Source organism: Streptomyces sp. NPDC029466 (genome assembly GCF_055574515.1).
This window is the reverse complement of sequence record NZ_JBVHZH010000001.1, coordinates 341,749-395,759: the sequence shown is the minus strand read 5'-3', so window position 1 is coordinate 395,759 and position 54,011 is coordinate 341,749. Positions and strand designations below refer to the sequence as shown.

At 71.3% G+C, this 54,011-nt stretch carries 54 protein-coding genes (1 of these 54 running past the window's edge); 27 read left to right on the top strand and 27 right to left on the bottom strand.

Annotated elements, in window-relative coordinates; translation table 11 throughout:
- Nucleotides 1-187: 187 nt before the first annotated feature.
- Together ACZ4XD_RS01780 and ACZ4XD_RS01775 are read right to left on the bottom strand one after the other, a co-directional pair.
- Nucleotides 188-2,665, bottom strand: coding sequence for a hypothetical protein (locus tag ACZ4XD_RS01780; RefSeq protein ID WP_468037152.1), 2,478 nt, complete (start codon nt 2,663-2,665; stop codon nt 188-190).
- A 181-nt stretch (nt 2,666-2,846) separates the two neighbouring features.
- Nucleotides 2,847-3,275 carry an OsmC family protein gene (locus tag ACZ4XD_RS01775; protein WP_432141603.1) on the bottom strand — a complete coding sequence of 143 codons (429 nt, stop codon included), beginning with the start codon at nt 3,273-3,275 and terminating at the stop codon, nt 2,847-2,849.
- Between the two features lie 222 nt (nt 3,276-3,497).
- Here ACZ4XD_RS01775 and ACZ4XD_RS01770 point away from each other — a divergent pair, with 222 nt between their 5' ends.
- Nucleotides 3,498-3,857 (top strand): histidine triad nucleotide-binding protein, encoded by a 360-nt coding sequence (locus ACZ4XD_RS01770; protein WP_466867437.1) that lies wholly within the window; start codon nt 3,498-3,500, stop codon nt 3,855-3,857.
- 6 nt (nt 3,858-3,863) lie between these two features.
- Nucleotides 3,864-4,769: a ribonuclease Z gene (locus tag ACZ4XD_RS01765; RefSeq protein WP_468037150.1), complete on the top strand. Its 906-nt coding sequence runs from the start codon at nt 3,864-3,866 to the stop codon at nt 4,767-4,769.
- A gap of 72 nt (nt 4,770-4,841) precedes the next feature.
- Here ACZ4XD_RS01765 and ACZ4XD_RS01760 read toward each other — a convergent pair whose 3' ends face one another.
- Entirely contained in the window at nt 4,842-5,654 is an 813-nt protein-coding gene (locus ACZ4XD_RS01760) for an HAD family acid phosphatase (RefSeq protein ID WP_468037148.1), read from the bottom strand.
- Nucleotides 5,655-5,859: 205 nt separating this feature from the next.
- Here ACZ4XD_RS01760 and ACZ4XD_RS01755 point away from each other — a divergent pair, with 205 nt between their 5' ends.
- From ACZ4XD_RS01755 to ACZ4XD_RS01745, 3 genes are all read left to right on the top strand, one after another.
- Entirely contained in the window at nt 5,860-7,200 is a 1,341-nt protein-coding gene (locus ACZ4XD_RS01755; protein ID WP_468037146.1) for a glucarate dehydratase family protein, read from the top strand.
- Between the two features lie 208 nt (nt 7,201-7,408).
- On the top strand, nt 7,409-8,494 hold the full coding sequence (locus tag ACZ4XD_RS01750; RefSeq protein WP_042154677.1) for an S-(hydroxymethyl)mycothiol dehydrogenase: 1,086 nt from the start codon (nt 7,409-7,411) through the stop codon (nt 8,492-8,494).
- A complete protein-coding gene (locus ACZ4XD_RS01745; protein WP_468037144.1) occupies nt 8,494-9,123 on the top strand; it encodes an MBL fold metallo-hydrolase in 630 nt (209 codons plus the stop codon). Before ACZ4XD_RS01750 ends, ACZ4XD_RS01745 begins: the two co-directional genes overlap by 1 nt.
- 141 nt (nt 9,124-9,264) lie before the next feature.
- On the opposite strand, the gene ACZ4XD_RS01740 is transcribed toward ACZ4XD_RS01745, so the two are convergent.
- From ACZ4XD_RS01740 to ACZ4XD_RS01730, 3 genes are all read right to left on the bottom strand, one after another.
- On the bottom strand, nt 9,265-9,513 hold the full coding sequence (locus tag ACZ4XD_RS01740; protein ID WP_468037142.1) for a hypothetical protein: 249 nt from the start codon (nt 9,511-9,513) through the stop codon (nt 9,265-9,267).
- 87 nt (nt 9,514-9,600) lie between these two features.
- Nucleotides 9,601-10,344 (bottom strand): DUF4232 domain-containing protein, encoded by a 744-nt coding sequence (locus ACZ4XD_RS01735; RefSeq protein WP_468037140.1) that lies wholly within the window; start codon nt 10,342-10,344, stop codon nt 9,601-9,603.
- Between the two features lie 533 nt (nt 10,345-10,877).
- Nucleotides 10,878-12,200 carry a 6-phospho-beta-glucosidase gene (locus ACZ4XD_RS01730; protein WP_468037138.1) on the bottom strand — a complete coding sequence of 441 codons (1,323 nt, stop codon included), beginning with the start codon at nt 12,198-12,200 and terminating at the stop codon, nt 10,878-10,880.
- A gap of 66 nt (nt 12,201-12,266) precedes the next feature.
- Between ACZ4XD_RS01730 and ACZ4XD_RS01725 the strand changes: the two genes are divergently transcribed.
- The 4 genes from ACZ4XD_RS01725 (at nt 12,267) to ACZ4XD_RS01710 (ending at nt 16,576) form a co-directional block, all read left to right on the top strand.
- Entirely contained in the window at nt 12,267-13,412 is a 1,146-nt protein-coding gene (locus tag ACZ4XD_RS01725; protein WP_468037136.1) for a carbohydrate kinase family protein, read from the top strand.
- A gap of 212 nt (nt 13,413-13,624) precedes the next feature.
- Nucleotides 13,625-14,629, top strand: coding sequence for a PhoH family protein (locus ACZ4XD_RS01720; RefSeq protein ID WP_468037134.1), 1,005 nt, complete (start codon nt 13,625-13,627; stop codon nt 14,627-14,629).
- Between the two features lie 93 nt (nt 14,630-14,722).
- Nucleotides 14,723-15,220, top strand: a complete 498-nt coding sequence (gene ybeY, locus ACZ4XD_RS01715) for an rRNA maturation RNase YbeY (protein WP_042154667.1) — start codon at nt 14,723-14,725, stop codon at nt 15,218-15,220.
- 12 nt (nt 15,221-15,232) lie between these two features.
- On the top strand, nt 15,233-16,576 hold the full coding sequence (locus ACZ4XD_RS01710) for a hemolysin family protein (RefSeq protein ID WP_468037132.1): 1,344 nt from the start codon (nt 15,233-15,235) through the stop codon (nt 16,574-16,576).
- A 246-nt stretch (nt 16,577-16,822) separates the two neighbouring features.
- Here the strand turns inward: ACZ4XD_RS01710 and ACZ4XD_RS01705 are convergent, their stop codons facing one another.
- Nucleotides 16,823-18,316, bottom strand: coding sequence for an MFS transporter (locus ACZ4XD_RS01705; RefSeq protein ID WP_468037130.1), 1,494 nt, complete (start codon nt 18,314-18,316; stop codon nt 16,823-16,825).
- A gap of 90 nt (nt 18,317-18,406) precedes the next feature.
- Here ACZ4XD_RS01705 and ACZ4XD_RS01700 point away from each other — a divergent pair, with 90 nt between their 5' ends.
- From ACZ4XD_RS01700 to era, 3 genes are all read left to right on the top strand, one after another.
- Entirely contained in the window at nt 18,407-19,297 is an 891-nt protein-coding gene (locus ACZ4XD_RS01700; RefSeq protein WP_468037128.1) for a helix-turn-helix transcriptional regulator, read from the top strand.
- Nucleotides 19,298-19,408: 111 nt separating this feature from the next.
- Entirely contained in the window at nt 19,409-19,774 is a 366-nt protein-coding gene (locus ACZ4XD_RS01695) for a cytidine deaminase (protein WP_468037127.1), read from the top strand.
- Between the two features lie 127 nt (nt 19,775-19,901).
- Nucleotides 19,902-20,849 (top strand): GTPase Era, encoded by a 948-nt coding sequence (era, locus tag ACZ4XD_RS01690; protein WP_370682736.1) that lies wholly within the window; start codon nt 19,902-19,904, stop codon nt 20,847-20,849.
- A 64-nt stretch (nt 20,850-20,913) separates the two neighbouring features.
- On the opposite strand, the gene ACZ4XD_RS01685 is transcribed toward era, so the two are convergent.
- The 4 genes from ACZ4XD_RS01685 to ACZ4XD_RS01670 all read right to left on the bottom strand — a co-directional run bounded on the left by ACZ4XD_RS01685 (nt 20,914) and on the right by ACZ4XD_RS01670 (nt 25,099).
- Complete coding sequence (locus tag ACZ4XD_RS01685) at nt 20,914-22,164, bottom strand: MFS transporter (RefSeq protein WP_468037124.1); 1,251 nt, start codon at nt 22,162-22,164, stop codon at nt 20,914-20,916.
- Nucleotides 22,161-23,534, bottom strand: coding sequence for a GH1 family beta-glucosidase (locus tag ACZ4XD_RS01680; protein WP_468037122.1), 1,374 nt, complete (start codon nt 23,532-23,534; stop codon nt 22,161-22,163). The genes ACZ4XD_RS01685 and ACZ4XD_RS01680 overlap by 4 nt, the downstream gene beginning before the upstream one ends.
- A 102-nt stretch (nt 23,535-23,636) precedes the next feature.
- Nucleotides 23,637-23,903: a protealysin inhibitor emfourin gene (locus ACZ4XD_RS01675; protein ID WP_018088185.1), complete on the bottom strand. Its 267-nt coding sequence runs from the start codon at nt 23,901-23,903 to the stop codon at nt 23,637-23,639.
- A 107-nt stretch (nt 23,904-24,010) separates the two neighbouring features.
- Complete coding sequence (locus ACZ4XD_RS01670; RefSeq protein WP_468037120.1) at nt 24,011-25,099, bottom strand: M4 family metallopeptidase; 1,089 nt, start codon at nt 25,097-25,099, stop codon at nt 24,011-24,013.
- 325 nt (nt 25,100-25,424) lie between these two features.
- Between ACZ4XD_RS01670 and leuA the strand changes: the two genes are divergently transcribed.
- The 3 genes from leuA (at nt 25,425) to ACZ4XD_RS01655 (ending at nt 29,462) form a co-directional block, all read left to right on the top strand.
- Nucleotides 25,425-27,203, top strand: coding sequence for a 2-isopropylmalate synthase (leuA, locus tag ACZ4XD_RS01665; RefSeq protein ID WP_468037118.1), 1,779 nt, complete (start codon nt 25,425-25,427; stop codon nt 27,201-27,203).
- 189 nt (nt 27,204-27,392) lie between these two features.
- Nucleotides 27,393-28,421, top strand: coding sequence for an SGNH/GDSL hydrolase family protein (locus ACZ4XD_RS01660; RefSeq protein WP_468037116.1), 1,029 nt, complete (start codon nt 27,393-27,395; stop codon nt 28,419-28,421).
- Nucleotides 28,422-28,754: 333 nt separating this feature from the next.
- Nucleotides 28,755-29,462, top strand: coding sequence for a TerB family tellurite resistance protein (locus ACZ4XD_RS01655; RefSeq protein ID WP_468037184.1), 708 nt, complete (start codon nt 28,755-28,757; stop codon nt 29,460-29,462).
- 125 nt (nt 29,463-29,587) lie between these two features.
- Here the strand turns inward: ACZ4XD_RS01655 and ACZ4XD_RS01650 are convergent, their stop codons facing one another.
- From ACZ4XD_RS01650 to ACZ4XD_RS01615, 8 genes are all read right to left on the bottom strand, one after another.
- Complete coding sequence (locus ACZ4XD_RS01650) at nt 29,588-30,823, bottom strand: cytochrome P450 family protein (protein WP_468037114.1); 1,236 nt, start codon at nt 30,821-30,823, stop codon at nt 29,588-29,590.
- Entirely contained in the window at nt 30,739-32,118 is a 1,380-nt protein-coding gene (locus ACZ4XD_RS01645) for a cytochrome P450 (protein ID WP_468037112.1), read from the bottom strand. The genes ACZ4XD_RS01650 and ACZ4XD_RS01645 overlap by 85 nt, the downstream gene beginning before the upstream one ends.
- Nucleotides 32,115-32,693: a GTP-binding protein gene (locus ACZ4XD_RS01640; protein ID WP_468037182.1), complete on the bottom strand. Its 579-nt coding sequence runs from the start codon at nt 32,691-32,693 to the stop codon at nt 32,115-32,117. Before ACZ4XD_RS01640 ends, ACZ4XD_RS01645 begins: the two co-directional genes overlap by 4 nt.
- Before the next feature lie 28 nt (nt 32,694-32,721).
- Nucleotides 32,722-33,084: a DUF742 domain-containing protein gene (locus ACZ4XD_RS01635; protein ID WP_085927072.1), complete on the bottom strand. Its 363-nt coding sequence runs from the start codon at nt 33,082-33,084 to the stop codon at nt 32,722-32,724.
- Entirely contained in the window at nt 33,081-33,509 is a 429-nt protein-coding gene (locus ACZ4XD_RS01630; RefSeq protein ID WP_423672081.1) for a roadblock/LC7 domain-containing protein, read from the bottom strand. The genes ACZ4XD_RS01635 and ACZ4XD_RS01630 overlap by 4 nt, the downstream gene beginning before the upstream one ends.
- 2 nt (nt 33,510-33,511) lie before the next feature.
- Nucleotides 33,512-34,936 (bottom strand): ATP-binding protein, encoded by a 1,425-nt coding sequence (locus ACZ4XD_RS01625; RefSeq protein WP_468037109.1) that lies wholly within the window; start codon nt 34,934-34,936, stop codon nt 33,512-33,514.
- Between the two features lie 240 nt (nt 34,937-35,176).
- Entirely contained in the window at nt 35,177-35,467 is a 291-nt protein-coding gene (locus ACZ4XD_RS01620; protein WP_468037107.1) for a DUF397 domain-containing protein, read from the bottom strand.
- Nucleotides 35,449-36,282, bottom strand: coding sequence for a helix-turn-helix domain-containing protein (locus ACZ4XD_RS01615; protein ID WP_468037105.1), 834 nt, complete (start codon nt 36,280-36,282; stop codon nt 35,449-35,451). The genes ACZ4XD_RS01620 and ACZ4XD_RS01615 overlap by 19 nt, the downstream gene beginning before the upstream one ends.
- 118 nt (nt 36,283-36,400) lie before the next feature.
- Here ACZ4XD_RS01615 and ACZ4XD_RS01610 point away from each other — a divergent pair, with 118 nt between their 5' ends.
- The 3 genes from ACZ4XD_RS01610 to ACZ4XD_RS01600 are packed head-to-tail and all read left to right on the top strand — an operon-like array spanning nt 36,401 to nt 38,360.
- A complete protein-coding gene (locus ACZ4XD_RS01610; RefSeq protein ID WP_468037103.1) occupies nt 36,401-36,700 on the top strand; it encodes a hypothetical protein in 300 nt (99 codons plus the stop codon).
- Between the two features lie 37 nt (nt 36,701-36,737).
- Nucleotides 36,738-37,484 carry a DNA repair protein RecO gene (gene recO / locus ACZ4XD_RS01605; protein WP_042154633.1) on the top strand — a complete coding sequence of 249 codons (747 nt, stop codon included), beginning with the start codon at nt 36,738-36,740 and terminating at the stop codon, nt 37,482-37,484.
- 57 nt (nt 37,485-37,541) lie between these two features.
- Nucleotides 37,542-38,360: an isoprenyl transferase gene (locus ACZ4XD_RS01600; RefSeq protein ID WP_468037101.1), complete on the top strand. Its 819-nt coding sequence runs from the start codon at nt 37,542-37,544 to the stop codon at nt 38,358-38,360.
- 77 nt (nt 38,361-38,437) lie between these two features.
- Here the strand turns inward: ACZ4XD_RS01600 and ACZ4XD_RS01595 are convergent, their stop codons facing one another.
- The 4 genes from ACZ4XD_RS01595 to ACZ4XD_RS01580 all read right to left on the bottom strand — a co-directional run bounded on the left by ACZ4XD_RS01595 (nt 38,438) and on the right by ACZ4XD_RS01580 (nt 41,693).
- On the bottom strand, nt 38,438-38,866 hold the full coding sequence (locus tag ACZ4XD_RS01595) for a Fur family transcriptional regulator (protein ID WP_078885795.1): 429 nt from the start codon (nt 38,864-38,866) through the stop codon (nt 38,438-38,440).
- A 153-nt stretch (nt 38,867-39,019) separates the two neighbouring features.
- Complete coding sequence (locus ACZ4XD_RS01590; protein ID WP_468037098.1) at nt 39,020-39,919, bottom strand: metal ABC transporter permease; 900 nt, start codon at nt 39,917-39,919, stop codon at nt 39,020-39,022.
- Nucleotides 39,919-40,698 (bottom strand): metal ABC transporter ATP-binding protein, encoded by a 780-nt coding sequence (locus tag ACZ4XD_RS01585; RefSeq protein ID WP_468037096.1) that lies wholly within the window; start codon nt 40,696-40,698, stop codon nt 39,919-39,921. The genes ACZ4XD_RS01590 and ACZ4XD_RS01585 overlap by 1 nt, the downstream gene beginning before the upstream one ends.
- A gap of 32 nt (nt 40,699-40,730) precedes the next feature.
- Entirely contained in the window at nt 40,731-41,693 is a 963-nt protein-coding gene (locus tag ACZ4XD_RS01580) for a metal ABC transporter substrate-binding protein (RefSeq protein WP_468037094.1), read from the bottom strand.
- A gap of 210 nt (nt 41,694-41,903) precedes the next feature.
- On the opposite strand from ACZ4XD_RS01580, the gene ACZ4XD_RS01575 reads away from it, so the two are divergent.
- Nucleotides 41,904-43,286 (top strand): glycine--tRNA ligase, encoded by a 1,383-nt coding sequence (locus tag ACZ4XD_RS01575; protein WP_042154624.1) that lies wholly within the window; start codon nt 41,904-41,906, stop codon nt 43,284-43,286.
- A 546-nt stretch (nt 43,287-43,832) separates the two neighbouring features.
- On the opposite strand, the gene ACZ4XD_RS01570 is transcribed toward ACZ4XD_RS01575, so the two are convergent.
- Complete coding sequence (locus tag ACZ4XD_RS01570) at nt 43,833-44,387, bottom strand: hypothetical protein (RefSeq protein ID WP_468037092.1); 555 nt, start codon at nt 44,385-44,387, stop codon at nt 43,833-43,835.
- 181 nt (nt 44,388-44,568) lie between these two features.
- On the opposite strand from ACZ4XD_RS01570, the gene ACZ4XD_RS01565 reads away from it, so the two are divergent.
- The 5 genes from ACZ4XD_RS01565 (at nt 44,569) to ACZ4XD_RS01545 (ending at nt 47,851) form a co-directional block, all read left to right on the top strand.
- Nucleotides 44,569-45,795 (top strand): sensor histidine kinase, encoded by a 1,227-nt coding sequence (locus ACZ4XD_RS01565; protein WP_468037090.1) that lies wholly within the window; start codon nt 44,569-44,571, stop codon nt 45,793-45,795.
- Nucleotides 45,796-45,803: 8 nt separating this feature from the next.
- Nucleotides 45,804-46,442 (top strand): response regulator, encoded by a 639-nt coding sequence (locus ACZ4XD_RS01560; RefSeq protein ID WP_468037180.1) that lies wholly within the window; start codon nt 45,804-45,806, stop codon nt 46,440-46,442.
- 137 nt (nt 46,443-46,579) lie between these two features.
- Entirely contained in the window at nt 46,580-46,783 is a 204-nt protein-coding gene (locus ACZ4XD_RS01555; RefSeq protein WP_042154618.1) for an SCO3870 family protein, read from the top strand.
- Between the two features lie 98 nt (nt 46,784-46,881).
- Nucleotides 46,882-47,244 (top strand): winged helix-turn-helix transcriptional regulator, encoded by a 363-nt coding sequence (locus ACZ4XD_RS01550; RefSeq protein ID WP_251084938.1) that lies wholly within the window; start codon nt 46,882-46,884, stop codon nt 47,242-47,244.
- A 106-nt stretch (nt 47,245-47,350) separates the two neighbouring features.
- Nucleotides 47,351-47,851 carry an anthrone oxygenase family protein gene (locus ACZ4XD_RS01545; RefSeq protein WP_468037087.1) on the top strand — a complete coding sequence of 167 codons (501 nt, stop codon included), beginning with the start codon at nt 47,351-47,353 and terminating at the stop codon, nt 47,849-47,851.
- Nucleotides 47,852-48,102: 251 nt separating this feature from the next.
- On the opposite strand, the gene ACZ4XD_RS01540 is transcribed toward ACZ4XD_RS01545, so the two are convergent.
- The 3 genes from ACZ4XD_RS01540 to ACZ4XD_RS01530 form a co-directional block, all read right to left on the bottom strand.
- On the bottom strand, nt 48,103-48,690 hold the full coding sequence (locus tag ACZ4XD_RS01540) for a TetR/AcrR family transcriptional regulator (RefSeq protein WP_468037085.1): 588 nt from the start codon (nt 48,688-48,690) through the stop codon (nt 48,103-48,105).
- Nucleotides 48,691-48,996: 306 nt separating this feature from the next.
- The gene (locus ACZ4XD_RS01535; protein ID WP_468037083.1) at nt 48,997-50,001 is read right to left on the bottom strand and encodes an aldo/keto reductase; all 1,005 of its coding nucleotides are present in this window, start codon (nt 49,999-50,001) and stop codon (nt 48,997-48,999) included.
- A 236-nt stretch (nt 50,002-50,237) separates the two neighbouring features.
- Entirely contained in the window at nt 50,238-51,761 is a 1,524-nt protein-coding gene (locus tag ACZ4XD_RS01530; protein WP_468037081.1) for an MFS transporter, read from the bottom strand.
- Between the two features lie 101 nt (nt 51,762-51,862).
- On the opposite strand from ACZ4XD_RS01530, the gene ACZ4XD_RS01525 reads away from it, so the two are divergent.
- From ACZ4XD_RS01525 to ACZ4XD_RS01515, 3 genes are all read left to right on the top strand, one after another.
- The gene (locus ACZ4XD_RS01525; protein ID WP_468037079.1) at nt 51,863-52,786 is read left to right on the top strand and encodes a helix-turn-helix transcriptional regulator; all 924 of its coding nucleotides are present in this window, start codon (nt 51,863-51,865) and stop codon (nt 52,784-52,786) included.
- Nucleotides 52,787-52,947: 161 nt separating this feature from the next.
- Nucleotides 52,948-53,670 carry a DUF6232 family protein gene (locus tag ACZ4XD_RS01520; RefSeq protein WP_468037077.1) on the top strand — a complete coding sequence of 241 codons (723 nt, stop codon included), beginning with the start codon at nt 52,948-52,950 and terminating at the stop codon, nt 53,668-53,670.
- Nucleotides 53,670-54,011 carry the 5' portion of a hypothetical protein gene (locus tag ACZ4XD_RS01515; RefSeq protein ID WP_468037075.1) on the top strand. The gene runs 21 nt beyond the window's last position, so only the first 342 of its 363 coding nucleotides appear in the window; it begins with the start codon at nt 53,670-53,672; its stop codon lies beyond the right edge, outside the window. Before ACZ4XD_RS01520 ends, ACZ4XD_RS01515 begins: the two co-directional genes overlap by 1 nt.

Below are 54,011 nucleotides of genomic sequence, written 5' to 3'. Positions count from 1 at the left end.
CCCTTTCTCCCCTTGTCTCTCGTCCCCCCCCCCCCCTCCCCCCGCCCCCCTCCCCCCCCCCCCCCCCCCCCCCCCCCCCCCAGCCCCGTCACCTCCCGTTGGGGGTGGGGAGGAGGCCGGTGGGGGTTGGTGTCGGTGGTCCGGTGTGCCCGCGGATTTGGCAGAAACGGGTCGACGCCCGGGGTGGTCAGGCTGACGGGTGGGTGATCGCGGCGGCTGTGGCGCACAGCTCCGGGAGGGTGCCGGCGAAGGTCGGGAGCAGTTGGAGGGCGACGGCCCAGGCTTCGGGGTCGGTGCCCAGTTGTTCGGTGGTCAGTGCGGCCGCCTGTGTGCGCAGTTCCTGCCGGTCGGCCTTCTTCTCGGGGGACTTGAGCGCGTGGCGGAGGTGGGACAGGGCTCGGCGCGCGGGGGCGGCATGGGTCAGGAGGTCCTCCGGGGTGAGCGTGCCGTGCCGGAGGGCGAGCTGGGGCCACACGGTGCTGTAGCGGTCCAGTTCCGGGATGTCCGGCATCAGGGCCAGCAGCAGTTCGCGCGGGCAGTCCGCGCGCTCCGCGAGGTCCTGGGCCGCGCTGGGGGTCAGCCTGCCGGAGCGGTACGCCGCGATCAGCTCGGGCCAGGGCAGCGGGACGCCCTCGCCGGTGAGCTTGTGCGGCTGGCTGCCGTCGTAGCCCGGCGCCTTGTTGAGGAACTCCAGCAGCTTCTCCGGGTCCTCCTCCGCGGCCAGGCGGGCGCGCAGCCGGTCCAGGCCGTCCGGGGCGTCGAGCAGCTTCTCGGTCTGCCGGCGGAGGGTGACCGGGAGCCGGTCCATGGCCAGGATCTCGCGCACCGCGTCCGGGCCGCCGCGCTGCCACACGGCCACCAGCAGCCGCAGCCGTGCCGCGGGTATGCGCAGCTTCAGCCGCCCGAGGAGCGTGCGCGCCACGCCCAGGTCACCGGAGTCCAGGCCGGCGATGAGCCAGTGACGGTAGTGGCCGAGGTTGGTCTCCCGCAGGACGGCGAGCAGTTCCTCGGGGACGGCGCGGACGCCGCCGCCGCGCAGCCGTCCGGCGAGCATCCGCACCCGTTCCTCCTGGGCGATGTGGCAGTGGAAGAACAGGTTGGCGTCCACCTGCGGTTCGTCGAGATCGAGGAGATAGGCCAGCTTTTCGGGGGAGAGGGCGCTGGTGGCGGCCTGCGCGGCCTGTGCTGCCACCCCGTGGGCGGCGATGACCGCGTCCCGGACGGCCGGCGCCGGATCGCCGTATACCAGGAGATGCTGCACGGCCCGGGCGTCGAAGTGCGGGACGACGGCGGTCTGGGCCTCTTCGGAGGCGCACTGGAACAGGTGCAGGAACGCGGCCCGGGACGCCTCGGGGGGAGTGGCCGGGAACACCGCCTCCAGGGGGCGCGGCCAGCTGGTGTTGCGCTTCTGGCGGGAGGTGGCCGAGGCGGCGTCGTCGATGAGCTCGGCGATGCTGCCCCGGGCCCGGCCCATCCGGGCGTAGCACGTCAGCCAGTTGACCGGGTCCGTGCCGAGCCGGTCGAGCAGCCCGGCGAGGGCTTTACGGGTCGGCTCGTGGTCGTAGGGCAGTGCGCCGAGCACCTCCGGCGCCGGGGTGAGCTCGGTCAGCGCGCGGTCCACCGGCAGCCAGCCTGCCCGGATGCCGCGGGCGAGGACATCCCCGAACTCCACCCTGCCCGCGGCCACCTCGGGGCCCTTCAGTGCCTCGAAGGGCAGCTCGGTGGCGCGCCGTGCGGTGGACCGCGGGTCGGCACGGAAGCTCTCCATGACCAGGTCCTCCGGGCAGCCTTCCCACCGGATGAGCTGCAACAGGCGGTTGCTGCTGTGGCGGCCGTAGCCGCGCGCCGGCCCGGTCTCGAAGGGCAGACGGGCATGCTCGCGGCGGATCAGTTCCCAGTCCGGGGCGTCGGGCCCGGCCACCACCGCGCCGGTGTCACGGATCCGCAGCAGGGCCCGCAGCGCGGCGGGGTCGGTCCACTCACCCGCCGGCCGCCGCTCCCGTAGGTACGCCTCCGGATCGTCCGCGGCCGCGGCCGCCCGCATCAGATCCAGCAGTTCCGGGCGCCCGAAGTCGAAGTCCTCGGTCCGCTCGACTCCGTCGGCGAAGGCCAGCAGCCCCTTGCCGCCCGCGAGTTGCGTCAGGGCGATACAGGCGTCGAGGGCGGCCGGCAGCGGGAGGAACCGGGCCAGCCGGACCAGGGTGAAGGAGATCAGCTGGGGGAACGGGCCGGTCAGGGCGGGCAGCAGCTCGCTTCCGGTGGCCTCCTCCTGGAGCAGCGGGACGAGGCCGTCCTCGGCCTGCCAGCGCGGGTCCGTGACGTCGGCGGCGCGCAGTATCGCCGGCAGCAGATCCGGCAGGTCCCTCGCGCGCCCGGTCCGGCCCGTGCCGATGCGGTAGCGCGCCCGCCACACCGCGCGGGCGATCACCGGATCGCCGGTCTCCGCCGCCCGCAGCAAGAACTCCTCGGGATCGGCGTCCAGCGCGGCACGCAGCGCCTGGCCGCCCGGCCCGATCAGGGTCTCCACCATGTCCTCCGGCAGCCCGAAGCGGTCGGCCAGCGCGGTCAGCAGCTCCGGGCGCTGCCGCTCGGCGAGCGCATCGGCGGTGTCCGGCGCGGCGAGCCGCAGGGCCAGACGGAGCGGGGTGGCGGAGCGGTGGTTCACGTGCGGGAGTCCCTTCGCGGGGCGGGCGTGCGGAGGTCCACGGAACGGCACCGGGCCCTTCCGCAGCACACAGATCGTGGCACAGCCCACTGACAACGCGACGGTGCGCCGGACGCGCCCTCAGAGGACGTCCGGCGCACCGCCGTTCACACACGGAGGACCGGCCCGGCCGGCCGTCCCGTCAGAGCAGCTCGGCCGCCAGCGTGATGTTCTTGACGCCCGCCAGCGCCTGGCTCACCGGGCAGTTGGCCTTGGCGTCCTGGGCGGCCGCCTGGAAGTCCTCCTCGGACAGGCCGGGGACGCGGGCCTTGACGGTCAGCGCGATACCGGTGATGCCCTCACCGGGCTGGAAGGTGACATCGGCCTGGGTGTCCAGGGCCTCGACGGTGTAGCCCTTGCCCGCCAGGCCGTGCGAGAAGGCCATCGAGTAGCAGGAGGAGTGGGCCGCCGCGATCAGCTCCTCGGGACTGGTGACGCCGTTGGGCTGCTCCGCGCGGGCGGGCCAGTTCACGTCGTACGTACCGACCTTGGAGGACTCCAGGGCGACGGTGCCCTTGCCCTCCAGGAGGTTGCCTTCCCAGTGGGTCTTGGCGGTGCGCGTGGTTGCCATGGTGCAGAACTCCCGGTTGTGGGCGAAAGGGATCACGCCCAGCTTAATGATCCGGCGGCCCGGCGCCCGGCCGACCCGTGGGCGTGCCCGCCGCGGGGCCCGCCCCGGGCGGGCGCAGCCGCGCGGCGGGCGGGCCGGGTGGACGCTCCGGCGCGGCCCGCCCGGTAGCATCCGAGGCCGTGCGCACCGTGCGCCGGACGGATGACCTGGGAGGAGCCACCCGTGGCGGGAGAACCGCAGGCCGACTGCCTGTTCTGCAAGATCGTGGCGAGGGAGGTGCCGGCGACCATCGTCCGGGAGACGGAGACCACTGTCGCCTTCCGCGACATCAACCCCCAGGCGCCGACCCATGTCCTGATCATCCCCAAGGTGCACTACCAGGACGCCGCGGCCCTCGCCGCCGCCGAGCCGCAGATCGTCGCCGACATACTGCGGGAGTCCCGGGAGGTCGCCGCCGAGGAGAAGGTGGAGGACCGGGGCTACCGGGTCGTCTTCAACACCGGAACGGGCGCGGGCCAGACCGTCTTCCACGCCCACCTGCACGTGCTCGGCGGCCGCGGCCTCCAGTGGCCGCCCGGATAACCGACCGTGTCCGTACGTGAATTGGTGGTCCTCGGCACCGCCAGCCAGGTCCCCACCCGGCACCGCAACCACAACGGCTATCTGCTGCGCTGGGACGGTCAGGGGCTGCTCTTCGACCCCGGCGAGGGCACCCAGCGCCAGATGCTGCGGGCCGGGGTCGCCGCGCATGACCTCAACCGGATCTGCATCACGCACTTCCACGGTGACCACTCGCTCGGCCTGGCCGGTGTGATCCAGCGGATCAACCTCGACCAGGTGCCGCACCCGGTCACCGCCCACTACCCGGCCAGCGGGGAGCGCTTCTTCGAGCGGCTGCGCTATGCCACCGCCTACCGGGAGACGGTCCGGCTGGTCCAGCGGCCGGTCGCCGTCGACGGTGAGCTGGAGCGCTCGCCGGCGTACGTCCTGGAGGCGCGCAAGCTCTCCCACCCGGTCGAGTCGTACGGCTACCGCCTCGTCGAACCGGACTCCCGCCGGATGCTGCCGGACCGGCTGGCGGAGCACGGTATCGCCGGGCCGGACATCGGGCGGCTCAAGCAGCTCGGCGAGCTGAACGGCGTCACCCTCGACGAGGTGAGCGAGCGGCGGCGGGGCCAGCGGTTCGCGTTCGTCATGGACACCCGGCTGTGCCCCGGGGTCCATGCGCTCGCCGAAGGGGCGGACATGCTGGTCATCGAGTCGACCTTCCTGGATGAGGATGTCCAGCTGGCCGTGGACCACGGGCATCTGACCGCCGGGCAGGCCGCGGAGGTGGCCGCACGGGCCGGCGTGCGGCATCTGGTGCTGACGCACTTCTCGCAGCGCTACGACGACCCGACGGAGTTCGAGCGGCAGGCCCGCGCGGCGGGGTACACCGGCGAACTGACCATCGCCCGGGACCTGTCGCGGGTGCCGCTGCCCAAACGGCGCTGAGGGCGGCGGGCCGGGCGCGACACCGCCCGGCCCCCCGTCCGGCCCTGTGGGACCGGACCCGCAGGCAGCCGCCTACGGCAGGTAGTACATCGGGTTGGGCAGCTTGAACGTCCGGTCAGCGGCGCCGCCGCGCAGATCGCTGTACTGGTCCCCGAAGCTGGCGACGATGTGGTAGCCGAGGGACTCGATGTGCTTGCGGGTGCCCGACTTGTACTCGATGGTCGTGCAGGTGGCACCGCAGGGCAGGTAGGGCGGCGGGTGCTCCTTGTCCTTCAGGTAGACGTGCCGGCGGTCCAGGGGCATGCCGTAGCCGACGTTCTTGAGGTTGCGGACGCTCCAGGCGCGCTGCGCCTCCTTGCGGCCGGTGAGGAAGAAGACCTCGGCGCCCTTGTCGTGCGCCCAGTTGACCAGCCGGTCCATGCCGAAGACCGGGTCCATGTCGGTGTGGGCCAGGTACTTGTCCTGGCTCTCCTCGGTGAAGTGGAAGCCGACCTGGAGCTCGTAGTTGTAGGTGAGCAGGGTGGTGTCGTCGATGTCGAGCACGACGGCCGGCTTGGCCTTGCCCGTGCGGTCGTGCCGCGCGAGGGCCTTCGACAGATAGGTGCGGGCCTTGGCCTCGATGCCGCGGACCTGGTGTGCGTAGTTGCTGCGCGGGGAGGCGTAGTGCTCGCCGTCCGCCGTCACCGTGTCGCCGTAGTACGCCTTGATCTTGTCCTGCACCTGAGTGAGGTTCGGGATCTCCTTGTCGGTGCGCGGTACGGAGTGTTCGGCGGTGGCCTGGCCGATGCCGAAGACGGCGGTGCCGGCGACGAGGGCGGCGACCGTGGTGGCGCCGAGGCGGGCCCTCCGGGAGAGGTTGGGGCGGAAACGGGCGGGACGGGGCATGCGCGGCTCCTCCGGGAGACATGAGCGGACCCCGTAGGTCTAACAGAGCCTCACATCCGTATCTACGCGCGCAGATTCAACCCTTGGTAAAAGCTGACCGCAGGGCGGTTATTGACGGTCACTGTGCGGGATCCCTAACCTCCAACTCCCTCCGTAGACGTCATCTACATATGAAAACGGCCCTCGGCCTCGTAGGAGCTTCTGGATGACCGATGCCCGGCACGGCCTCAGCATCACCGAGGTCCGGCTCACCCCGGTCCTGGTGGCCGATCCGCCACTGCTGAACACGCAGGGCGTACACCAGCCCTACACCCCACGGCTGATCATCGAGGTGACCACCGAGGGCGGCGTCACCGGGCTCGGCGAGACCTACGGGGACACCGGTTACCTGGCCCTGGCCCGGCCGTTGGCCGGTGCGCTGATCGGCCGGTCGGTCACGGATCTGAACGGACTGCCCGAGCTGGCCGCCGAGGTGTGCGGGCACCCGCCGGGCGCGACCGGCGCCGGTGCCGTGGACGCCGGTGGGCTGCGCGGCGTCCGGACCGCCGGAAAACTGCGGCTCTCCGTCCTCTCCGGCTTCGAGGTCGCCTGTCTGGACGCCTGGGGCCGGGCCACCGGACTGCCCGTACACGCCCTGCTCGGCGGCAAGGTCCGCGACCGGGTGGAGTGCAGCGCCTACCTCTTCTACCGCTGGGCCGCACACCCGGGCGGCCGTGGCGAACCCGACGACTGGGGCGCGGCGCTCGACCCCGCCGGTGTCGTCGCCCAGGCCCGCCGGTTCGCCGACACCTACGGCTTCACCTCCTTCAAGCTCAAGGGCGGTGTCTTCCCGCCCGACGAGGAGATCGCCGCGGTCCGGGCGCTGGCCGCCGAGTTCCCCGGGCAGCCGCTGCGCCTCGATCCCAACGGGGCCTGGAGCGTGCCGACTTCCTGCCGGGTGGCGGACGAGCTGGCGGACGTCCTGGAGTATCTGGAGGACCCGACGAGCGGTACGGCAGGGATGGCGGAGGTGGCGGCCGCCCTGCGCGGGGCGCGGCCGGGCGCCGCCGGACGGGCCGGCCTCCCGCTGGCCACCAACATGTGCGTGACGACCTTCGACGAGATCGCCGAGGCATTCGCCCGGGACGCGGTCCAGATCGTGCTCGCCGACCACCACTACTGGGGCGGGCTGCGCAACACCCGCGAACTCGCCGCCATCTGCCGCACCTTCGGCGTCGGCCTCTCGATGCACTCCAACACCCACCTGGGCATCAGCCTCGCCGCGATGACGCAGGTCGCGGCGACCGTGCCGCATCTCGACCACGCCTGCGACAGCCACTACCCCTGGCAGACCGAGGACGTCCTCACCGAGCGGACCGGCTTCCGCGACGGCCGGGTGGACGTCAGCGACGCCCCCGGCCTCGGCGTCACCCTCGACCGCGACCGGCTCGCCGTACTGCACCGCCGCTGGCTGGCCGACGACGGCGGACTGCGCGACCGCGATGACGCCGCCGCCATGCGGCACGCGGACCCCGGCTGGGTCACCCCCGCCATGCCGCGCTGGTGACCCCGGGGGGCCGTCCTCGCGCTGGTCAACTCCCTGGGAAACCTCGGCGGGCCGCCAGGGCGGGCCCGTGCCCGGCGGCCCCGGGACGGAGATCACGGACCCGGCCGTGGTCCTGTGCGCGGTGGCCCGGCACGCGTACGGTGAGGCACGGCTCAGTGGCGGTGCGCCACAGTGGTCCCGTAAGTGATCTTTGAAAGGGGCTGTCCCGATGGCACAGGAAGTGCGCGGCGTGATTGCGCCGGGGAAGAACGAACCGGTCCGGCTGGAGACCATCCTGGTGCCGGACCCGGGTCCCGGCGAGGCCGTGGTGAAGATCCAGGCGTGCGGGGTGTGCCACACCGATCTGCACTACAAGCAGGGCGGCATCAACGACGACTTCCCGTTCCTGCTCGGGCACGAGGCGTCCGGAGTGGTGGAGTCGGTCGGCTCCGGGGTCACCGATGTGGCGCCCGGCGATTTCGTCATCCTCAACTGGCGCGCGGTGTGCGGCCAGTGCCGGGCGTGCCTGCGCGGCCGCCCGCAGTACTGCTTCGACACCCACAACGCCCGGCAGAAGATGACGCTGAAGGACGGCACGGAGCTGAGCCCCGCGCTGGGCATCGGCGCCTTCGCCGACAAGACGCTGGTCGCCGCCGGACAGTGCACCAAGGTCAACCCCGAGATCGCGCCCGAGGCGGCCGGTCTGCTGGGCTGCGGGGTGATGGCGGGCATGGGCGCGGCGCTGAACACCGGCGGTGTCGCACGCGGTGACGCGGTCGCGGTGATCGGCTGCGGCGGCGTCGGCGACGCGGCCGTGATGGGCGCCCGGCTGGCCGGTGCGGCCAAGATCATCGCGGTGGACATCGACGACCGCAAGCTGGAGACCGCCCGCTCCATGGGCGCCACCCATACCGTCAACTCCCGCTCCACCGACCCCGTCGAGGCGATCCGCGAGCTGACCGGCGGCTTCGGCGCGGATGTCGTCATCGAGGCGGTCGGCCGCCCGGAGACCTACCGGCAGGCGTTCTACGCCCGTGACCTGGCCGGAACCGTCGTCCTGGTGGGCGTCCCCACCCCGGACATGACCCTGGAACTCCCCCTCCTGGACGTCTTCGGCCGCGGCGGCGCCCTCAAGTCCTCCTGGTACGGCGACTGTCTGCCCTCCCGCGACTTCCCGATGCTGGTCGATCTGCATCTCCAGGGCCGGATCGACCTGGGGGCGTTCGTCACCGAGACCATCGGCATCGAGGACGTGGAACAGGCCTTCGCGCGGATGCACGCGGGCGACGTACTGCGTTCGGTGGTGACCCTCTGATGGCGGCCCGCATCGACCACCTCGTCACCTCCGGCACCTTCTCCCTCGACGGCGGCACCTGGGACGTCGACAACAACGTCTGGATCGTGGGCGACGACGACGAGGCGATCGTCATCGACGCCGCCCATGACGCCGACGCCATCGTCGAGGCCCTCGGCGGCCGGACGCTGCGCGCGATCATCTGCACCCATGGGCACAACGACCACATCGACGCGGCCCCGGCGCTCGCCTCCCGCACCGGCGCCCGGATCCATCTGCACCCCGCCGACCTGCCGTTGTGGAAGATGACCCACCCGGACACCCCACCGGACGCGGAGCTGGCGGACGGTCAGGTGCTGACCATCGCCGGTACGGACCTGACCGTGCTGCACACCCCGGGCCACGCCCCCGGCGCGGTCTGCCTCCACGCGCCCGACCTGCGCACCGTCTTCACCGGCGACACCCTCTTCCAGGGCGGCCCCGGCGCCACCGGCCGGTCCTTCTCGGACTTCCCGACGATCGTCGCCTCGATCCGGGACCGGCTGCTGACCCTGCCCCCGGAGACGGAGGTCCGCACCGGACACGGCGACCCGACGACGATCGGGACGGAGGCCCCGCACCTGGAGGAGTGGATCAAGCGGGGGCACTAGAACGGCGGGCCCCAGGGGGCGCGTCCGCATGGATCGCGGAATGGCCGCTGTCCCGGTATGACACACCGGGGCAGCGGCCTTCTTGATGCGACCTTCTTGCTGCGACGCCGGCGGGACGAGTCCTCGCCGGGTGGAGAGCCGTCAGCGGTTGTAGACGGCCATGATGGGGTCGCTGTCGTCGCACCACACCTCGTGGTACCCGTTCGCCTGGGCGTACGGGAGTTCCTTCGCTTCGCACTCCGCCTTCGAGGGGTACTTGTCGGCACCGACGGGGACCCAGCCATCGCCGGGGGGAGGGGCGGCGAAGGCGGTGGTGGAGGTCAGCGGGATGGCGACCGCTGCGGCAGCGACCGCGAGACCGACACCGATTCGAGTACGTAACGACTTCATGGTGAATCTCCTTGCTTGTCTTGTGCGTTCTGAGCTGGTCGGGCTCAGAGAGCTGCTCGGCTGATGTCCAGGGCAGCGCCGAGGGGGTCAGCCGATGGGGTTGACGAAGGTGGCCGGGTGGGTGGCGCTGCGCTGGTCGACGAGCGTGCCCCAGGGCCACTTGATGGTGATCGACTTGGTCTCGTTGGGCGGGGTGATGTCCGCGAAGGCGGGCTGGTAGAAGCCCTTGTCTTCCTTGGTCAGGGCGACGTTGATGGTGAAGTCGGTGCTCTCGCCGGGCCCCAGGGTGATCGAGCCGTGCTTGGCCGACGAGCGGGCCAGCGACCAGCGCTCGCCACCGTTCTCGGACTTGAGGTCCACGCCCGGGAAGCCGCCGATCTTGCAGGCGCGGCTGCCCTTGTTGGTCAACACGACGCTGGTGGTCGTCGAGCCGCCCGCGTTCGGGTCCGGGGCCGCGTCCTCACCCGTGGCGAACGCCGCCTTCAGGCCGGACGTGTGACAGCGATCGCCCGAGCCCGCGCCGCCACCGCCGGCAGCGTTCGCGCCGCCCGACTTCTTGGCCGCAGCGCCCGCCCCGGTGTCCGCCTTGGCGTCGGAGCCCCCCTCGGCGCCGGAGCCCGCCTCTCCACCGGAGCCCTGCGCCTTGGCGGAGGAGTCCGGGCCGCTGGTCTCGACGGCCCCGCCCGTGTCCGACTGGCCCGCGGGCCCCGTGGCGGCGACGTCCGAGCCGGAGCAGGCGGTGAGCGTCAGGCCGGCGGCCGCGGTCAGGGCCGCGACGGCAATGCGCAGGCTGCGGCGACGGACGGTGCGGGCAGTGGTGTTGGCGCTCATTTCGGTCCCCCAGGACGGTCGGTGTCGCTGTTTCCTCGTGACGACAACCACTCTGGTCGGGACCACTAGCAGGCGGCTGCCGCTCCGCTAACGTCCGGCTAACACGCTTGTGAGCAGGGGAAAGACGCCTGGGAGAACGCGAAGTACCGGACTACGGCGGTCAGTTGGGAAACGCGAAGCTGCTTGCCGGAACGAGGGGCGTCCGACAGGGGTTCAAGGCCATTGCCGCAGCCGTCCCCAAGCCCCACAGCTACCGGAACGTTGAGGGCACTCAGAGGTCACGCGGCCCGTCGGAGATGCCCTAGGGACGGGGCGAACACTTCCCGTAGGGGGTGCGGGCGCCCCCTCGGGGCCACAACGTGGCGGGGGCGGAGGGTATTCCGAGGTGTGACGCGCCTTCGTGACGCGAGGCCGCAGTGACGCGACGCCGCCGTGGCGACACGCCGCCGTGGCGCCACGCCCCACGCCCCACGCCCCACGCCCCACGGGCCGTGTCCCGAGCCCCGCGTACCGAGGCCCAAGCCCTGCGCCCCTCACCCCACCCCCGCCGCCCGCTCCAGAATGCGGGCAGCCACCGTTGGGGAGTCCACCAGCGGATGCAGGGCCAGGGCCCGGAGCGCGGCGGTGCGGTCCTTGAAGACCGCGGCCTCTACCGTCGCCCGTTCCACCGCCTTGACCTGCAGCATCAGGCCCAACTGGTCCTCCCGCAGCGGTGCGCAGGGCAGGGGGCGGGCGCCCTGTGCGGTCACCTCGCACACCGTCTCCACGATCGCGTCCGGGGCCAGTTGCGGCACGGTCGTGCCGTTGCGGACATTGAGGATCAGCCGGGTGCCGGTGCCGCCCAGGATGCCGTGCATCAGCGCCAGTGCCACCCGGTCGTAGCCGCCGCCCTCCAGATCGTGGCTGTCGCGCTGCCAGCCGCCGCTGGCCTCCCGGCTGTGCGCCATGTACGTCTCCTCGCGCTCCAGCCGGGTCCGCTCCCACAGGGCGTACACCGCGTCCGGGCCGCCGGCCGCCGCGGCCCGCTCGAAGAAGCCGCCCTGCTGCTGGTCGAGGAACTCGCCGCGGGTTTCCCGGGTGTCCCGTACGGAGTCGAGGGTCTCGCGGCGAAAGTAGTAGTAGTGCAGATACTCGTTCGGAAGCGCGCCCAGGGTCCGCAGCCAGTCCCCGCCGAACAGCCGGCCCTCCTCGAAGGAGCCCAGCGCGTCCTCGTCGGCGAGCAGCCCCGGCAGCAGATCCGTGCCGTCCAGCGTCAACGACCGCAGCCAGCCGAGGTGGTTGAGCCCCACATAGTCGTAATCGGCCCGGTCCGGGTCCGCGCCGGCAGCGCGCGCCGCGCGGCGCACCAGCCCCACCGGCGAATCACAGATCCCGATGACGCGGTCGCCGAGCACCTGGGACATGGCCTCGGTGACCATGCCCGCGGGGTTGGTGAAGTTGATGACCCAGGCGTCCGGGGCGAGCGCCGCGACCCGCTCGGCGATGTGCAGCGCCACCGGGATCGTCCGCAGGCCGTAGAGGACACCGCCCGCGCCGACCGTCTCCTGGCCTAGCACGCCCTCGGACAGCGGGATGCGTTCGTCCCGCACCCGGCCCGCCGTGCCGCCCACCCGGATCGCCGAGAAGACGAAGCCGGCGCCGGCCAGCGCCTCGTCCAGACCGTCCGCGACCCGTACGGGCACCGGCGCCGGATGCCCCTGCGCCAGCCGCGCCAGGACCTCGGCGATCACCGCCACCCGGCGCTGATCGGTGTCGTGCAGCACCACCTCGGAGACGGCGCGCCCCGGGTCGTCCAGCAGGGCGCGGTAGACCAGCGGCACCCGGAAACCGCCCCCGCCCAGAATCGTGAGCCTCATGGGGCGGAACGTACCGCAGCATCAGGCACACTGGCGGCACGTGCAGATACGAGAGGGGAGAGCACGGTGAGCAGCCGACGCGATGACCTTCCGCCCGCGGGCCCGGCCGCCGTGCCCGCGGCCCTCGATCCGCTGGCCGGGGTGCGCGCCGACGGCGATCCGCGCACCGACGTCTACCTCACCGGCTCGGTCTTCCTGGACATCATCTTCACCGGCCTGGACTCCGCCCCGGTCCGCGGCACCGAGTCCTGGGCCCGCGGGATGGGCTCCAGCCCCGGCGGCGTCGCCAACATGGCCACCGCCCTGGCCCGGCTCGGGCTGCGCACCTCACTCGCCGCTGCCTTCGGCGACGACCACTACGGCGAGTACTGCTGGGAGGCGCTCGAACAGGGCGAGGGCATCGACCTGGCGCTGTCCCGCACGGTCCCCGGCTGGCACTCCCCGGTCACCGTCTCCATGGCGTACGAGGGCGAGCGCACGATGGTGTCGCACGGTCACGAGGCGCCACCGCCCGATTCCGCGTTCGACGGCAAGCACGCCCCCGGCTGTCCGCCGCCGTCCCGCGCCTGCATCGCCTCGCTGGTCCCGGGCCGGCGGGAGGGCTGGCTGGGCTGCGCGGCGGGCCGCGGCAGCCGCATCTTCGCGGACGTGGGCTGGGACGACAGCGGCCGCTGGGACCCGGCCGACCTCGCCGACCTGGAGCACTGCGAGGCGTTCCTGCCCAACGCCGAGGAGGCGATGCGCTACACCCGGACGGACTGCCCGCGCGCCGCGGCCCGCAAGCTCGCCGACCGGGTGCCGCTCGCGGTGGTCACGCTGGGTTCGGAGGGCGCCTACGCGGTGGACGGCCGGACCGGTGAGAGCGCCGAGGTGCCCGCGATCGCCGTGGAGGCGCTGGACCCGACCGGCGCCGGCGATGTCTTCGTCGCCGGATTCGTCACCGGCACCCTCGCCGACTGGCCGCTCACCGACCGGCTCGCCTTCGCGGGGCTGTCCGCCGCGCTGTCCGTGCAGGAATTCGGCGGCTCGCTGTCCGCGCCGGGCTGGGCGGAGATCGCCGCCTGGTGGCAGCAGGTGCGGGCCTACGAGGCGGGCGCACCGGGCGTGCTGCGCCGCCAGTACGCCTTCCTGGACGAGGTGCTGCCCGCGGCGTACCGGCCGGCGCCGCTGGCCCGTGCGGTCCCCACGATCGGCTTCCGCCGGCCGGCCTGAGCGGCCGCGGTGCCGGGCCCGGAGCGTGCGGCCGCCCCGCCCCGGGACCCTTGCGGGGTGCCCCCGCCGCCCCGTCCGCCGCCCCGCCCCGGCGGGAAAAGCCCTCGGGCCTGTCAGTGCTCCGTCGTACTCTTGTATCCCAAGGAGTCGAGTGCAGGCAGGCACCTCTTATTAGCAAAGGATGGGGGTTGAGCAGGCCACCGAGCCGCCTTATGACTCAGACACCCACGCAACCGCAGGCGCGCGCCCAGTTCACCGTCCCGGCCAAGCACCCGATGGTGACGGTCCTGGGATCCGGTGACTCCCTACTGCGCGTGATCGAAAAAGCCTTCCCGGCGACCGACATCCACGTCCGGGGCAACGAGGTCAGCGCTGTCGGTGACGCCCGGGAAGTGGCTCTCATCCAGCGCCTCTTCGACGAGATGATGCTGGTGCTCCGCACCGGACAACCGATGACGGAGGACGCAGTGGAACGGTCCATCGCCATGCTGCGCGCGGCGGAGGACGGCGAGGGCGCGGTGAGCGAGACACCCGCCGAGGTGCTCACCCAGAACATCCTCTCCAACCGCGGCCGGACGATCAGGCCCAAGACCCTCAACCAGAAGCGCTATGTCGACGCCATCGACGAGCACACCGTCGTCTTCGGCATCGGCCCGGCCGGCACCGGCAAGACCTACCTCGCCATGGCGAAGGCCGTCCAGGCGCTCCAGGCCAAGCAGGTCAACCGCATCATCCTGACCCGCCCCGCGGTCGAGGCCGGTGAGCGGCTCGGCTTCCTGCCCGGCACGCTCTACGAGAAGATCGACCCCTATCTGCGCCCGCTCTACGACGCGCTGCACGACATGCTCGACCCCGACTCCATCCCGCGCCTGATGGCCGCCGGGACGATCGAGGTCGCGCCGCTGGCGTACATGCGCGGCCGGACCCTGAACGACGCCTTCATCATTCTCGACGAGGCGCAGAACACGAACCCCGAGCAGATGAAGATGTTCCTCACCCGCCTCGGCTTCGACTCGAAGATCGTCATCACCGGCGATGTCACCCAGGTCGACCTCCCGGGCGGCACGAAGAGCGGTCTGCGCCAGGTCCGGGAGATCCTGGACGGCGTCGACGATGTGCATTTCTCCCTGCTCACCAGCAAGGACGTGGTCCGGCACAAGCTCGTCGGCCGTATCGTCGACGCCTACGAGAAGTACGACAGCCGCAACGGCACGTGAGCCGCCGGCCGGCCGCCCGGCCGGCCGGGGTCCACGACCCGCGGTCCCAGCAACCATCGGGCCGGTCCCGAGAAGCGAGAAGCAACCCTCCCCATGTCCATCGACGTCAACAACGAGTCCGGCACCGAGATCGACGAGCAGGCCATCCTGGATGTCGCCCGCTATGCCGTCGCCCGGATGCGTATCCACCCGCTCTCCGAGCTGTCCGTGATCGTCGTCGACGCCGAGGCCATGGAGCAGCTCCACCTCCAGTGGATGGACCTGCCGGGGCCGACCGATGTCATGTCCTTCCCCATGGACGAGCTGCGTCCGCCGGCCAAGGACGACGAGGAGCCCCCGCAGGGCCTCCTCGGTGACATCGTGCTGTGCCCGGAGGTCGCCAAGAAGCAGGGCGAGGAGGCGCCGACCGGGCACAGCATGGACGAGGAGCTCCAGCTGCTCACCGTCCACGGGGTGCTCCACCTCCTCGGCTACGACCACGAGGAACCGGACGAGAAGGCCGAGATGTTCGGTCTCCAGGCGGCGATCGTCGACGGCTGGCGCGCCGAGCGGGGGCTGACCGGCCCCTCTCCGGCCCCCACCGTGACCTGACGGGACAGCCCGATGACCACCCAGCTGATCGCGGTCGCGGTCCTGCTCGTCGTGATCGCCTGGCTCGCCGCCTGTGCGGAGGCCGGGCTGGCCCGGACGACCAGTTTCCGGGCCGAGGAAGCCGTCCGCTCCGGCCGTCGCGGCAGCGCCAGGCTCGCCGCCGTCGCCGCCGACCCCACCCGCTATCTCAATGTCGCCCTGCTGGTGCGGGTCGGCTGCGAGATGGCCGCCGGGGTCCTGGTGACCTACGCCTGTCTGCGTTCCTTCGACGCGACCTGGGAGGCGCTGACCGTCGCCATCGCCGTGATGGTGCTGGTCTCCTATGTCGCCGTCGGCGTCTCCCCGCGGACGATCGGCCGCCAGCACCCGCTGAACACCGCGACCGCCGCCGCCTACGTGCTGCTGCCGCTGGCCCGCATCATGGGCCCCATCCCGCAGCTGCTGATCCTCCTCGGCAACGCCCTCACCCCGGGCAAGGGCTTCCGCAAGGGCCCGTTCGCCTCCGAGGCCGAACTGCGCTCCCTGGTGGACCTCGCGGAGAAGGAGTCGCTGATCGAGGACGAGGAGCGCCGGATGGTGCACTCCGTCTTCCAGCTCGGCGACACCCTCGTCCGTGAGGTGATGGTGCCGCGCACGGATCTGGTGGCCGTCGAGCGGTTCAAGACCATCCGCCAGGCGCTGACCCTCGCCCTGCGCTCCGGCTTCTCCCGTATCCCGGTGACCGGCGAGAACGAGGACGACATCGTCGGCGTCGTCTACCTCAAGGATCTGGCCCGCAAGGTCCACATCAGCCGCGACGCCGAGAGCGAGCTGGTCTCCACGGCCATGCGCCCCGCCGTTTTCGTCCCCGACACCAAGAATGCCGGTGATCTGCTGCGGGAAATGCAGCAGGACCGCAATCATGTCGCGGTGGTGATCGATGAATACGGCGGCACCGCGGGCATTGTCACGATCGAGGACATTCTGGAAGAGATCGTCGGCGAGATCACCGATGAATACGACCGGGAACTGCCGCCCGTCGAGGATCTCGGCGACGGCCGCTATCGGGTCACCTCCCGGCTGGACATCGGCGACCTCGGTGAGCTGTACGGGCTGGTCGAGCTGGACGACGAGGACGTCGAAACCGTCGGCGGACTGCTCGCCAAGCTGCTGGGCCGGGTCCCGATCGCCGGTGCCACCGCCGAGGTCGACCTCTCCGGCGACGCCTCCGACCCGGGGCTGAAGGCGCTGCGGCTGACCGCGGAATCCCCGGCCGGCCGCCGCAACAAGATCATCACGGTGCTGTGCGAGCCGGTGCGGCCGGCGGGTGCGAGCGCCACCGAGGAGCAGTCGGCGGGCGGCCGCACCGCCGGCTGAACATCCGCGGAATTCGCCGCGTAATTCCTGGTGATACCGGGAATATTTCCCGCTGTCGCCTACCGCGCGGCTACTTATCTGCAGTGCAGCAGAAATGTTCTGAAAGCCATATCCGGAGGAACTGGATTCCGCGGCAGACGCCGTGGAAGGATCTTCAAGCGGTCGCCGGCGCGTGGCCGCAATGCGTGAGAAATCCTGTAGCGCAGGTTGCCCCGGGGCGGGGGACCGGGGCAACCACCTTCCTCCTCAGCCGCGGCGCGCCGTACGCACCGTCCGCAGCCCGGCCGCCACCAGCAGCGCGACCACCACGAGCAGCGCCGCGTCCAGGCCCAGCCCCAGCTTGATGCCGCCGAGAGTGGCGTGGGCGAAGTCGCTGCCGTCCGCCCGCAGCGCGGCGCTATGCGCCGAGGCGACGGCGCTCAGCAGCGGAATGCCGAGCGTGATGCCCACCTGCTGCGAGCTGGTGACCAGCCCGGTGGCCAGGCCCTGTTCGGCGTCCGGCACCCCGGAGGTCGCGGTCACGCCGTAGGCGATGATCGCCCACAGATGGCCGAGGCTGCCCAGGGTCACCCCGGTCAGGGCCAGCCACAGGCCGCTGCCGGTGCCCAGCCCCAGCAGCGCGGCCGTGAAACCGGCCTGGATCAGCAGCCCGGTCAGCAGGGTGCGATGGGCACCGAGCCGGCCGATGACCTTCGGGGCGACGAGACCGGCCACCGCCGAGACCACGCCCTGTACCCCGAACACCAGACCCGTGTGGAAGGGGGACAGGTGCAGCACTTCCTGGAGGTAGAGCGTCAGCAGGAAGATGACGGTGCTCATCATCGCGAAGGTCGTCAGGCCCGCCAGATTGCCCCAGGCGACGGTCCGGCGGCGCAGCATCGGCAGCGACACCAGCGGCTGCGCGGCCCGCGACTCGACCCCCACGAACGCGGCCAGCAGCCCCACCCCCGCGATCAGCGTCACCAGCACGTCCGGGCTGCCGAAGCCCTGCTCGGCGGCGGTCGACAGGGCGTAGATCAGCGACAGCAGACCGCCGGTGACGGTGACCGCGCCGGGCACGTCGATCCGCGGCCGCTCGGGATGCCGGGACTCGGCCAGCAGCGGCGGCGCCGCCGCCAGAACGGCCACCCCGGCCACGGCCAGCAGGCCCATGGTGGAGCGCCAGCCCAGCGTCTCGGTCATCACCCCGCCCAGCACCATGCCGATGGTGAAGCCCATCGAGAGCACGGTGCCGCTGATGCCCAGTGCGCGTTCCCGCTGCGGGCCCTCGGCGAAGGTGGTGGTGAGCAGCGACATCCCGGTGGGCACGATGATCGCCGCGCCCAGGCCCTGGAGCGCCCGCCCGGCCAGGAAGACCGCCGGGGACCAGGCCAGCGCGGCCAGCACCGAGGCCGCGGTGAACACCCCGAGCCCGATGAGGAACAGCCGGCGCCGCCCGAAGAGATCGGCGATCCGGCCGGACAGCAGCAGGAAACCGCCCGAGGGCAGGGCGAACGCGGTGACCGCCCACTGGAGATCGGCCTGGTCCATCCCCAGATCCCGGCCGAGCACCGGAAGCGCCACATTCAGGATGGAGAAGTCCAGCGCGACGATGAACTGCGCGCCGCACAGGAGCAGCAGGATGAGCTTGGCGCGCCCGGTCATCCGCGCGGCGGCGGGCGCGGCATCCGGGGCGGCGCCCGGCGCGGGGGCGGCGCCCTTCGGGGTATCGGGAGCAACGGTGCTGTCGGTTATCGGCATGGGACGAGGCTGCGGCCCCCGAACACCGCGTGGGGAGCGGGAACTTATCGTGGTGTCCGCACCACCAGCCACGCCGAACAGGGGGAGAACGTGGCCACGAACGCAGCCAACCCGGACACCGCGCGCCGCCGCCAGGAGCTGCGCGACTTCCTCCGCAGCCGTCGCGCCCGGGTCACCCCGGCCGAGGCGGGCCTGCCCGACGGCGGCCGCCGCCGCACCCCGGGCCTGCGCCGCGAGGAGGTCGCCGTCCTCGCCGGGGTCGGCGCGTCCTGGTACCAGTGGCTGGAGCAGGGCCGGGACATCACCGTCTCGCCGCAGGTGCTGGACTCGGTCGCCCGGGTGCTGCGGCTCAGCGGCGCCGAGCGCCGGCATCTGTACGTCCTGGCCGGGCTGAACCCACCGCTGCGGCAGGACGCCGAGGAGCTGGGCCGCAGCGATGTGTGCGCGGGCCTCCAGCGGCTGATCGACGCCTGGATGCCGTTCCCGGCGCACATCATGGACCCGTACTGGAACCTCATCGCCTTCAACGAGGCGGCGGGACTGGTGCTCGGCCACGGCCGCCCCGGGGTCTCGTCGAACTGCCTGATCGCCTTCTTCACCGACCCCGTCTACCGTGCGCGGGCGGCGAGTTGGGAGGCGAACGCCCCCACGCTCGTGGCGCAGTACCGGGCCGCGTGGTCGGCGCGGCCGGGCGACGAGGGCTTCGACGAGGTGGTCCGCGAGGGCTCGGCGCTCAGTGCGGAGTTCGCCGAGCTGTGGGGGCGCGGCGATGTGCAGGACGGCGGGACCCTCCACAAGGAGCTGGACCACCCGCTCGTCGGCGCCCTGCACTTCGAGACCACCCAGCTGCGGGTTCCGGTCCGCCCCGACCTCAACATCGTGCTGCACAATCCGCGCCCGGAGACGGACACCGCGGCCAGGCTGGCGTGGCTCACCTCTCCGGAGGGCCGGCGCGGCGGGATGTCCTCGGTCGCGGGCTGACGGCCCGGTGGAGGGCGGCCCGGTGGGCAGCCCCGGGCGGGCGGCCCGCTCTCGGCCCGGCCCGTCGCCCCTTGCCGCGGTCCTCCCGCCGCCGCGCATATGCTCGCCCGTATGAGCGAAGCCGCACCGCTGGACCCCGAAGACCGCAAGATCATCACGCTCGCGCGCTCGGCGCGGGCCCGTAACGGCGTGCCCGAGGGCGCCGCCGTCCGCGACGAGACCGGCCGCACCTATGTCGCCGGCACCGTCGCCCTGGACTCGCTACGGCTCAGCGCGCTGCAGACCGCCGTCGCGATGGCCGTCGCCAGCGGGGCCACGTCCCTGGAGGCCGCGGCCGTGGTCACCGACGCCGAGCACGCCGACGACGCCGACCGCGCGGCCGTACGGGACCTCGGCGGCCCCGATACGCCGGTGCTGGTCGCGGGCCTCGACGGCACGCTGCGCAGCACCGTCCCGGCGGGCGGGACCCCGGCCTGAGCCGGCCGGCCGTACGACGGCGCACGGGGCGGCCCACCGGCAGCGGCGGGCCGCCCCGCGCCGTTCCCGCCCCCTGCCGGCCGGCTCCGGGCCGGGATGGTCGGAGGCGCGCCCGGGATCGGGGAGAATGGGCGCCATGAGCGTTCGTACCGAGTCCTCCGCCGCGCACCGTGCGGGCTTCGCCTGCTTCGTCGGCCGTCCCAATGCCGGCAAGTCGACCCTGACGAACGCGCTCGTCGGCACGAAGGTGGCCATCACCTCCAACCGCCCGCAGACCACCCGCCACACGGTCCGCGGCATCGTGCACCGCCCCGAGGCCCAGCTGGTCCTCGTCGACACCCCCGGCCTGCACAAGCCGCGCACGCTGCTGGGCGAGCGGCTGAACGATGTCGTGCGCACCACCTGGTCCGAGGTCGATGTGATCGGCTTCTGTCTGCCCGCCGACCAGAAGATCGGCCCCGGCGACCGCTATATCGCCGGTGAGCTGGCCGACATCAAGAAGACCCCCAAGGTCGCCATCGTCACCAAGACCGACCTGGTCGACAACAAGGCACTGGCCGCCCAGCTGATCGCCATCGACCAGCTCGGCAAGGAGCTGGGCATCGAATGGGCGGAGATCATCCCGGTCTCGGCGGTGGGCGACGCCCAGGTGTCCCTGCTCGCGGACCTGCTGGTCCCGATGCTCCCGGAGAGCCCGCCGCTCTACCCCGAGGGCGACCTCACCGACGAGCCCGAGCAGGTCATGGTCGCCGAGCTGATCCGCGAGGCCGCGCTGGAGGGCGTCCGCGATGAGCTGCCGCACTCCATCGCGGTGGTCGTCGAGGAGATGCTGCCGCGCGAGGACCGCCCGGCCGACAAGCCGCTCCTCGACATCCACGCCAATGTCTACATCGAACGCCCCAGCCAGAAGGGCATCATCATCGGCCCCAAGGGCAAGCGCCTGAAGGAGGTCGGCATGAAGTCCCGCAAGCACATCGAGGCGCTGCTGGGCACGCCCGTCTTCCTGGATCTGCATGTGAAGGTCGCCAAGGACTGGCAGCGCGACCCGAAGCAGCTGCGCAAGCTGGGCTTCTGAGCCGTCCCGGCCCGGGGCCCGGCCGACGGCCCTGCGCCACGCCCCGGATCCGGCGCCCCGGCCCCTACGCCACGCCCCGGATCCGCCGCACCAGCAACGCCCCCAGCAGCCCGATCCCCGCCGCGACGCCGTACAGCACCCGGTAGCCGCCGAGGTGCTGCACGATCGGCGCGGCCAGCACCGGGGCGGCCACCTGCGGCAGCGCGTTGGCGATATTGATGACGCCCAGGTCCTTGCCGCGGTCCGCGGCGGCCGGCAGCACCTGCGTCATCAGCGCGAAGTCGACGGAGGTGAAGACGCCGAAGCCGACCCCCAGCAGCGCCGCGGCACACACCGCCCCCGGCCAGGTCTGCCACCCGGCCAGCAGCCCGGTCGCCACCGTCATGAGCACCCCGGCCCACAGCACGAACGGCTGCCGGCGTCCGATCCGGTCGGACCAGAAGCCTCCGACGACGACCGTGCCGAGCAGGGTCACCGCGTTGACGGCGGTGAGCACCAGCACCCCGCCGTCCGGGTCCGGCCGGTGCAGCACATCCCGCAGGTAATACAGCAGGTACAGCAGGGCCAGCGCGTTGCCGAGGTTGATCAGGAACCGGGTCAGCCAGGCCCACGCCAGATCGGGGTGGCGGCGCGGGCTGATCCGGAACCCGGCGAGCAGGGCCCGCGGGCGCAGCGCGGGACGCCGCCCGGCCGGCAGCACCGGGTCCCGGTGCAGCAGCACGTACGGGAGGGCGCCCAGCACCGTGCAGCCGGCGCAGGCGAGATAGCCCGCGACCACCCCGCCCGCGACCGTCGCCAGCCCCGTCCCGGCCACCACCCCGAGGATCTGCGCGGCCCCCAGCCAGCCGCCCACCGCCCCGCGCTTTCCGTGCGGCACCCGGTCGGGCACCGCCGCCGTGATCGCCGCGAACGCCGCGTTGAGGGTGAGCTGCACCAGACACCACCCCAGCGCCATCCCCGCCACCGTGCCCGCCCCGGCCAGCAGCACCAGCGCCCCGGCCCCGCCCAGCACCCCCGCGAGGATCCACGGGGTGCGCCGCCCGAACCGCGAGGCCGTACGGTCCGACAGCGCCCCGAACAGCGGGTTGGCCACCATCGAGACGACGGCCCCGGCGCCCGTCACCCACGCCAGCACCGACTCCTTCGCGATGCCCGGCGGCGCGAGTTCCGCGGCCTGGAGGGCGAGCAGGATCTGCAGGGGCCCGTACCAGCCGACCCAGATCGCCCCGTTGGCCAGCGACAGGGCGGCGGTCCACCCTCCTCCGACCGGCTCCGTCGGCTCCGTGAGCGCCTCCGGAGCGGCGGCGCCGCTCATCCCCGGGCCTGCTCCCGGAGGGCGTCACGCAGCCAGCGGAACGAGGCCTTGGGGGTCCGCTCCAGCGTCTCGTAGTTCACATGCACCAGCCCGAACCGCCGGGCGTACCCCTCGGCCCATTCGAAGTTGTCCATCAGTGACCAGACGAAGTAGCCCCGGACATCCACCCCGGCCGCCATGGCCTGGTGCAGCGCCCGCAGATGCCCGTCCAGGAACGCGATCCGCTCGCCGTCCTCGATGCCCTCGTAGGAGCACCCGTTCTCGGTGATCACGACCGGCGGCAGCCGATCGCCGTACCGCTCCTGGAACGACACCAGCAGCTCGGTGAGCGCCGCCGGCACCACCGGCCAGCCGAAGTCGGTCCGCGGATACCCCTCGATCTCCTGGGGCGCGAAGGGCAGTTCGGGCGGCAGCCGGATCCCGCCGAAGTCGGCCGCCGCCACCCCCTCGGCCCCCGGGGCGCCCACCAGTGTCGGCTGGTAGTAGTTGATCCCGTACCAGTCCAGCGGTTGCGCGATGACCTTCAGGTCCTCGGCGACCGGCCCCGGCAACAGGGCCGCCAGCTCCTCGTCCGGATACCGCCCCAGCAGCACCGGCTCCGCGAACAGCCGGTTGAGCAGCAGGTCATAGAGATCGGCGGCCGCGGTGTCCGCCTCCGACGCGCTCGCCGTCCACGTCGGCCCGTGCGAATTGGCGATCCCGATGCTCGTCGCCCCGCGGGCCCGCAGCGCCTGTACGGCGAGGCCGTGCCCCAGCAGCTGGTGATGTGCCGCAGGCAGCGCCTCGAACAGCAGCTGCCGCCCCGGAGCGTGCTGCCCCAGCCCGTAACCCAGCAAGGTCAGTTCGGCGGGCTCATTGAGCGTGATCCACCGCTCGACCCGGTCCCCGAGCCGCTCCGCCACCACGTCCGCGTACGCCGCGAACTTCTCGGCCGTCTCCCGGACGAGCCACCCGCCGCCCTCCTCCAGCGCCTGCGGGGTGTCCCAGTGGAACAGCGTCGGCACCGGCGCGACCCCCGCCGCCAGCAGCGCGTCCACCAGCCGGTCGTAGAAGTCCAGGCCCGCCCTGCTGACCGCCCCGCTCCCGTCCGGCACCACCCGCGGCCAGGCCACCGAGAACCGGTACGCCCCGACCCCGAGCTCCTTCAGCAGCGCCACGTCCTCCGGGTACCGGTGGTAGTGATCGGTCGCCACCCGCGGATCCGACCCGTCCTTGATCCGCCCCGCCCCCGCCGCGAACACATCCCACGCGGACCGCCCCCGCCCGCCTTCCGCCACCGCGCCTTCGATCTGCGCGGCGGACGTGGACACCCCCCAGACGAAGTCACGGGGGAAGCGGGGCAGGGCAGCGGGCACCGGCTCGGTCGTCATGAACCGGATCTTTGTAACCGGCGGTAACGGTGTCAAGAGGGCGGTGCGGTACGGGAGTTGAAGGGCCGCGGGGGCGGCCCCGCGCATCGCCCCGCGACGGTGCTAGGCGCCTTCCTTCATCACCTTCGTGATCAGCGACCGCTGTTCCTTGGTGAGGCGCGGGTCGGAGCAGTAGACCGTCCGGCCGTCGACCGTGATCTGGTAGCTGAAGCCGTCCGGGACCCCTACCGGGGGTTCGGTGCGGGCGGTGGCGACGGCCTCTTTGGCCAGGTCCTGCCAGTCATCGGCGTCGGGGCGGCCCGAGGTGTCGATCTCGGCGCGGCGGTCGACGCCCGCGAAGCCTCCGGTGCGATGGACATGAATGCGCATAACGGACTCCTCCGACGTCTTCGACGGACTCCTACCCCGTAAGGCCACGGTAATCGTGCCCGGGGCGGAAGGCGCTGCCGAATTCCCGCCCCGGGCACGCGGTGCCGCTACTTCGTGGTGACGCCGACCTGTGTCCAGGCCTTGATCATCGCCTCGTGCTCGTCGCCGGCGCCGAAGCGGGCCTGCGCGGCCTTGACCGTGAGGGCGGCGAAGTCGGCGAAGGTGGCGGTATGGGTGAGCTCGCCGCCGGTCAGCACGTCGTACCAGACCTGCCCGGCGCGCTCCCAGGCCTTGCCGCCGATGGCGGTGGCGGCCAGGTAGAAGGCGTGGTTGGGGATGCCGGAGTTGATGTGCACGCCGCCGTTGTCGTCGGTGGTGCGGACATAGTCCTTCATGGCGGCGGGCTGCGGGTCCTTGCCGAGGACGTCATCGTCGTAGGCGGTGCCCGGGGCCTTCATCGAGCGCAGGGCGGTGCCGGTGACGTTCGGGCCGAGCAGGTCGGCGCCGATCAGCCAGTCGGCCTGGTCGGCGGTGTGGCCGAGGGCGTACTGCTTGATCAGTACGCCGAAGACATCGGAGACCGACTCGTTGAGGGCGCCGGACTGGCCCTGGTAGTCGAGGTTGGCGGTGTACTGGGTGACCCCGTGGGTGAGCTCGTGGCCGATCACGTCGACGGGGATGGTGAAGTCCTTGAACAGGTCGTTGTCCCCGTCGCCGAAGACCATCCGCTCGCCGTCCCAGAAGGCGTTGTCGTACCGCCGGCCGTAGTGGACGGTCGCGTTGAGCGGCAGGCCGGCGCCGTCGATGGACTTACGGCCGTAGACCTTGAGGTAGAGCTCGAAGGTGGCGCCCAGGCCGGCGTGGGCGCGGTTGACGGAGGCGTCCTTGGAGGGGCCGTCGGACTCGCTGCGGACCTTCTTGCCGGGCAGGTCCTCGCGGTGCCGGGCGTCGTAGATGGTGCGGTTCGGCTTGTCGGCGTCGGCGCCGGGCTCGCCGGGGGTGAGGCCGCCGCGGGCGGCGATCGCGCGGCGCTCGGTGCGCGCCACGTGGTCGTGCTCCAGGGTGCGGCGGGCGGGCTCGTGCCGCTCCGGGTCGTCGGACTGGGCCAGGTTGTCGAGGATGTGCGGCGGGATGATCGTGCAGAAGACGGGCGTGTGGCCGGTGGCGGGATCTGGCTGCGCGTCGTTGAGGTCCATGCACAAAAGGTGGCACTGTGTAATGCCGCTGTCACTGCCTGCGTCCAAGATTCCCGTAAAAGTGTGGTTGGTCGCATTTAGGTCGTAACGTCCGTCCGGTCCCGCATACTGATACGCGACCGCCGGACAGGGCGTACCTCGGCTAGGGTGCTGTGCATCATGCGTTTCGGGCTGCTTCTCCTTAGCTGCCGCGGCGAGGGCCTGTAGTCGTAGGCCGACCCCCTCCCCGCGGAGTTCGGTGTTGCGATCTATCGCCCCGTCGGCCTCTCCCTCGCTCTTCCGGAGCAGGGGGACCCCAGCGGACATACGAGGAGCCCTACGCACCATGACGAATCCGTCGAGCCCCGCAGGTCATGCCGTCGGCCGACCCACCCCGGTCACCAACGCGACGCAGCTCCAGCGGCCCTCCGGAATGCCGGTCCACAAGTACGGCCGCTACGAGGCGGTCGACATCCCCGACCGGACCTGGCCGGACAACCGCATCACCGTCGCGCCCCGCTGGCTCTCCACCGACCTGCGGGACGGCAACCAGGCGCTGATCGACCCGATGTCGCCGGCCCGTAAGCGCGAGATGTTCGACCTGCTGGTACGCATGGGCTACAAGGAGATCGAGGTCGGCTTCCCGTCCTCCGGGGAGACCGACTTCGCGTTCGTCCGCTCGATCATCGAAGAGGGCGCCATCCCCGAGGACGTGACGATCTCCGTCCTGACGCAGGCCCGCGAGGAGCTGATCGAGCGGACGGTGGAGTCGCTGCGCGGCGCCCACCGCGCCACCGTCCACCTGTACAACGCGACCGCTCCCACCTTCCGCCGGGTCGTCTTCCGCGGCTCGAAGGAGCAGGTCAAGCAGATCGCCGTGGACGGCACCCGGCTGGTCATGGAGTACGCCGACAAGATCCTCGGCGACGAGACGATCTTCGGCTACCAGTACAGCCCGGAGATCTTCACCGACACCGAGCTGGACTTCGCGCTGGAGGTCTGCGAGGCGGTCTGTGACGTCTGGCAGCCCGAAGAGGGCCGCGAGATCATCCTGAACCTGCCCGCCACCGTCGAGCGCTCCACGCCGTCCACGCACGCCGACCGCTTCGAGTGGATGTCGCGCCACCTGTCCCGGCGCGAGCACGTATGCCTGTCCGTGCACCCGCACAACGACCGGGGCACCGCGGTCGCCGCCGCCGAGCTGGCGATCATGGCGGGCGCCGACCGTATCGAGGGCTGTCTGTTCGGGCAGGGCGAGCGCACCGGCAATGTCGACCTGGTGACGCTGGGCATGAACCTCTTCTCCCAGGGCGTCGACCCGCAGATCGACTTCTCGCAGATCGACGAGATCCGTCGCACCAGCGAGTACTGCAACCAGATGGAGATCCACCCGCGCCACCCCTATGCGGGCGATCTGGTCTACACCGCCTTCTCCGGCTCCCACCAGGACGCCATCAAGAAGGGCTTCGACGCCATGGAGGCCGAGGCGGCCGCCGCCGGCAAGACCGTGGACGACATCGAGTGGGCGGTCCCGTACCTGCCCATCGACCCCAAGGACGTCGGCCGCTCCTACGAGGCGGTCATCCGCGTCAACTCGCAGTCCGGCAAGGGCGGCATCGCCTACGTCCTGAAGAACGACCACAAGCTGGAACTGCCGCGCCGGATGCAGATCGAGTTCTCCCGGATCATCCAGGAGAAGACCGATACCGAGGGTGGCGAGGTCACGCCGGCCGCCATCTGGTCGGCCTTCCAGGACGAGTACCTGCCCAACCCCCAGAACCCGTGGGGCCGCATCCAGGTCAAGAACGGCCAGACCACCACCGACAAGGACGGCGTCGACACCCTCACCGTCGAGGCCGAGGTGGACGGTGCGGAGACGGTGCTGGTCGGCACCGGCAACGGCCCGATCTCCGCGTTCTTCCACGCCCTCCAGGGCATCGACGTCGACGCGCGGCTGCTGGACTACCAGGAGCACACCATGAGCGAGGGCGCCTCCGCTCTGGCCGCCTCGTACATCGAGTGCGCGATCGGTGACAAGGTCCTGTGGGGCATCGGCATCGACGCGAACACCACGCGCGCCTCGCTGAAGGCCGTGGTCTCCGCCGTGAACCGCGCGGGCCGCTGACGCCCGGCACCGGCCGCCCCCTCCGGCGCCCCCGCGACTCCTTCCGAGCCGCGGGGGCGCCGTTGTGCGACCCCGCCACCTGAAGGTGGGGTTTGGACTCCACCCCACTCACCGTGCGTAAGTGGCTCAGTACGTTTGGTGATAAGCGCTCGTCGGACCGGCCGCGGCGCGGACACCAAGGACGTGCAGATGAGCAGATATGGCATGCCCGCCCTCTCCCGGCTGGCTGTCGCGGCGGTTGCCTCGCTCGCCGTGGTGGCCTCCGCGTTCGCCCCGGCGGCGTCCGGGGTCCCGGCCCGGACGGCGGACCGTCCGGAATACGTGGCGCTCGGCGACTCCTACAGCGCCGGGGTGTTCGTCCGGCCCTGGGAGGAGCACGACGGCTGCGGCCGCTCCGGGCGCAACTACCCGCACCAGGTGGCCGGTCAGCTCGGATTCGCGCTGACGGACAAGACCTGCGGGGCCGCCGAGGTGGTCGACGGGGTCCTCGGGCCCCAGCCGGCCGCCAAGATTCACGGACCGCCGACCATCCCGCCCCCGGGCGGCTGGTCCGATCTGCCCCCGCAGATCGAGGCGTTGTCCCCGGACACCGATTACGTGACCGTCGGCGTCGGCGGCAACTCCCTCGGCTTCGGGCCCATCGTGACCAAGTGCCTCGAACTGGGCATCACCAAGCCCCTCCAGCCGAAGCCCTGTACCGACCACTACAGCGACGGCGGTCCGGGCGAGGACTGGCTGGAGGAGCGGTTCAGCCGGCTCGACACCGACTTCGCCCACATGATGACGGTGATCCACCGGCGCGCACCGCAGGCACGGGTCGCCGTCGTGGGGTATCCGGCCATCGTTCCGGACAACTCCGGCTGCACCTTCGGGCGCTGGAACCAGCTCGGCAGCGTCAAGAAGGGCGATATGCCCTGGCTCGACGGGCTCGAACTGCGCCTGAACGCACTGCTGGAGAAGCAGGCCGCCTACCACGGCGCGAGTTATATCGACACCTACGGGCCGAGTGCCGCGCACGGGGTGTGCGCGAGCGGCGACGCGAAGTGGATGTACGGCATCAAGGACGACCTCACCGGTGACGGCAATCAGACCGACCCGCCGACGCAGCTGTGCCGGTCCTTCCCCGGTACCGGCGAGGCCTGCACCTTCGTCCACCCCAACGCCCACGGCCTGGACAACCAGACGCGGCAGGTGGCCCGGGCGCTGATGACCTCGTAACGCCGATGACCCCGTAAGGCTGATGACCCCGTAAGGCTGACGCCGGTCCCGGCGCCGCCGGGTTTTTGGCCAAGCCGGAGCCCGCCGCGAGCGGCCCCCGCAGCCGCCCCGCCCGTTGCCCGCCTCCTGATGGCCATGCTCTTCACGGCGTCCATAGGCCCCGCCCCCTACCGTCCGGAGGGGCGGGGTCCGCGTCATCCGGCCAGTTGTCCGGTACGAGGTGCTGACGCCGCATCACGTATGTGGCTAACATCACGTCCAATGCGACGAGGGGGCCATGCAGGTACCTCCCGTGTCCGGAGGGGCACGGGTGAGTTACGGAGGGCTGACGTGATGCACAAGATGTGTGTGATGGGCGTGCGCACGTCCTGGCGGACCGTCGCCGATGGCGAGTTCTTCTGCCCGGACTGCGGCGGGGACCGCAACTACCTCCGCCGGACCGGCCGTCGCCGGCTCACCCTCCTCGGCCTCCCGCTGCTCTCCCGCGGCCCCGCCGGCCCGGTCCTGGAGTGCTCCGCCTGCCGCGGCCACTTCGGCCCGGACGCCCTGGACCACCCCACCACCCTCCGCTTCTCCGCGATGCTCCGGGACGCCGTCCACACCGTCACCCTCGCGCTGCTGGCCGCCGGCGGCACCTCCTCCCGCGCGGTCCGCGACACCGCCGTCGACACGGTCCGCGCGGCCGGCTTCGCGGACTGCTCCGAGGACGAGCTGCTGACCCTGCTCGCAGCCCTCGCCGCCGACACCGGCCGGCTGACCGGCACCTATGACGCGGTCACCGGCGGTCACTGCGGCCCCCAGGGCCTGGACCCGTGCGGCACCGCGCTGGCCATAGAGCTCCACGAGGCGCTGGAGCCGCTCGCCCCGCACCTCGCCCCGGCGGGCCGCGAAGCGCTCCTCCTCCAGGGCGCCCGGATCGCCCTCGCCGACGGCTCCTACACCCCCGCGGAACGCGAGGTGCTGAGCACCGTCGGCAGCGCCCTGACGCTGCGCCCCGCCGAGATCAACCAGCTGCTGGCCGCGGCGCGTACGCCGTCCTGAGGGCGGCAGCCGAAGACCCCGCCACCCGGGCAGGGTGACGGGGTCGGGTGCCGGAGAGCGGCGGGCCGCCCAAGGGCCTTCTCAGGCCCACTTCAGGCCGGTCTCAGGCCCGCCTCAGGACGGGTTCACGCCGGGGTCAGACGGACCGGCAGGGTGCGCAGACCGCCCGAGATGAAGCCGCTGGTGGGCTCCAACTCCTCGCCCGGGGTGGCCAGTTGGAGGTCCGGGAAGCGGGCGAAGAGGGCCGGGAGGGCGATCCGGGCCTCCATACGGGCCAGCGGGGCGCCGAGGCAGTGGTGGACGCCGTGGCCGAACGCCAGATGCTCCTGGTGGGAGCGCCGGATGTCGAAGTCGGCGGCGGTGTCGCCATGGAACGCGGCATCCCGGCCGGCCGCCGCGTACGCCGGGAGGATCGCCTCGCCCTTGCGGATCGTCGGGCCGTCCGGGATCTCGATGTCCTCCACGGCGAAGCGGAGGGGGAGCGCGGCGATGCTGGGGGCCCAGCGGAGGGTCTCCTCGATGACGTCGTTCCAGGAGACCTGGCCAGACCGCACCAGTTCGAGCTGCTCGGGGTGGGTCAGCAGGGCGTGCACCGCGTTGCCGAGGAGATCGACGGTGGTCTCGTGACCGGCCCCGATGACGAGCAGCAGGGTGTCCAGCAGCTCCTGCTCGGTCATCTGCTGGCCCTCGTCGTCGCGCGCGCAGACCAGCAGGCTGGTGAGGTCGTCCGCCGGGTGCTCGCGCTTGGTGGCGACCAGGTCGGACAGCAGCGCATGGACGGCCGCGCCGGTGGCGCCGGCCTGCTCCGGGGTGGCCGTGGTGTCCATGATGGCCGTGACCAGGCGGGCGAGTTCGCCGCGCTTCTCGCCCTCGGGGAAGCCGAACAGCTCGCAGATGACCTGCATGGGCAGCGGGTGGTTGAACCGCTGCCGCAGGTCCAGCGGCTCGCCCGCGGGGTGCGCGGCGAGGTCGTCCAGCAGCGCCGCGGTGATGCTCTCCACCCGCGGGCGGATGGCGTCGGTACGGCGGGCCGTGAACGCCGGGGCGATCAGCTTGCGCAGCCGCCGGTGATCGGCGCCGTACGCGGTGAACATGTTGGTGACGCCGATCCAGTACTGGAGCCAGCTGCTGCGGATCTCCTCACGCTGCCACTCCGGCCAGTGGTCCCGGGGGTTCTTCGAGACCCGGTCGTCGGTCAGCAGCTGCTTGAGCAGGGAGTGGCTGGTGACCGTCCAGGCCTCGATACCGCCGGGCAGTTCGGTCCGGGCCACCGGGCCTAGTGCGCGGAGGCGGGCTGCCTCCCCGTGGATGTCGCTTCCGACCGGGTCGATGACGAAGGGCTGCTGTCCCTGTTGTGCCATGGAGTGGCTCCTGCCTGGTCGGGGGTGATCGGGGTGAAGCGGGCCGGGAGCGCGACCAGAGCCCGGTGGAACGCGCCGTTGCGCCACTGCAACGTGCCGGGGTCCACGGCGAGTTCGATGTCGGAGAGCCAGGCCGTGAGCCGCTCGATCGCCGTGGTGGCGATCAGCAGCGCATGCCGCTTCACGGGACAGGCGTGCGGGCCCGCCGCCCAGGCGAGGTGCGAGCCGCCGCCCGACCCGGGCGTCCCCAGCGACGTGGTGTCGAACTGGCTGTTCGCCGCCGCGTACGACACCATCACCAGCTGCCCCTTGCGCACCCACGTCCCGTGGAAGAAGACGTCCCGGACCGGGAAGTGCGCGGAGTAGTTCGTCAGCGGCGGGTCGTTCCACAGCACCTCGTTGATGGCGTCGTGCGCGGTCAGCGCGCCACCGGACAGGGTGTTGTAGTAGCGGTCGTCGGACAGCATCCGCGACAGCGCGTTGCCGATGAGGTTGGCGAGCGGTTCGTTGCCCGCGCCCATCGTGAGGAGGATGTTGTGGATCAGCTCCTCGTCGCTCAGCCCGTTGGGGTGGTCCATGAACCAGGACGTCAGGTCCAGCCCGCGCTCGGCCTTCTTCGAGCCCACCAGCTCCATGATGTAGTTGGTGAACGCCTCGTTGGCGGCCGCGGCCTCCTCCGGGGAGGTGCCGTCGAGCATCCCCGCGATGGCCTCGATCAGCCGCTCGCTGTAGGAATCGGGCATCCCGAAGAGGTTGTTGAACATCAGCAGCGGGATCAGCCGCGCGTAGTCGCCGATCAGATCGACCTCGCCGTGCGCCCCGAAGCGCCGGATCAGGGTGTCCGCGGCGTGGTGGACACGGGCCCGCAGCTCATGCGGCTCGACGAGCTTGAAGCTGTCAACGATGACGTCCCGGTAGCGGACGTGCGCCGGCCCGTCGGCGTAGAAGACATTGGGACGCCACATCAGCATCGGCATCACCGGCGAGTCCGCCGGGACGGTGGTCATCCACTCACGCGAGTCCTTGGACCAGGTGGCGTCGTCGTGCAGCAGGTCGAGGGCCGCCCGGTAGTCGGTGACCAGCATCGCGGTCACCTCCGGCGCGATCTCGACCGGCGCCAGCGCGCCGTACTGGCGCAGCTGCGCGTAGATGCGGTGCGGGTCGGCGGCGAAGTCCGGTCCGTAGAGCTTCACCGGCGTCTGGGCGTCGGGCTGCGCCGGTGCCTGCTGGTACGGGGCGGCGTGCGCCGGGCAGCCCGGTGGCGGTGCGGCTCCCGGCTGGTGCGGGGAAGTCACGGGTTCGGGTTCTCCTCGGGGGTGTGGGCCAGGACGTGCCCGACGAGCGCGATCAGCGCGTCGACGGACTGCTCCCGGTCGCGGGCGTCGCACAGCACCAGCGGCGTCTCGGGGTGCAGATCGAGCGCCTCGCGGAGCTTTTCGACGTCGTACTCGGGCGCGTCGGGGAAGGTGTTGACCGCGACCGCGTAGCGCAGTCCGGCCTCCTCGACGATGTCCATGACCTCGAAGGAGTCCGCCAGCCGGCGGGTGTCCGCGAGGACCAGGGCGCCCAGTGCGCCGCGGGCGATGTCCTGCCACAGGGGACGGAAGCGCTTCTGTCCGGGCGTGCCGAACAGATACAGCGCCAGGTCCCCGGGCAGGGTCAGCCGCCCGAAGTCGATGGCGACGGTGGTGGTGGTCTTCTCCCGGACTCCGGCGAGATCGTCGACGGCGGCACCGGTCTGGGTCATGACCTCTTCGGTGTGCAGCGGCGGGGTTTCCGACAGCGCACGGATGAGGGTGGTCTTGCCGACCCCGAACGGTCCCGCGATCAGCAGTTTGAGCAGCGTCTGGTTCTCGCCGGAGAGGTACATGTTGCCGGTGCTCACGCCGGTGCCGGGGCTAGGACTTGAGAGAGCGGAGTCCATCGAGAACCCTCTCCAGGATGTGTCGGTCGAATTGCTCGGCTTCGGGGATGGGGGCCCGGGCGTGCAGCCGCCCGGCGTCGACGAGATCGGCCACCAGCACCTTCACCACGCTCACGGGCAGGTGAAGGTGGGCGGCGACCTCGGCCAGAGACAGCGCCCCGGGCTGAAGCAGCTCCAGGATGCGGTGCTCCTCCGGGCGTACCTCGCTGGTGATCGGCATCCCCACGCTGTGCAGCAGGGTGAGCCGGTCCAAGGTGTTGCGGCTGGGCTGGGCGCGTCCACCGGTCGCCAGATAGGCCGGTACGAGGCGCCTGCCGCTGCTCTGGCGGGGGGTCATACCGGGTTGCCGAGGTCCCGCGCCCGGCTGTTCATGACCTTGTTGCCCAGGGTCGTCACCTGGACCTGCATGTGGTGCGCGACCACACCCATGTTCACCTCCGGGCCGGCGAAGACGGCCAGGCAGGTGTTCTCGCCGGCCGGTATCGCGAAGACGAAGCCTTCATCGGACTCGATCACGGTCTGCCGCAGCCGGGTGTCGTCCTTCTCGGCGAACGCCGCGGTGACGGCCCGGCCCGCGCCCTGGAGCGCGGACATCATCGCGGCGACACCCTCGGCGGAGTCCCGCTTCAGACCGGGTGAGCAGCCCTCGATGAATCCGTCGCCGGAGATGACGGCTGCGTGAATAACATGCGGCAACTCCAAGAGGGGTGCCAGCACCCAGGACTTGTCCTCGGCAACACGGCGGCGGGTGGGGCTGTTCATGACTAAGCGTTCCCTTCGGGACTGCGAGGGGGTTCTGAATGGGCGGCTGCCCGGCCGGATTCGGTACCGCGCTGGAGCGCGGCCCAGCGGGTTCCGGTCTCCTCCGGGGAGCGCTCGGGAGCCGACTCGGTGCGCGCGGCACGCTCGTCGGGTTCGGACACGGGCTTACGGCGCCGGCGGCGCGGGAGTTCGCCCTCGGCCTGCTGGGCCGGTGCCTCGTAGGAGGGGGCGGGCTGCGCGGCGGGCGCGGGCTGCGCGGCGGCGGCCGGGGGCGGCGTCGCCGAACCGGTGGGCAGCACGGAGGCGGAACGATCCGGCACCGCGGGACGGTGCGGCAGAGGAGCCATCACGGACATCGGCTGCGCGCTCTCGTCGAGGACGGTGAGGAGCGGGTCACCCGGGATATACACGACCGCCCGCACGCCGCCGTACGGGGACGGCTCGACATGCACCCCGTAGCCGTACTGGCGCACCAGCTGACCGGCCGCCGCGAATCCGGACCGCGGCGGGTCACCGAGCTGGGTGAGCAGCAGGTCCTCGTCACCCGACAGCAGCTCCATCGCCGCCTTGATCTCGTCGTCGTGCATCCCGACGCCGTAGTCGTCGATGATGACCGAGGCGCCGCGATTGCCCTGCTGGAGGGTGATGGTGACGGGCAGTTCACGGTGCGAGTGGTGCAGCGCGTTGGCCAGCAGCTCGGTCACGGTGATCGCGATCGGCTCCACCGCCCGCGCGACCACGGCGATCGGGTCACGCAGCTGATTGCTGATGTTCACCCGCTCGTAGCCGCGCAGCCGGGAGGTGGCTCCGACGACCAGCTCGGCGAGGTAGGAGTCCTCGCGGGTCAGCCCCGGCCAGGCGCCGCACACGACACCGGTGGCCTGAATGCGCCGCAGCGCCTGCTCGTTGAGGAAGTCGGCGTTCAGCAGGTCCTGGGCGATGTTCGGGTCGTCGTAGCGGTGCTGCATCTCCTGGAGCGCCGTCTGGAGCTGGTAGAGCAGCGCCTGGATGGTGGTGGTCGCCCCGCGGAGCGTGGACTGCGCGGCGGCGTCGACCCGCGCCCGCTCCTTGGTGATCGCGTCGCTGACCTGCTCCAGTACGGCGTTCAGCGCCTGGTCCGTCTCCGACCCGGCGAACCGCGCGTCCAGCAGCCCCGGGACGGGCACATGGGGATGTGCCAGTGCCAGCGTCAGCTCGGGGAGCCGGGTACCGGCCAGATGCCGGATCTCGGCCTCGGTGGCGCGCAGCCGGGCCGTCAGCTCCGTATTGCTGCGGAGCGTGGCGCTGTTCTGTTCCTCAGCGGCGGACAGACGCTTTCTCAGATCGGCGCGCTGCCTGCCCGCACGGATCGAGAGCGCCGCCAGGACCACGGCGGCGGCCGTACCTGCGCTGAGGCACCACAACAGCGCCTCCGGTATGGATGTCATCGAGATCCTCAATTGGGTACTGACGGGATCGGCCGGCCTTCACGGCGGTGTGTTGCCGAACTTCACGGGATGCTACCGGGCGGTTGACGACCCGTGAGGGCCCCTGGCACAGGGCGACTGAGAAGTACGGAAGGTCGTCTTCCGCCCACGATGACCCGGACCATAACGTGATGTGGCCCCGTCATCCAGCGGGATGGCGGGGCCTTTGTGAGCCTGTTGTGTGCGGGCGGTGAAAGCTGGTCAGGCGCCCCGGAAATGCCCGTCTTTGACGGCCTCGGCGAACGCGGCCCAGGCGGCCGCGGCGAAGACGATCGCGGGGCCGTGGGGGGTCTTGCTGTCGCGGACGGGGACGATGCCGGGGTGGGCGTCCGAGACCTCGACGCAGCTGCCGCCGTTGCCGTCGCTGTAGCTGCTCTTGCGCCAGGCGGCGGCGCCGGGGAAGTCTTGGGCGACCTCGATGCAGTTGCCGCCGTTGCCGTCGCTGTAGCTGCTCTTACGCCAGTGGGCGGTGCTCAGGTCGAACTCGCGCATCGTCTGTAGTCCTCCGCCGCCGATTCGATCAGGGTCAGGGACGCCCTCGGCGATAGAGCGGCGGCCCTGACCTGATCGTAGCTCTCCCGCACGCGCTTCACCGAGGCCGGATCGTCCAGCAAATTCCCCGAATACACGGCTTCTGTATAGGCGGTTGGCGGGGAGTCCTCGAACTCCATGAGCGTCAGCATGCGACCCATGAGGGGGCACGCCCCGGCTGCGAACGGAAGGACCTGCACGAGGATCTTCCGTTCGCGTGCGAGCTGCGTGATGTGCTCCAACTGCTCACCCATTACGGCTGGCCCGCCCACCGGCACCCGTAGAACGGCCTCGTGCAGCACTGCCCAGTACAGAGGCCGAGTGAGTTCCTTGAGGATGGTCGCCCGGTCCAGTCGGGCGTGGGCTGTCTCCTCGATGTATGCGTCGGCCGCGAACGGGTTGTCCGCGAGCGTGAGCGCCTGTGCGTACCCCGCTGTCTGCAACAAGCCAGGCACGATCATCGACTCGAACTCGCAGATCTTCGTCGCCAACGGTTCCAGCTCCGCCGCTGCCGCGAAGTAATCCGCGTACCGCTGGTCATCGATCAGCTTCCGCCAGGTCCGCTCGAAAAAGCCATCGGTTTGTAGAGCTCCGTCGATCCGCACTGCCACATCCAGCTGCGGCTTCCGGAACGCCTGCTCGAACTGGCTGATGTAGCCGCCGGATACGAAGACCAGCCGCCCCAGGGCCTCCTGGGTCAAGTGGGCCTCCTCCCGACGGCGCTTGAGTTCCGCGCCCCAGAACTCCCACGCCGCCTGTCGCGAAGCTTGGGCCATCGCTGACTCCCGTTCTCATCCCGGCAGTTGTATTGCCGACCTCCTTGTCCAGCCTAGTTCCGCACCGTCACGCTCTGAATGCGAACAGTGAAACCCCTCACGGAAAGTGCGGACGATCATGAATCAGCCCAAGGAAGTGGAAACCGTCACGACGGATCTGCGGGAATCCCTCGCCCGCGTCGGCATCGTGCTGCCCTCCCTGCGCCCCGACCCCGTTTCGTACGAGCATCGGTATCTGCCGCCGCTCGTGGAGCTGGGGCGCTGCACGATGGATGTCGCCCAGCGGCTGACCCGTGCGCTCGACGGGGTCCCGCCGTGTCCTGCCGAGTCCGCGCCGCACCCGCGGGACACCGTCACCGAGCGGCTGAGCGCCGCGACCGCCTACGTCAACGCACGCAGCCGGGGCGAACGGGCCTGAGGGACGTCCGTCCCCGCCCATGCGCGAGAATGGCGCCATGAGTCTGTTCCGCGACGACGGCATCGTGCTGCGCACCCAGAAGCTGGGTGAGGCGGACCGGATCATCACGCTGCTCACCCGGGGGCACGGCCGGGTCCGTGCGGTGGCCCGTGGGGTGCGGCGGACGAAGTCGAAGTTCGGGGCGCGGCTGGAGCCGTTCTCGCATGTCGATGTGCAGTTCTATGCCCGCGGCAGCGAGCTGATCGGGCGCGGGCTGCCGCTGTGTACGCAGAGCGAGACGATCGCGGCGTACGGCGGGGGGATCGTCACGGACTACGCGCGCTACACGGCCGGGACGGCCATGCTGGAGACCGCCGAGCGGTTCACCGATCACGAGGGCGAGCCCGCCGTGCAGCAGTATCTGCTGCTGGTCGGCGGGCTGCGGACGCTGGCCCGTGGGGAGCACGAGCCGCATCTGGTGCTGGACGCGTTCCTGCTGCGCTCGCTCGCCGTCAACGGCTACGCGCCGAGTTTCGACAGCTGTGCGCGGTGCGGGCTGCCCGGCCCCAACCGGTTCTTTTCGGTCGCGTCGGGCGGGGTGACCTGTGGTGACTGCCGGGTGCCGGGGAGCGTCGTACCCTCCTCTGAGGCCATCGGGCTCCTGAGTGCGCTGCTGACCGGCGACTGGGAGACCGCGGACGCCTGCGAGGCCCGTCATGCCCGGGAGGGCAGCGGCCTCGTCACGGCGTATCTGCACTGGCATCTGGAGCGGGGCCTGCGCTCTCTCCGGTACGTAGAGAAATAGCGAACACGACCTTCCAGGCGAATACGCCTCTCAAGACCTCTAGGAGCAGTGGGCCGCATGGCACGACGCGGGATTCTTGGCCGTAATCGACGTGAGTACCTCACGCCCGAGCCGCACCCTTCCGGTGCCCGCCCGCCGAAGATCCCCAGCGAGCTCGTCCCGAACCATGTGGCGGTCGTCATGGACGGCAACGGCCGGTGGGCCAAGGAGCGCGGGCTGCCGCGCACCGAGGGCCACAAGGTCGGCGAGGGCGTCGTGCTGGACGTCCTCAAGGGCTGCATCGAAATGGGCGTGAAGAATCTTTCGCTGTACGCCTTCTCGACGGAGAACTGGAAGCGGTCGCCCGACGAGGTCCGCTTCCTGATGAACTTCAACCGCGATGTGATCCGGCGCCGCCGTGACGAGATGGACGCGCTGGGTATCCGTATCCGCTGGGTCGGGCGGATGCCGAAGCTGTGGAAGTCGGTCGTGCAGGAGCTCCAGATCGCTCAGGAGCAGACCAAGAACAATGACGCGATGACGCTGTATTTCTGCGTGAATTACGGCGGCCGGGCCGAGATCGCGGACGCGGCGGCGGCCATCGCGGCGGATGTGCGGGCCGGAAAGCTGGACCCGTCGAAGGTCAATGAGAAGACCGTCGCGAAGTACATGTACTACCCGGACATGCCGGATGTGGATCTCTTCGTGCGGCCGTCGGGCGAGCAGCGGACCTCGAACTACCTGATCTGGCAGAGCGCGTACGCGGAGATGGTCTTCCAGGACATTCTGTGGCCGGACTTCGACCGTCGGAACCTGTGGGAGGCGTGCCTGGAGTACGCCAAGCGGGACCGCAGGTTCGGTGGCGCGCAGCTGGCGGAGGGCGAGACCGCGACGTAGGGCTGCGGACAGACGCGCGAAGGGCCGCCTCCGGTCGTCGGAGGCGGCCCTTCGGCCTTAGCGTCGCGGTGCTCCCGCTACTGCTTCTCGGCGGCACGCTCGGCGCACTCGCCGCAGGTCCCGAAGATCTCGATGGTGTGCGCGACGTCCTGGAAGCCGTGCTCCCGGGCGATCTGGTCGGCCCACTTCTCCACCGCGGGGCCCTCGACCTCGACGGCCTTGCCGCAGGCCCGGCACACCAGGTGGTGGTGGTGATCGTCGGTGCTGCACCGGCGGTAGACCGCCTCGCCGTCGCTGGTGCGCAGCACATCGACCTCACCGGCGTCGGCGAGGGACTGCAGCGTCCGGTAGACGGTGGTCAGCCCGACGGAGTCGCCCTTGTGCTTGAGCATGTCGTGCAGCTCCTGCGCACTGCGGAACTCGTCGACCTCGTCGAGTGCGGCCGACACCGCGGTCCGCTGCCGCGTCGACCGGCCGCGTACCGGAGATCCCGCGCTCGTCGCCACCGTTGCCTCCCTAGGACGTTTACGACGTCAGGACTTCCCCCTGCACGTGCGTCCCGCCATTGTGCCAGGTGATGACCGGCCCGCCGGGGAGACGCTTACCGATACACGTATCTTGTCGCCGGCGGTGGTCCGCCGGCTTTCCGCCGCCCGTGCTCACCCGGCCACGCTGACATCGTCCGTCGCCGGGCGGTCGCCGGGTACCTCCAGAGTGCACCCCTTCGAGGCGTCTGCGGCAGCCCTTGCACGCTTTTTCGCGAGCGGGGCGGCGAGTCCGGTGAAGAGCACGAACAGCCCGATGGCGAACAGCACGATCGTGGCGCCGGACGGGACGTCGACGTAGTACGAGGTGGTGGTGCCCGTCAGGGTGACCGCGACGCCGATCGCCACGGCCACCGAGAAGGTGACCGCGAAGCTGCGGCTGATCTGCTGGGCGGCCGCGACCGGGATCACCATCAGGGCGCTGACCAGCAGCAGGCCGACGACGCGCATGGCGACGGTGACGGTGACCGCGGCGGTGACGGCGATCAGCAGATTCAGCAGCCGCACCGGCAGGCCGGTCACCCGGGCGAACTCCTCGTCCTGGCACACCGCGAACAGCTGGCGGCGCAGCCCGATCGTGATCGCCAGCACCAGGGCGGCGAGCACGTAGATCGTCGTCATGTCCTGCGGCGAGACGGTGGTGATCGAGCCGAAGAGGTAGGTGCCGAGGTTGGCGTTGGAGCCCGCGTCGGACAGGTTCATCAGCATCACGCCGCCGGCCATGCCGCCGTAGAACAGCATGGCCAGCGCGAGGTCGCCGCGGGTCTTGCCGTACCAGCGGATCAGCTCCATGACGACCGAGCCGGCGATGGCGACGGCGGTGGCGGCCCAGATGGGGCTGGTGTTCAGCAGGAAGCCGAGGCCGACGCCGGTCAGCGCGACATGGCCGATGCCGTCGCCCATCAGGGCCTGGCGGCGCTGGACGAGGTAGATGCCGATGGCGGGGGCGGTGACGCCGACGATCAGGGCGGCGATCAGGGCCCGCTGCATGAAGGCGTAGTTCAGGATCTCCATCAGCTCAGCAGCCCCGTCCGGATCGGTTCCGCGGCCTGGTCGGCGTGCGGGTGGACATGGTCGTGGCCGGGCAGCGCGTGCTGTCCGACGGCCTCGGGCGGCGGGCCGTCGTGGACGACACAGCCGTCCCGCAGCACCACCGCGCGGTCGATCAGCGGCTCCAGCGGGCCCAGCTCGTGCAGGACGAGCAGGACCGTGGTGCCGTGGCCGACCTGTTCGCGCAGGGCGGCGGCGAGCACCTCCTGGCTGGCCAGGTCGACGCCGGCCATCGGCTCGTCCATGATCAGCAACTCCGGTTCCCCGGCCAGCGCACGGGCGATCAGCACCCGCTGGTGCTGGCCGCCGGAGAGCGCGTTGACGGAGTCCTTGGCGCGGTCCGCCATACCGACCAGCTCCAGCGCCCGGTGCACCGCGGCCCGGTCGGTCTTGCGCAGGATGCCCAGCTTCGTCCGGGCCAGCCGGCCGGCCGTGACGACCTCGCGGACGGTGGCGGGGACGCCGCCGGCCGCGGTGGTGCGCTGCGGGACATAGCCGATCCGGGCCCAGTCCCCGAACCGCCGGAATTCCGTGCCGAAGAGGGCCAGCTCACCGCCGGTGAGCGGGACCTGGCCGATCACGGAGCGCACGGCGGTGGACTTGCCGGAGCCGTTGGCGCCGAGCAGCGCGACGACCTCACCGGAGTGCACGGTGAGGTCGACACCGCGCAATACGGGGCGGGCGCCCAGCGAGGCGGTCGCCCCGCGCAGGTCGATCACCGGCTGGGTGGGCGGCTGGTTCATGGAGACCTCCGTCACGTACGGTGCGGTGTCCGTCACTTACTGCCGAGCGCCTTCTGCAGTGCGGCGAGGTTGGCGCGCTGCACACCGAAGTAGTCCTTGCCGCGGGACTTGGCGTTGATCCCCTCCAGCGGGTCCAGGACATCGGTCTTCAGATGGAGGTCGCCGGCCAGGGCCTTGGCGGTGGCGGGGTTGGCGATGGTCTCGAAGAAGACCGTGGAGACGTGGTGCTCCTTGGCGAGGGTGTGCAGGTCCTTCATGCGCTTGGCGCTGGGCTCGGACTCCGGGTCGAGTCCGCTGATGGCCTCCTCGGTGAGGCCGTAGCGCTCGGCGAGGTAGCCGAAGGCGGCGTGGGTGGTGAGGAAGGTGTCGGACGACCGCTTCTTCAGGCCGTTCTTGAACTCGGTGTTCAGCCCGTCCAGCTTCTTCACCAGGGCGTCGGTGTTCTTCTGGAAGTCGGCCTTGTGCTTCGGGTCGGCCTTGGCGAGGGTCTTGTTGACGCCCTTGGCGACCTCGGCGTACTTCACCGGGTCGAGCCACATGTGCGGGTCCTTGCCGCCCTCGGACTCCGAGTGCGAGTGGTTGTCGCCGGTGGTGTGATGGTGGCCGTCGACCTCGGTGCCGTGCTCTTCGAGGGAGGTGAGGGCGGCCGCGTCGGCGACGTGCTTGGCGCCGGACTGCTCCACGGCGGCGTCCACGGCGGGCTGCAGGCCCTTGAGGTAGACGATCGCGCCGGACTCGCCGAGCTGGGCGGTCTGCTGCGGGGAGAGCTCCAGGTCGTGCGGCTCGACCCCCGGCTTGGTGAGGTCGGTCACCTCGACGTGCTTCCCGCCGATCTGCCGGGCGAGGAATTCCATGGGATAGAAGGACGCTGTCACCCGCAGCTTGCCGTCCTCGGTGCGGGCGCCGCCGGAGGGGGAGCAGGCGGAGAGGGCCAGCAGGCCGAGCACCGAGACTCCGGCGAGGGTCGCGGTGGATATGGGACGGCGTATGTTCATGACACTCATTTTCAACAATGTTGGAAACGATTGTCAACAGCGAATGGGGCGGTGTGAGCGGGACGACAACGGGCCGGAACCGATTTGATCCAGGGGGTACGGCCGCCGGTACCCTGAACTATTCGCCCGCCCGTCTTTTGACCAGCACCCCTCATTGAGACGCTAGGGCGCCGCCCATCCATCGTTCGTCGTCGTAATGAAGAGAGCACCGTGGCCGCCGACAAGATCGATACCATCGTCAGCCTGAGCAAGCGCCGTGGCTTCGTCTATCCGTGCAGTGAGATCTACGGCGGCTCCCGCGCTGCCTGGGACTACGGTCCGCTGGGCGTCGAGCTCAAGGAGAACATCAAGCGCCAGTGGTGGCGCGCCATGGTCACCTCGCGCGAAGACGTCGTCGGTATCGACTCCTCCGTGATCCTGGCTCCCGAGGTCTGGCAGGCGTCCGGCCACGTCGCCACCTTCACCGACCCGCTCACCGAGTGCACCTCCTGCCACAAGCGCTTCCGCGCGGACCACCTGGAGGAGGCGTACGAGGCCAAGCACGGACGGCTCCCCGAGAACGGCCTCGCCGACGTCAACTGCCCCCACTGCGGCAACAAGGGCGGCTTCACCGAGCCGAAGCAGTTCTCCGGCCTGCTCTCCACCCACCTCGGCCCGTCCCAGGACACCGCCTCGGTCGCCTACCTGCGCCCCGAGACCGCCCAGGGCATCTTCACCAACTTCGCCCAGGTGCAGCAGACTTCCCGCAAGAAGCCGCCGTTCGGCATCGCGCAGATGGGCAAGTCCTTCCGCAACGAGATCACGCCCGGCAACTTCATCTTCCGGACCCGCGAGTTCGAGCAGATGGAGATGGAGTTCTTCGTCAAGCCGGGCGAGGACGAGAAGTGGCAGGAGTACTGGATGGCCGAGCGGTGGAACTGGTACCGCGACCTCGGCATCCGCGAGGAGAACATCCGCTGGTACGAGCACCCGGCCGAGAAGCTCTCCCACTACTCCAAGCGCACCGCTGACATCGAGTACCGCTTCAACTTCGGCGGCACCGAGTTCTCCGAGCTGGAGGGCGTGGCCAACCGCACCGACTACGACCTGTCGGCGCACGCCAAGGCCTCCGGCCAGGACCTCTCCTACTTCGACCAGGAGGCCGGCGAGCGCTGGACTCCGTACGTCATCGAGCCGGCGGCCGGTGTGAACCGCGCGATGCTCGCCTTCATGCTCGACGCGTACATCGAGGACGAGGCGCCCAACGCCAAGGGCAAGATGGAGAAGCGCACCGTCATGCGGCTCGACCCGCGCCTGGCGCCGGTCAAGGTCGCGGTGCTGCCGCTGTCCCGCAACCCGCAGCTGTCGCCGAAGGCGAAGGGGCTGGCCACGGACCTGCGCAAGAACTGGAACATCGAGTTCGACGACGCGGGCGCGATCGGCCGCCGCTACCGTCGCCAGGACGAGATCGGCACGCCGTTCTGCGTCACGGTCGACTTCGACACCCTCGACGACAACGCGGTGACCGTGCGCGAGCGCGACACCATGAAGCAGGAGCGGGTCAGCCTGGACCAGATCCAGGCGTACCTGGGCGCGCGACTGCTGGGCTGCTAGTCCCTCACGGGGCGGGCCGTTTTCTCGCGGGGCTGCGCCCCTGCGCGTGACCTCAAGCGCCGGTCGGGCTCGGATCTTCCGGGCCGGGCCGGCGCTTTTGGGTGCCGGTGTCGCGGGGCCGTTCTTCGCGGGGCTGCGGCCCTGCGGCCTTGCGTGTGACCTCAAGCGCCGGTCGGGCTGGGGTTTTTGGGGCGGGCCGGCGTTTTTTAGTGCTCGTATCGCGGGGGCTGGTCTTCGCGGGGGTGGTGGCCGCGCGTGACCTCAAGTGCCGGTCGGGCTTGGTTTCTGGGGCGGCCGGTGCTTTTGCGTGTTCGCCGTTGCGGGGGTTGTTCTTCGCGGGGCTGCGCCCCTGCGTGTGACCTCAAGTGCCGGTCGGCTGGGGCTTTTGGGGTGCGTCGGGCGATTTTGCGTGCTCGTATCGTGGGGTGGCCGCGGGGGCGGGACGCCGGGGCGGCGGAGTGGGCGGCGGGAATAGCTCGTTGTGTCTGCTGCGTTGTGGCCCGCAGGGGGGCTCTGTGGCCCCTACGGGTTTTGTTCGGTCGGCCCTTAGGCGTATGGAGCGTCGGCGTTGTCAGCGCGAGTCGGGGCGGTGGCCGGGTGTGCCGGGCTGGCGGCCAGGGTGGTGCACAGGGCTGCCAGGGGGAGTTCCGCACCTATGGCCATGGCGAGGGCGGTGGTCAGTTCCGTGCCGGGGGTGGCGGTGGCCAGGTCGAGGCAGGCGTCGGTGAGGAGCAGCAGGGCCGCAGCGGCTGCGGGGGTGCGGTGGCGGGCGGCGCCGCGTAGGAGGCGGGTGCCGGTGATGAGGAGGGCGGCGGCCTCCAGGGTGTCGAGGGTGACCCAGGCTGCGGCCTCGGCCGGCGGGAGGGTGCCGGCGAGGTAGCCGAGCCAGGGGAGGAGGGCGAGGCCGGCGCCGGCCAGGATCCTGCCCGGCCAGCGGCGTGCGGCGTGGGTGAGGGTCCTGCCCGGTCGGCGGCGTCCGGTGGCAGTCTGGATTCTGGACTGCCGGCGATGTCCGGTGCCGATGCGCGTCGGGCGGGCGGAGATACTGCGGCGGGGCCAACTGGCTTGGTTGGCACGGGAGTTGTAGGTGAGCTGGGTCATGGGAGGGTCGCTTTCGGAGTCATGAGTCATGAACCCGGCTGTCGGGCTCGTGATCAACACTCCGGTTTTCGATGCCCACGGTCAGTAATGCCGCTGTCCGACTTGGGGTGGCACCAGCTACACCTCCGGTACGGACACTGCTGTCATGGCCGCCGTACCACCGGCCCCATACGGTGTGATCATGACCATCCCGCCCCGGTTGCGCCGGGCTCTCGTACGTATGCGGCGCGACCTCGCCTTCGTCGCCGCCGGGGTGCCGCTGCATCTCGTCCCGGTGCTGCTGTCCTGGTGGGCGCTGTGTCTGCTGGCCGACACGGTGACCGGGATTTCCTCGTACGCCCCGGTGGTGCTGACGGCCCCGCTGACCTTGCTGGTCATCGCCGGGTACGGCTTCACCGAGGCGCAGCGGTGGCGGTTCCGGGCGCTGTGCGGGGTGGAGCTGCCGCGGCTGCGGTTCGCGGAAGGCAAGCGGCAGTTGGGCTACAACTGGCTGGTGGGCCCGCTGTTCGGCGTGCTGGAAGTCCTGCTGCTGGCAATGGTGTTGGCGGCGCTGGTCGCGGCACTGGTGCTGGTGTGGGTGTGGCTCGTGCCGGCGCGATGGCGCGGCGGGCACCCCGGCTACACCACCACCGGCACCTATCTCACCGTGCTGGGGCTGGCGGCGCTCGCCGCGACACCGGGTCTGGCGGCGGGGCTCGTCCGGCTGGAGATTCTCGTCGGGCGGGCGGTGCTGGGAGCGAGCCGGTCCGACGAGTTGGCGCGGCGGGTCGAGGACCTCACCGAGAGCCGGGCCGGTGCGGTGGACGCCGCCGACGCCGAACGGCGGCGCATCGAGCGGGATCTGCACGACGGCGCACAGCAGCGGCTGGTGTCCCTCGCGCTGAACCTCGGGCTCGCCAAGGCCACCCTCACGGATCTGCCGGCGGAGGCCCAGGAGGTCATCGATGCCGCGCACCGCGAGGCGAAGGACGCGATCGAGGAGCTCAACAATCTGGTGCGCGGCCTCCACCCGGCCGTTCTGGACGAACTGGGGCTGGATGCCGCGCTCTCGGGGCTCGCGGCCCGCGCGCCGCTGCCCGTACGGCTGCGGGTGGACCTGCCGGCGGAGCTGCCGCAGCGGACCGCGCCGGCCGTCGAAGCCGTCGCCTACTTCGTCGTCTCCGAGGCGCTGACGAATGTCGCCAAGCATGCGCGGGAGGCGACCCGGGCGGACGTGACGGTCACCCGGCTCGGCGAGATACTGCGGGTGGTGATCGCCGACGACGGTATGGGCGGCGCCGATCCGTCCAGGGGGAGCGGTCTGAAGGGGCTCGCCCAGCGCGTGCGCTCCGTGGACGGAACCTTCCGGATGAGCAGCCCCGTGGGGGGCCCGACCATGATGAGCGTGGAGCTGCCGTGCCCGATGTGAGGCGTGCCGTGATCGCCGAGGACTCCGTTCTGCTGCGGATCGGGCTGGTCAAGGTGGTGGAGATGGCCGGGTTCGAGGTGGCGGCCGAGGCCGGGGACGGGCAGGGGTTGCTGGCGGCGGTCGAGGAGCACCGGCCGGATCTGGCGGTGGTGGATGTGCGGATGCCGCCCGGTTTCACGGATGAGGGTGTGCGCGCGGCGCTGGCGATACGGCAGAACTGGCCCGATACCGCGGTGTTGATGCTCTCCCAGTACGTCGAGGAGCGGTACGCGGCCGATCTGCTGGCGACGAACACCAGCGGGGTGGGCTATCTGCTCAAACAGCGGGTCGCGGATGTCGAGGAGTTCATCGAGGCGCTGCGGAGGGTGGCGGACGGCGGCACCGCGCTGGATCCGCAGGTCGTCGCGCAGCTGCTGGTGCGCCGGGCGAGCGATCCGCTGGAGCGGCTGACGGCCCGCGAGCGGGACGTGCTCGCGCTGATGGCCGAGGGACGCTCCAACGCGGGCATCGCCGCGCAACTGGTGGTGAGCGAGAGCGCGGTCGCCAAGCACATCAACAACATTCTGGCCAAGCTGGATCTGCCCAAGGCCGATGCCGATCACCGCCGGGTGCTGGCGGTGCTGCGGTTCCTGGGCGTGGGGGGCTAGGGCGGGAACGCCCCAGGGGGCAGGTGGTGGGTGTGCTCGGTGGGTTGGGGTCGATCGCGACGCAACAGGGCCTGGGCGGGCGGTCGTTACATAGACTTGATGATCACCCTGCCGGCTCCAGCTCAAAAGGAGATGACATGAGACAGCAGCCTCCGTTCGCATCCCTGTCCGCCGCGCTTGCGGCGCTAGGGACGGTGCTGGGCGTCCTCGCGGTCCAGTTGCGCGCGAACGGCTATGAGCCGTACGTCGAGTCCGTGGCCACCACCAGCGTCCTGATGTGGACCACCGCGTGCCTGACGGTCGTGACGTGGGTCCGCTACCGCCAGCAGAGCTCGGACTGAGTTCTGCCGCTGCCGACGGGCGCCGGGGCCGCTGCCCCGGCGCCCGTCGCGTGCGATGATCGGCATCACCGCGGGAACGTCCGGAGGAGGAACCGCCGATGGCATCGCCGACACCGGGACGGCCCGTTCGTGGCTCGACCACGGGGCGGCCGCTCATGGCCGCGCTCGACCTCTTCGGCCGGCGGTGGACGCTGCGCGTGGTCTGGGAGCTGAAGGAAGGCTCCCTGGGCTTCCGCTCCCTCCAGCAACGGTGCGACAACATGTCCTCCAGCGTGCTGCGCCAACGTCTGCTCGAACTGGTCGACGCGTGCCTGGTGGAGCAGACGCCGGAGGGCCAGTACGCCCTCACCACCCTCGGCAAGGACGCCTACCGGGCCCTTCGCCCTCTCGTCCGCTGGTCGGACGGGTGGGCCGCGGAGCTGGCCGAGCGCTCCCGCCCGGGCGGCGGGGAACAGACCTGATCGCAGCTCCTCCTGGTGGGTGGGCCGGGAGCGGGGGACACGCTCGGTAGGGTCGGCCCACGGATCGCACACGGCCGCCGCACCGCGTATCGCATACGGAGGAGCCATGAGGGCCTTGCAGACCGCCACACTGCTGGTCGCGACGCTCGGGGCGGGCCTGATGGCCGGGCTGTTCGCCGCCTTCGCCTACGCGGTGATGCCCGGTCTGGCCCGCTCCGCCGACCGCACCTTCGTGCAGGCCATGCAGCACATCAACCGGGCCATCCTCAACGGCTGGTTCCTGGTCCCCTTTCTGTTGCCGATCCCCCTGTTGGTCCTCGCCACGGTTCTGGCCTGGAACGGCCACGGGCGGGTGGCCCTGCCCTGGATTCTCGCCGCGCTGGTGCTCTACCTGGCGGGATTCTTCGTCACCAGCGGCGTCAACGTCCCCCTCAACAACGCCCTCGACAAGGCCGATACGGGAGACGACAGCCGGGCGGAGGCCGCCCGGGCCGCCTTCCAAGGCCGCTGGGTCACCTGGAACACCGTCCGGGCTCTCTTGCACACCGCGGCCTTCGGCCTCCTCGCCTGGGCCCTCTATCTGCATGGCACGGCAGGGACGGTGTAGGAGGCGGGCGCGGGGAGGACGGCATGCGGCAGCGGGCTGTCCGGTCAGCCGTACCCGTCCGGTCCGCACTCATTCGGTCCGTACCCGGCCGCTCCCGGACCGCCCGGTCCTGCACACGTGCGGTCCGCACCCGGCTGCTCCTGCACCCGCCCGACCCGCACTCGTGCGGCAGGGCAGAGGTGCGCTCCGGCCCGGAGGCTCGTCGCTGCATCTGACGTGTGCTGCCCCGTCAGCGCAGGTGTTGCTCCTGCTCAGGCATCCGTGCGCAGGCCGCGCAGGACCAGGTCGCGGACGGCCTCGAAGTCGGTGGTGATCTCGGGGCGGGACCACTCGGGGGCGTAACACGGGTCGTGGAAACGGCCGGTGGCGTCGAAGACGGCGCGGGCGGTGGTGGCGGGGGAGGGGGTGTGGAAGTCGCCCTGGCTGACGCCGGCTTCGATGATGGAGGTGAGCTGGGATTCGAGGTCGGTGACATGGCGCTCGACCACGCCGCCGCTCTCGCCGATCAACGTCATGTAGGTGGCGAACAGTTCGGGATCGTCGCCGGCCTTGTGTCGCTTGGCCTCGAAGAGGGCGGTCAGCCAGCGGTCCAGCCGCTCCGGAGCCGGTCCTTCCGCCGTGACGATGGCCGACAGTTCCTGGCTCGTACGGTCCAGCCAGCGTGCCGTGACCGCCTCCCGCAGCGCCGCCTTCGTACGGAAGTGGCGGTAGACGCTGCCATGGCTGACGCCCAGGGCCCGTGCCACATCCACGACCGTGGCCTTGGCCGGGCCGTAGCGGCGCAGCACCTCCTCGGTGGCTTCGAGGATGCGCTCGGGGGTCAACGTCTCGGGGGGCATGCGGCGGGTCGGCCTTTCGGGAGGGCGGGCGGTCACGCGCCGACGACGGGGCGGGGCCGGGCGGGGACCACGTCGGGACGGTGGTACGTACGGACGGTACCTGGAGGAGTGCCCTACCCGCTGCGGTGGCCGCGTGCCCGGCGGCCCGGTGGCCCGGCGGCCCGACTGCCCGGTGGCCCAGTGATGGCTCCGCTCGACGGGAACGCCGCTAGATGGGAACGCCGCTCGACGGTGAAGCCGCTAGGTGGTGACGCCCGGCGGTGATCTCCCGCACTGGTCCGCGTGCACAGTGGTCCGCTCCCTTCGTCAGTGCTCGCTGTCCAGGTGGGCCATCTGGTTGGCGGGGTAGCGGTCGCCGGCGGCGGCGCCGGGCGGGATGGCGTGCTCGATCGCGGACAGATCGTCGGTGTCCAGGGTGAGGTCCAGGGCGCCGAGGGCCTCGGTCAGCCGGTCGCGGCGGCGGGCGCCGACCAGCGGGACGATGTCCGTGCCACGGGAGAGCACCCAGGCAATGGCGGTCTGGGCGACCGAGACGCCCTTCTGGTCGGCGACCTTGCGCAGGGCGTCCACCAGGTCGAGATTGCGGTCGAGGTTCTCGCCCTGGAAGCGCGGGCTCATGCCCCGGAAGTCATTCGAGGCGAGCTTGCGGTCGCGGGTGAAGTGGCCGCTGATCAGGCCGCGGGACAGGACCCCGTAGGCGGTGATGCCGATGCCCAGCTCGCGGGCGGTCGGCAGGATCGTCTCCTCGATGCCGCGGGAGAGGAGGGAGTACTCGATCTGGAGGTCGGAGATCGGGGCCACGGCGGCGGCCCGGCGCAGGGTCTGCGCGCCCACCTCGGACAGACCGATGTGGCGGACATGGCCGGCCTCGACCAGCTCGGCGATGGCGCCGACGGTCTCCTCGATCGGGACGTCCGGATCGACCCGGGCGATCCGGTAGATGTCGATGTGGTCGGCGCCCAGGCGCTGGAGGGAGTACGCGGCGAAGTTCTTCACCGCGTTCGGCCGGCCGTCGTAGCCGGTGAAGCCGCCCTCGACGGTGCGCAGGGCGCCGAACTTCACGCTGATCTGCGCCCTTTCGCGAGCCGCCGCGGGGGCGGAGCGCAGCGCTTCGTTGATCAGCAGTTCGTTGTGTCCCATGCCGTAGAAGTCGCCGGTGTCGAGCAGGGTGACGCCCGCGTCGAGGGCGGCGTGAACGGTGGCGAGGGATTCGCTGCGGTCGCTGTCGCCGTAGAGGGCGGACATGCCCATACAGCCGAGGCCGAGAGCGGAGGTCTGCGGGCCGGTGGTGCCCAGGGTGCGGGTCTGCACGGTGTGCTCCTGAAGGTGATGAGGGGGTGAGAGGTGAGGAAGGGGTCGGAGAACGGCTGCCGTGCACCCACCATGACATGACGAGTGACAGATTTCAATATCTGTCACTCGTCATGGTGATCGAGGGTCGGTCGCCCGCCGTCGGCTGTCGTTCGTCCGCGGCCGTCGGCCCTCATGAGCGAGCCGTCTTCGGTACCTCCGCCCCTCGGTACGGACTCAGCCCGGCCCGGCGCACCTCACCGCACGGTGCGGGGCAGGCGCAGGGCGAGCAGTGTGGTGCCCGCGACGATGGCCAGTTGCGTCAGCAGGGCGGCGAGCAGGGCGTCGCGGATGCCGGCGGACGGCAGCAGCGAGAGGAAGAGGGTGCCGAGGGTGGCCACGCCCAGGGCGAGGCCGGACTGCTGGGTGGTGACCATGACGCCGCCGCCCACGCCCGCCTGTGTCATCGGCAGTTCGCTCAGCACGATGCGCATCACCACCGGCATCACCATGCCCTGGCCGATGCCCAGTACGGCCATGCTCGGTGCGAGGGCCGCCACCGAGATCCCGGGCCAGCCCTCGTGGACGGTCAGCGCCAGCAGGGCCAGCCCGGTGGCCTGGATCAGCGAACCGGCGATCACCACCCGCCGCCCGAACCGCAGCACCAGCCGCGGACCGGCGAGCGAGGCGAGGAAGAACGCGGCGCACAGCGGCACCAGGGAGAGTCCGGCCGCGAACGGGCCGAAGTGCAGGCCGTTTTGGAGCGCGACCGCCACCACGAACATGAAGCCGCCGAAGCCCAGCGTGAACGGCACGAGCATGAGGAGTCCGCTGTTCACGGAGGGGATGCGCAGCAGCGAGGGCGGCACGAGCGGCGTGCGGCCGAGGCGTTCGGCCCGGCGCTCGCACAGCACGAACGCGGTGGCGGCAAAGGGGAAGACGGCCAGCAGGACCCAGGACCACAGGGGCCAGCCGGCCGCCCGGCCCTCGGTCAGCGGCAGCAGCAGCGTGATCAGGGCGGCGGCGAGCAGCGCGGTGCCGGGGCCGTCCACCCGGGCCGGGTGCGGGGAGCGGGTCTCGGGGACCGTACGGGCGGCCAGCAGCCAGGCCGCGGCGGCTATCGGGACGTTCACCAGGAAGACCGCGCGCCAGCCGGTGCCCGCCAGGTCGACGGAGACCAGCAGTCCGCCGAGTACCTGGCCGACGGCGCTGGACACCCCGGCCGTGCCGCCGTACAGGCTGACGGCCTTGGCGCGCCGCTTGCCGGTGGTCGTCGCCTGGATGGTGGCCAGTACCTGCGGCAGCAGCAGTGCGGCCGCGGCGCCCTGGGCGACCCGGGCGGCCACCAGCGTCCAGGCGTCCGGCGCCAGACCACAGGCCAGCGAGGTCAGTCCGAAGGCGGCCAGGCCCCACAGGAACATCCGGCGCCGGCCGATCATGTCGCCCAGCCGCCCGCCGACGACCAGCAGCATCGCGTAGGCGACGCCGTAACCGGCCACCACCATCTCCAGCATCGCCGGACCCGCGTGCAGATCGTGGTCGATGGTCGGCAGGGCGACATTGACGATAAAGAAGTCGATCATGGGTAGGGCCGCGCCCAGCAGTACGGTCAGCAGGCCGAGCGGGGTCAGCACGGTCGGGGTCCGGTGCTGCTGCGGTGCGGGGCCGGGTGCGGCCGGTGCCTCCGGGGTCGCCGGGGTCGCCGGGGCGTCCGGGAACGCGGTGGCCGGGGCGCCGAGGGGCCCGGCCGGGGTAGTCGTCTGTGCTCGGGTATCGCTCACGGGGTCGACGATCGTCGACCGCTCAACCGGGTACCAGAGTGTTCTTATCCTGGTACCAGTGCTACCTGGCAACCGGCTCGGGCCTGCGGCAGGCTGGACCCATGACCGTGGACCCGCTTCCGCCGCAGCTTGCCACAGGCCCCGGTGGCGCCGCCGCCCCGCCGTACGGCACCGCCCCGCGCGATGACACCGCCCGCCGGGCCGAGCTGGCCGCCTTTCTGCGCAGCCGACGGGAACGGATCACACCCGAGCAGGTCGGACTGCCGCGCGGCGCCCGCCGGCGTACGCCCGGTCTGCGCCGTGAGGAAGTCGCGCACCTGGGTGCGGTCGGCGTCACCTGGTACACCTGGCTCGAACAGGCCCGGGACATCCATGTATCGCCGCAGGTCCTGGACGCGGTGGCGCGTGCTCTGCTGCTCGACCGCGCCGAGCGCAGCCATCTGTTCGCGCTGGCGGGGGCGGTCGATCCGATGCCCGGCAGGGAGTGCACGGGCGTCACCCGGGAACTGTGGCAACTGCTGCACCAGCTCACGCCGTTCCCCGCGGTCGTCCAGAACAGCCGGTTCGACATCCTCGCCTACAACCGCACCTACGGCCGGCTGCTGTGCGATCTCGATGCGGTGCCCGAAGAGGACCGCAACTGTATGTGGCTGGCGTTCACCCACCCCGTATGGCGGGCCGGCCTCGGCGACCTGGAGGCCACGCTGCGGGTGATGGCCGCCAAGTTCCGGGCGTCGATGGCCGAGCATCTCGCCGAGCCGGCCTGGAAGGCGCTGGTCGCGCGGCTGATGGAGGCCTCGCCGGAGTTCCGTGAGATCTGGGCGCAGCACGAGGTCCTCCGCCCGGTCAGCGCCGTGAAGGTCTTCCGGCATCCGCGGGTGGGTGCCCTGCAACTGACCGCCACCAGCCTGTGGACGGGGCCCAACCCCGGTCCCAAGCTGCTGTACTACACACCCGTGGACGAGGTGTCCCGGGAGCGGCTGGAGCAACTGGCAGCCGAGCCGGCGGCGCTCGCGGCGGTGTGACCGTACGGGCGAGGGGCCGCCAGCGGAGAACCAACTTCCGTCCGTGGCAACACATCTGACACAGTAAAACCTCGCGATGGTGCGGCACTGAGCGATGAAGAGATCTCATGGCCGCGAGGTGACCGGATCTCACCCGGTGAGGTCTGACGAGGGGGAGTCGGATGACGTCAACAGACCCTGCGGAGCAGTCGTGGAACCCGTCGGCGGAGGCCCGGGACACCCTCGGGGGCCCGCCGCCCGCTGCCCCGCCGCCGCCCGCCGCCCCGCCGCAGCCACCGGCCGGTCCGCCGCCGGCCGCCGATCCACACCCCGATGTGGCGCCGGCGGCCTCGGCACAGCCGATCATCGGGGTCGATCTGCGGGTCAGCAAGCGGCTGCTCTGGGTCGGTGACGCCTACTACCCGCTCCAGAACGTCGCGCGGGTGTACACGCTCACCATCCACCCCCGGCGCAAGGACGCCGTCGTGACCTTCGTGAAGCGGTTGCTGCTCCTCGGGATGGCGACGGTCTTCCTCCTTCTGCTCGCCGCCACCAGCGGCGGCTTCGGGAGCAGCGGCGACGACTCCGGCGGAGTCACCGCCCTCGTGGTGATCGCCGCGGGTGCCGCACTGGTCTACTCCCTGGTGGAGATGCTGAGGGTGCTCAGCGCGGCCCCGCACTTCGTTCTGGCCGTGGAGACGACGGGCCCCTCCACCGCTGTGGTGACCAGCCCCGACGCGGACCAACTACGGGGGCTCGCGCACCAGATCGCGCACGCGATCGAGAACCCCGCGGCCGAGTTCACGGTGCGGGTGAACACCGTCGAGATCAGCCCCAAGCACTACTATTTCGGGGACAACGTCAACATGTACGGCGGCACCGGCAACGTGGGGATGGCGAGCTGATGAGCGGCGGAGGCCAGCACTACTATTTCGGCAGCGGCGACCACGTCACCCTGCACGGCGGCACCGGCAACGTCGGCATCGACAAGCGCGTCACCCCGGCCCCCGAGCCGGCCCCCGCCGTCCAGGAGGCGCTGCGCGAACTCCTCGCCCTGGTGCAGGAGTTGCGCGGCCAGGTCCCGCAGGCAGGCGCCGCCGCCCTCGACGACTCGCTGCCCGCCCTCCGGGCCGAGGCGGACGTCCCGGAGCAGGAGCGCCACCGCGCGCTGTACGCCGTCGCGGGCATCGCCGCGACCTTCGGCGCGCTCGGCGTACCGATCGTCGAGGCCGTCAACAAGGTGCTG

What these genes read in the sequence shown, in the direction of transcription:
- ACZ4XD_RS01615 (WP_468037105.1), bottom strand. Translation starts at nt 36,282, where the DNA reads ATGGCCCAAGCTTCGCGACAGGCGGCGTGGGAGTTCTGGGGCGCGGAA.
- ACZ4XD_RS01600 (WP_468037101.1), top strand. Translation starts at nt 37,542, where the DNA reads ATGGCACGACGCGGGATTCTTGGCCGTAATCGACGTGAGTACCTCACG.
- ACZ4XD_RS01655 (WP_468037184.1), top strand. Translation starts at nt 28,755, where the DNA reads ATGCACAAGATGTGTGTGATGGGCGTGCGCACGTCCTGGCGGACCGTC.
- ACZ4XD_RS01685 (WP_468037124.1), bottom strand. Translation starts at nt 22,164, where the DNA reads ATGAGCGGCGCCGCCGCTCCGGAGGCGCTCACGGAGCCGACGGAGCCG.
- ACZ4XD_RS01550 (WP_251084938.1), top strand. Translation starts at nt 46,882, where the DNA reads ATGGCATCGCCGACACCGGGACGGCCCGTTCGTGGCTCGACCACGGGG.
- ACZ4XD_RS01525 (WP_468037079.1), top strand. Translation starts at nt 51,863, where the DNA reads ATGACCGTGGACCCGCTTCCGCCGCAGCTTGCCACAGGCCCCGGTGGC.
- ACZ4XD_RS01545 (WP_468037087.1), top strand. Translation starts at nt 47,351, where the DNA reads ATGAGGGCCTTGCAGACCGCCACACTGCTGGTCGCGACGCTCGGGGCG.
- ACZ4XD_RS01650 (WP_468037114.1), bottom strand. Translation starts at nt 30,823, where the DNA reads ATGGCACAACAGGGACAGCAGCCCTTCGTCATCGACCCGGTCGGAAGC.
- ACZ4XD_RS01520 (WP_468037077.1), top strand. Translation starts at nt 52,948, where the DNA reads ATGACGTCAACAGACCCTGCGGAGCAGTCGTGGAACCCGTCGGCGGAG.
- ACZ4XD_RS01620 (WP_468037107.1), bottom strand. Translation starts at nt 35,467, where the DNA reads ATGCGCGAGTTCGACCTGAGCACCGCCCACTGGCGTAAGAGCAGCTAC.
- ACZ4XD_RS01735 (WP_468037140.1), bottom strand. Translation starts at nt 10,344, where the DNA reads ATGAGCGCCAACACCACTGCCCGCACCGTCCGTCGCCGCAGCCTGCGC.
- ACZ4XD_RS01745 (WP_468037144.1), top strand. Translation starts at nt 8,494, where the DNA reads ATGGCGGCCCGCATCGACCACCTCGTCACCTCCGGCACCTTCTCCCTC.
- ACZ4XD_RS01730 (WP_468037138.1), bottom strand. Translation starts at nt 12,200, where the DNA reads ATGAGGCTCACGATTCTGGGCGGGGGCGGTTTCCGGGTGCCGCTGGTC.
- ACZ4XD_RS01565 (WP_468037090.1), top strand. Translation starts at nt 44,569, where the DNA reads ATGACCATCCCGCCCCGGTTGCGCCGGGCTCTCGTACGTATGCGGCGC.
- ACZ4XD_RS01670 (WP_468037120.1), bottom strand. Translation starts at nt 25,099, where the DNA reads ATGGACCTCAACGACGCGCAGCCAGATCCCGCCACCGGCCACACGCCC.
- ACZ4XD_RS01740 (WP_468037142.1), bottom strand. Translation starts at nt 9,513, where the DNA reads ATGAAGTCGTTACGTACTCGAATCGGTGTCGGTCTCGCGGTCGCTGCC.
- ACZ4XD_RS01635 (WP_085927072.1), bottom strand. Translation starts at nt 33,084, where the DNA reads ATGACCCCCCGCCAGAGCAGCGGCAGGCGCCTCGTACCGGCCTATCTG.
- ACZ4XD_RS01610 (WP_468037103.1), top strand. Translation starts at nt 36,401, where the DNA reads ATGAATCAGCCCAAGGAAGTGGAAACCGTCACGACGGATCTGCGGGAA.
- recO (WP_042154633.1), top strand. Translation starts at nt 36,738, where the DNA reads ATGAGTCTGTTCCGCGACGACGGCATCGTGCTGCGCACCCAGAAGCTG.
- ACZ4XD_RS01585 (WP_468037096.1), bottom strand. Translation starts at nt 40,698, where the DNA reads ATGAACCAGCCGCCCACCCAGCCGGTGATCGACCTGCGCGGGGCGACC.
- ACZ4XD_RS01680 (WP_468037122.1), bottom strand. Translation starts at nt 23,534, where the DNA reads ATGACGACCGAGCCGGTGCCCGCTGCCCTGCCCCGCTTCCCCCGTGAC.
- ACZ4XD_RS01760 (WP_468037148.1), bottom strand. Translation starts at nt 5,654, where the DNA reads ATGCCCCGTCCCGCCCGTTTCCGCCCCAACCTCTCCCGGAGGGCCCGC.
- ACZ4XD_RS01705 (WP_468037130.1), bottom strand. Translation starts at nt 18,316, where the DNA reads ATGCCGATAACCGACAGCACCGTTGCTCCCGATACCCCGAAGGGCGCC.
- ACZ4XD_RS01570 (WP_468037092.1), bottom strand. Translation starts at nt 44,387, where the DNA reads ATGACCCAGCTCACCTACAACTCCCGTGCCAACCAAGCCAGTTGGCCC.
- ACZ4XD_RS01555 (WP_042154618.1), top strand. Translation starts at nt 46,580, where the DNA reads ATGAGACAGCAGCCTCCGTTCGCATCCCTGTCCGCCGCGCTTGCGGCG.
- ACZ4XD_RS01640 (WP_468037182.1), bottom strand. Translation starts at nt 32,693, where the DNA reads ATGTACCTCTCCGGCGAGAACCAGACGCTGCTCAAACTGCTGATCGCG.
- ACZ4XD_RS01630 (WP_423672081.1), bottom strand. Translation starts at nt 33,509, where the DNA reads ATGAACAGCCCCACCCGCCGCCGTGTTGCCGAGGACAAGTCCTGGGTG.
- ACZ4XD_RS01580 (WP_468037094.1), bottom strand. Translation starts at nt 41,693, where the DNA reads ATGAACATACGCCGTCCCATATCCACCGCGACCCTCGCCGGAGTCTCG.
- leuA (WP_468037118.1), top strand. Translation starts at nt 25,425, where the DNA reads ATGACGAATCCGTCGAGCCCCGCAGGTCATGCCGTCGGCCGACCCACC.
- ACZ4XD_RS01660 (WP_468037116.1), top strand. Translation starts at nt 27,393, where the DNA reads ATGAGCAGATATGGCATGCCCGCCCTCTCCCGGCTGGCTGTCGCGGCG.
- ACZ4XD_RS01710 (WP_468037132.1), top strand. Translation starts at nt 15,233, where the DNA reads ATGACCACCCAGCTGATCGCGGTCGCGGTCCTGCTCGTCGTGATCGCC.
- ACZ4XD_RS01775 (WP_432141603.1), bottom strand. Translation starts at nt 3,275, where the DNA reads ATGGCAACCACGCGCACCGCCAAGACCCACTGGGAAGGCAACCTCCTG.
- ACZ4XD_RS01695 (WP_468037127.1), top strand. Translation starts at nt 19,409, where the DNA reads ATGAGCGAAGCCGCACCGCTGGACCCCGAAGACCGCAAGATCATCACG.
- ACZ4XD_RS01750 (WP_042154677.1), top strand. Translation starts at nt 7,409, where the DNA reads ATGGCACAGGAAGTGCGCGGCGTGATTGCGCCGGGGAAGAACGAACCG.
- ACZ4XD_RS01540 (WP_468037085.1), bottom strand. Translation starts at nt 48,690, where the DNA reads ATGCCCCCCGAGACGTTGACCCCCGAGCGCATCCTCGAAGCCACCGAG.
- era (WP_370682736.1), top strand. Translation starts at nt 19,902, where the DNA reads ATGGGCGCCATGAGCGTTCGTACCGAGTCCTCCGCCGCGCACCGTGCG.
- ACZ4XD_RS01590 (WP_468037098.1), bottom strand. Translation starts at nt 39,919, where the DNA reads ATGGAGATCCTGAACTACGCCTTCATGCAGCGGGCCCTGATCGCCGCC.
- ACZ4XD_RS01675 (WP_018088185.1), bottom strand. Translation starts at nt 23,903, where the DNA reads ATGCGCATTCATGTCCATCGCACCGGAGGCTTCGCGGGCGTCGACCGC.
- ACZ4XD_RS01625 (WP_468037109.1), bottom strand. Translation starts at nt 34,936, where the DNA reads ATGACATCCATACCGGAGGCGCTGTTGTGGTGCCTCAGCGCAGGTACG.
- ACZ4XD_RS01755 (WP_468037146.1), top strand. Translation starts at nt 5,860, where the DNA reads ATGACCGATGCCCGGCACGGCCTCAGCATCACCGAGGTCCGGCTCACC.
- ACZ4XD_RS01720 (WP_468037134.1), top strand. Translation starts at nt 13,625, where the DNA reads ATGACTCAGACACCCACGCAACCGCAGGCGCGCGCCCAGTTCACCGTC.
- ybeY (WP_042154667.1), top strand. Translation starts at nt 14,723, where the DNA reads ATGTCCATCGACGTCAACAACGAGTCCGGCACCGAGATCGACGAGCAG.